Origin of the sequence: Imperialibacter sp. (assembly GCF_040222385.1) — a bacterium.
Lineage (GTDB): Bacteria > Bacteroidota > Bacteroidia > Cytophagales > Cyclobacteriaceae > Imperialibacter.
Map to the genome: position 1 here is coordinate 400,937 of NZ_JAVKDF010000017.1, position 57,671 is coordinate 458,607.

At 46.3% G+C, this 57,671-nt stretch carries 55 protein-coding genes (2 of these 55 running past the window's edge); 30 read left to right on the plus strand and 25 right to left on the minus strand.

Annotated elements, in window-relative coordinates:
• The 7 genes from porM to RIG68_RS05450 form a co-directional block, all read right to left on the minus strand.
• A protein-coding gene (gene porM / locus RIG68_RS05420) for a type IX secretion system motor protein PorM/GldM (protein ID WP_350119569.1) crosses the window boundary here: on the minus strand, positions 1-268 show its beginning. 1,316 nt of this gene lie to the left of the window's left edge; the window shows 268 of its 1,584 coding nt (coding positions 1-268); the start codon lies at positions 266-268; the stop codon falls past the left edge of the window.
• A 32-nt stretch (positions 269-300) separates the two neighbouring features.
• A complete protein-coding gene (gene porL, locus RIG68_RS05425) occupies positions 301-1,107 on the minus strand; it encodes a type IX secretion system motor protein PorL/GldL (RefSeq protein WP_226940634.1) in 807 nt (268 codons plus the stop codon).
• A gap of 43 nt (positions 1,108-1,150) precedes the next feature.
• Positions 1,151-2,191 carry a T9SS ring complex lipoprotein PorK/GldK gene (gene porK / locus RIG68_RS05430; protein WP_152001661.1) on the minus strand — a complete coding sequence of 347 codons (1,041 nt, stop codon included), beginning with the start codon at positions 2,189-2,191 and terminating at the stop codon, positions 1,151-1,153.
• 191 nt (positions 2,192-2,382) lie between these two features.
• Complete coding sequence (locus tag RIG68_RS05435; protein WP_350119572.1) at positions 2,383-3,339, minus strand: PorP/SprF family type IX secretion system membrane protein; 957 nt, start codon at positions 3,337-3,339, stop codon at positions 2,383-2,385.
• Positions 3,340-3,432: 93 nt separating this feature from the next.
• Positions 3,433-4,209, minus strand: coding sequence for a uroporphyrinogen-III synthase (locus RIG68_RS05440; RefSeq protein WP_152001659.1), 777 nt, complete (start codon positions 4,207-4,209; stop codon positions 3,433-3,435).
• A gap of 42 nt (positions 4,210-4,251) precedes the next feature.
• Positions 4,252-5,370: a DUF4271 domain-containing protein gene (locus RIG68_RS05445; RefSeq protein WP_350119575.1), complete on the minus strand. Its 1,119-nt coding sequence runs from the start codon at positions 5,368-5,370 to the stop codon at positions 4,252-4,254.
• Positions 5,371-5,459: 89 nt separating this feature from the next.
• The gene (locus RIG68_RS05450) at positions 5,460-7,157 is read right to left on the minus strand and encodes a BamA/TamA family outer membrane protein (RefSeq protein WP_350119578.1); all 1,698 of its coding nucleotides are present in this window, start codon (positions 7,155-7,157) and stop codon (positions 5,460-5,462) included.
• Between the two features lie 36 nt (positions 7,158-7,193).
• Here RIG68_RS05450 and hemW point away from each other — a divergent pair, with 36 nt between their 5' ends.
• Both hemW and RIG68_RS05460 read left to right on the plus strand, forming a co-directional pair.
• The gene (hemW, locus tag RIG68_RS05455; protein ID WP_350119581.1) at positions 7,194-8,318 is read left to right on the plus strand and encodes a radical SAM family heme chaperone HemW; all 1,125 of its coding nucleotides are present in this window, start codon (positions 7,194-7,196) and stop codon (positions 8,316-8,318) included.
• A gap of 42 nt (positions 8,319-8,360) precedes the next feature.
• A complete protein-coding gene (locus RIG68_RS05460) occupies positions 8,361-8,726 on the plus strand; it encodes a hypothetical protein (RefSeq protein WP_152001655.1) in 366 nt (121 codons plus the stop codon).
• Between the two features lies 1 nt (position 8,727).
• Here RIG68_RS05460 and RIG68_RS05465 read toward each other — a convergent pair whose 3' ends face one another.
• From RIG68_RS05465 to RIG68_RS05475, 3 genes are all read right to left on the minus strand, one after another.
• Complete coding sequence (locus tag RIG68_RS05465; protein ID WP_152001654.1) at positions 8,728-9,456, minus strand: LytR/AlgR family response regulator transcription factor; 729 nt, start codon at positions 9,454-9,456, stop codon at positions 8,728-8,730.
• 21 nt (positions 9,457-9,477) lie between these two features.
• Positions 9,478-10,506, minus strand: coding sequence for a sensor histidine kinase (locus tag RIG68_RS05470; protein ID WP_350078613.1), 1,029 nt, complete (start codon positions 10,504-10,506; stop codon positions 9,478-9,480).
• A 93-nt stretch (positions 10,507-10,599) separates the two neighbouring features.
• Positions 10,600-11,937 (minus strand): NAD(P)/FAD-dependent oxidoreductase, encoded by a 1,338-nt coding sequence (locus tag RIG68_RS05475; RefSeq protein ID WP_350119584.1) that lies wholly within the window; start codon positions 11,935-11,937, stop codon positions 10,600-10,602.
• Positions 11,938-12,334: 397 nt separating this feature from the next.
• On the opposite strand from RIG68_RS05475, the gene RIG68_RS05480 reads away from it, so the two are divergent.
• Positions 12,335-12,661 (plus strand): hypothetical protein, encoded by a 327-nt coding sequence (locus RIG68_RS05480; RefSeq protein WP_350078617.1) that lies wholly within the window; start codon positions 12,335-12,337, stop codon positions 12,659-12,661.
• 113 nt (positions 12,662-12,774) lie between these two features.
• Here the strand turns inward: RIG68_RS05480 and uvrA are convergent, their stop codons facing one another.
• From uvrA to RIG68_RS05495, 3 genes are all read right to left on the minus strand, one after another.
• On the minus strand, positions 12,775-15,666 hold the full coding sequence (gene uvrA, locus RIG68_RS05485) for an excinuclease ABC subunit UvrA (protein ID WP_350119587.1): 2,892 nt from the start codon (positions 15,664-15,666) through the stop codon (positions 12,775-12,777).
• 33 nt (positions 15,667-15,699) lie between these two features.
• On the minus strand, positions 15,700-16,692 hold the full coding sequence (locus RIG68_RS05490; RefSeq protein WP_350086898.1) for a lytic transglycosylase domain-containing protein: 993 nt from the start codon (positions 16,690-16,692) through the stop codon (positions 15,700-15,702).
• 112 nt (positions 16,693-16,804) lie between these two features.
• Positions 16,805-17,728 carry a TIGR01777 family oxidoreductase gene (locus RIG68_RS05495; protein ID WP_350119590.1) on the minus strand — a complete coding sequence of 308 codons (924 nt, stop codon included), beginning with the start codon at positions 17,726-17,728 and terminating at the stop codon, positions 16,805-16,807.
• Positions 17,729-17,835: 107 nt separating this feature from the next.
• Between RIG68_RS05495 and RIG68_RS05500 the strand changes: the two genes are divergently transcribed.
• From RIG68_RS05500 to RIG68_RS05515, 4 genes are all read left to right on the plus strand, one after another.
• Positions 17,836-18,579: a hypothetical protein gene (locus RIG68_RS05500; protein ID WP_350119593.1), complete on the plus strand. Its 744-nt coding sequence runs from the start codon at positions 17,836-17,838 to the stop codon at positions 18,577-18,579.
• A gap of 129 nt (positions 18,580-18,708) precedes the next feature.
• Positions 18,709-20,310, plus strand: coding sequence for a peptide chain release factor 3 (locus tag RIG68_RS05505; RefSeq protein WP_350078625.1), 1,602 nt, complete (start codon positions 18,709-18,711; stop codon positions 20,308-20,310).
• Between the two features lie 102 nt (positions 20,311-20,412).
• Complete coding sequence (locus RIG68_RS05510; RefSeq protein WP_350119596.1) at positions 20,413-20,667, plus strand: DUF6922 domain-containing protein; 255 nt, start codon at positions 20,413-20,415, stop codon at positions 20,665-20,667.
• Entirely contained in the window at positions 20,657-20,968 is a 312-nt protein-coding gene (locus tag RIG68_RS05515; RefSeq protein WP_350119599.1) for a hypothetical protein, read from the plus strand. Before RIG68_RS05510 ends, RIG68_RS05515 begins: the two co-directional genes overlap by 11 nt.
• An 8-nt stretch (positions 20,969-20,976) precedes the next feature.
• Here the strand turns inward: RIG68_RS05515 and RIG68_RS05520 are convergent, their stop codons facing one another.
• The gene (locus RIG68_RS05520) at positions 20,977-21,432 is read right to left on the minus strand and encodes a DinB family protein (RefSeq protein ID WP_350119602.1); all 456 of its coding nucleotides are present in this window, start codon (positions 21,430-21,432) and stop codon (positions 20,977-20,979) included.
• Positions 21,433-21,533: 101 nt separating this feature from the next.
• Here RIG68_RS05520 and RIG68_RS05525 point away from each other — a divergent pair, with 101 nt between their 5' ends.
• The 5 genes from RIG68_RS05525 to RIG68_RS05545 all read left to right on the plus strand — a co-directional run bounded on the left by RIG68_RS05525 (position 21,534) and on the right by RIG68_RS05545 (position 25,027).
• Positions 21,534-21,854 carry an ArsR/SmtB family transcription factor gene (locus RIG68_RS05525; RefSeq protein WP_350078639.1) on the plus strand — a complete coding sequence of 107 codons (321 nt, stop codon included), beginning with the start codon at positions 21,534-21,536 and terminating at the stop codon, positions 21,852-21,854.
• 48 nt (positions 21,855-21,902) lie between these two features.
• Complete coding sequence (locus tag RIG68_RS05530; protein ID WP_350119605.1) at positions 21,903-22,787, plus strand: arsenite methyltransferase; 885 nt, start codon at positions 21,903-21,905, stop codon at positions 22,785-22,787.
• A 24-nt stretch (positions 22,788-22,811) separates the two neighbouring features.
• Positions 22,812-23,423 (plus strand): low molecular weight phosphatase family protein, encoded by a 612-nt coding sequence (locus RIG68_RS05535; protein WP_350119608.1) that lies wholly within the window; start codon positions 22,812-22,814, stop codon positions 23,421-23,423.
• A gap of 4 nt (positions 23,424-23,427) precedes the next feature.
• Positions 23,428-24,489 carry an ACR3 family arsenite efflux transporter gene (gene arsB / locus RIG68_RS05540; protein WP_350119611.1) on the plus strand — a complete coding sequence of 354 codons (1,062 nt, stop codon included), beginning with the start codon at positions 23,428-23,430 and terminating at the stop codon, positions 24,487-24,489.
• Positions 24,490-24,574: 85 nt separating this feature from the next.
• Positions 24,575-25,027 carry a hypothetical protein gene (locus RIG68_RS05545; RefSeq protein WP_152001639.1) on the plus strand — a complete coding sequence of 151 codons (453 nt, stop codon included), beginning with the start codon at positions 24,575-24,577 and terminating at the stop codon, positions 25,025-25,027.
• A 124-nt stretch (positions 25,028-25,151) separates the two neighbouring features.
• On the opposite strand, the gene RIG68_RS05550 is transcribed toward RIG68_RS05545, so the two are convergent.
• The 3 genes from RIG68_RS05550 to RIG68_RS05560 all read right to left on the minus strand — a co-directional run bounded on the left by RIG68_RS05550 (position 25,152) and on the right by RIG68_RS05560 (position 30,651).
• Entirely contained in the window at positions 25,152-27,962 is a 2,811-nt protein-coding gene (locus tag RIG68_RS05550; RefSeq protein WP_350119614.1) for a TonB-dependent receptor domain-containing protein, read from the minus strand.
• A 235-nt stretch (positions 27,963-28,197) separates the two neighbouring features.
• Positions 28,198-29,469 carry a beta-helix domain-containing protein gene (locus tag RIG68_RS05555; RefSeq protein WP_350119617.1) on the minus strand — a complete coding sequence of 424 codons (1,272 nt, stop codon included), beginning with the start codon at positions 29,467-29,469 and terminating at the stop codon, positions 28,198-28,200.
• Positions 29,470-29,664: 195 nt separating this feature from the next.
• Positions 29,665-30,651: an AAA family ATPase gene (locus RIG68_RS05560; RefSeq protein ID WP_350078651.1), complete on the minus strand. Its 987-nt coding sequence runs from the start codon at positions 30,649-30,651 to the stop codon at positions 29,665-29,667.
• 275 nt (positions 30,652-30,926) lie between these two features.
• On the opposite strand from RIG68_RS05560, the gene RIG68_RS05565 reads away from it, so the two are divergent.
• From RIG68_RS05565 to RIG68_RS05575, 3 genes are all read left to right on the plus strand, one after another.
• On the plus strand, positions 30,927-31,214 hold the full coding sequence (locus RIG68_RS05565) for a hypothetical protein (protein WP_152001635.1): 288 nt from the start codon (positions 30,927-30,929) through the stop codon (positions 31,212-31,214).
• A gap of 2 nt (positions 31,215-31,216) precedes the next feature.
• Positions 31,217-31,741, plus strand: coding sequence for a GNAT family N-acetyltransferase (locus tag RIG68_RS05570; protein WP_350119621.1), 525 nt, complete (start codon positions 31,217-31,219; stop codon positions 31,739-31,741).
• An 88-nt stretch (positions 31,742-31,829) separates the two neighbouring features.
• Positions 31,830-32,354 carry a DinB family protein gene (locus tag RIG68_RS05575; protein WP_350119624.1) on the plus strand — a complete coding sequence of 175 codons (525 nt, stop codon included), beginning with the start codon at positions 31,830-31,832 and terminating at the stop codon, positions 32,352-32,354.
• Between the two features lie 42 nt (positions 32,355-32,396).
• Here the strand turns inward: RIG68_RS05575 and RIG68_RS05580 are convergent, their stop codons facing one another.
• Positions 32,397-33,152: an NUDIX hydrolase gene (locus RIG68_RS05580; protein ID WP_350119627.1), complete on the minus strand. Its 756-nt coding sequence runs from the start codon at positions 33,150-33,152 to the stop codon at positions 32,397-32,399.
• A gap of 108 nt (positions 33,153-33,260) precedes the next feature.
• On the opposite strand from RIG68_RS05580, the gene RIG68_RS05585 reads away from it, so the two are divergent.
• From RIG68_RS05585 to RIG68_RS05610, 6 genes are all read left to right on the plus strand, one after another.
• Complete coding sequence (locus tag RIG68_RS05585; RefSeq protein ID WP_350119630.1) at positions 33,261-35,150, plus strand: glycoside hydrolase family 3 protein; 1,890 nt, start codon at positions 33,261-33,263, stop codon at positions 35,148-35,150.
• Between the two features lie 3 nt (positions 35,151-35,153).
• The gene (locus tag RIG68_RS05590) at positions 35,154-35,933 is read left to right on the plus strand and encodes a carboxylesterase family protein (protein ID WP_350119633.1); all 780 of its coding nucleotides are present in this window, start codon (positions 35,154-35,156) and stop codon (positions 35,931-35,933) included.
• A gap of 95 nt (positions 35,934-36,028) precedes the next feature.
• Positions 36,029-37,513, plus strand: coding sequence for an acyl-CoA synthetase (locus tag RIG68_RS05595; protein WP_350119636.1), 1,485 nt, complete (start codon positions 36,029-36,031; stop codon positions 37,511-37,513).
• A gap of 9 nt (positions 37,514-37,522) precedes the next feature.
• Positions 37,523-37,648, plus strand: coding sequence for a hypothetical protein (locus tag RIG68_RS05600; protein WP_339785459.1), 126 nt, complete (start codon positions 37,523-37,525; stop codon positions 37,646-37,648).
• Between the two features lie 5 nt (positions 37,649-37,653).
• Positions 37,654-39,171, plus strand: a complete 1,518-nt coding sequence (locus tag RIG68_RS05605; RefSeq protein WP_350119639.1) for a sodium:solute symporter family protein — start codon at positions 37,654-37,656, stop codon at positions 39,169-39,171.
• Positions 39,172-39,274: 103 nt separating this feature from the next.
• Entirely contained in the window at positions 39,275-40,498 is a 1,224-nt protein-coding gene (locus RIG68_RS05610; protein ID WP_350119642.1) for a hypothetical protein, read from the plus strand.
• A gap of 3 nt (positions 40,499-40,501) precedes the next feature.
• Here RIG68_RS05610 and RIG68_RS05615 read toward each other — a convergent pair whose 3' ends face one another.
• Positions 40,502-41,179 (minus strand): GIN domain-containing protein, encoded by a 678-nt coding sequence (locus RIG68_RS05615; protein ID WP_152001627.1) that lies wholly within the window; start codon positions 41,177-41,179, stop codon positions 40,502-40,504.
• A 160-nt stretch (positions 41,180-41,339) separates the two neighbouring features.
• Between RIG68_RS05615 and RIG68_RS05620 the strand changes: the two genes are divergently transcribed.
• Positions 41,340-43,334, plus strand: a complete 1,995-nt coding sequence (locus tag RIG68_RS05620) for a monovalent cation:proton antiporter family protein (protein ID WP_350119644.1) — start codon at positions 41,340-41,342, stop codon at positions 43,332-43,334.
• On the opposite strand, the gene RIG68_RS05625 is transcribed toward RIG68_RS05620, so the two are convergent.
• The 6 genes from RIG68_RS05625 to RIG68_RS05650 form a co-directional block, all read right to left on the minus strand.
• The gene (locus tag RIG68_RS05625; protein ID WP_350078671.1) at positions 43,335-44,300 is read right to left on the minus strand and encodes a calcium/sodium antiporter; all 966 of its coding nucleotides are present in this window, start codon (positions 44,298-44,300) and stop codon (positions 43,335-43,337) included.
• 300 nt (positions 44,301-44,600) lie between these two features.
• Positions 44,601-46,799, minus strand: a complete 2,199-nt coding sequence (locus tag RIG68_RS05630; protein ID WP_350119646.1) for a TonB-dependent receptor — start codon at positions 46,797-46,799, stop codon at positions 44,601-44,603.
• Positions 46,800-46,840: 41 nt separating this feature from the next.
• A complete protein-coding gene (locus RIG68_RS05635) occupies positions 46,841-47,890 on the minus strand; it encodes an ArsO family NAD(P)H-dependent flavin-containing monooxygenase (RefSeq protein WP_350119649.1) in 1,050 nt (349 codons plus the stop codon).
• Between the two features lie 38 nt (positions 47,891-47,928).
• Complete coding sequence (locus tag RIG68_RS05640) at positions 47,929-48,843, minus strand: sterol desaturase family protein (RefSeq protein ID WP_350119652.1); 915 nt, start codon at positions 48,841-48,843, stop codon at positions 47,929-47,931.
• Between the two features lie 26 nt (positions 48,844-48,869).
• The gene (locus RIG68_RS05645; protein ID WP_350119655.1) at positions 48,870-49,328 is read right to left on the minus strand and encodes a rhodanese-like domain-containing protein; all 459 of its coding nucleotides are present in this window, start codon (positions 49,326-49,328) and stop codon (positions 48,870-48,872) included.
• Positions 49,329-49,453: 125 nt separating this feature from the next.
• On the minus strand, positions 49,454-50,254 hold the full coding sequence (locus RIG68_RS05650; protein WP_350119658.1) for a sulfite exporter TauE/SafE family protein: 801 nt from the start codon (positions 50,252-50,254) through the stop codon (positions 49,454-49,456).
• Positions 50,255-50,469: 215 nt separating this feature from the next.
• Between RIG68_RS05650 and RIG68_RS05655 the strand changes: the two genes are divergently transcribed.
• The 8 genes from RIG68_RS05655 to RIG68_RS05690 form a co-directional block, all read left to right on the plus strand.
• On the plus strand, positions 50,470-51,363 hold the full coding sequence (locus tag RIG68_RS05655) for a DUF542 domain-containing protein (protein WP_350119661.1): 894 nt from the start codon (positions 50,470-50,472) through the stop codon (positions 51,361-51,363).
• A 66-nt stretch (positions 51,364-51,429) separates the two neighbouring features.
• On the plus strand, positions 51,430-52,023 hold the full coding sequence (locus RIG68_RS05660) for a Crp/Fnr family transcriptional regulator (RefSeq protein WP_226940632.1): 594 nt from the start codon (positions 51,430-51,432) through the stop codon (positions 52,021-52,023).
• Between the two features lie 233 nt (positions 52,024-52,256).
• The gene (locus RIG68_RS05665; RefSeq protein WP_152001618.1) at positions 52,257-52,733 is read left to right on the plus strand and encodes a c-type cytochrome; all 477 of its coding nucleotides are present in this window, start codon (positions 52,257-52,259) and stop codon (positions 52,731-52,733) included.
• Positions 52,734-52,740: 7 nt separating this feature from the next.
• Entirely contained in the window at positions 52,741-53,307 is a 567-nt protein-coding gene (locus RIG68_RS05670; protein ID WP_350119664.1) for a fasciclin domain-containing protein, read from the plus strand.
• An 18-nt stretch (positions 53,308-53,325) separates the two neighbouring features.
• Positions 53,326-55,281 carry a Sec-dependent nitrous-oxide reductase gene (nosZ, locus tag RIG68_RS05675; RefSeq protein ID WP_350119667.1) on the plus strand — a complete coding sequence of 652 codons (1,956 nt, stop codon included), beginning with the start codon at positions 53,326-53,328 and terminating at the stop codon, positions 55,279-55,281.
• Positions 55,282-55,351: 70 nt separating this feature from the next.
• A complete protein-coding gene (locus tag RIG68_RS05680; RefSeq protein WP_350119670.1) occupies positions 55,352-56,407 on the plus strand; it encodes a nitrous oxide reductase accessory protein NosL in 1,056 nt (351 codons plus the stop codon).
• On the plus strand, positions 56,404-57,669 hold the full coding sequence (locus tag RIG68_RS05685; RefSeq protein ID WP_350119673.1) for a nitrous oxide reductase family maturation protein NosD: 1,266 nt from the start codon (positions 56,404-56,406) through the stop codon (positions 57,667-57,669). Before RIG68_RS05680 ends, RIG68_RS05685 begins: the two co-directional genes overlap by 4 nt.
• Positions 57,644-57,671, plus strand: partial view of an ABC transporter ATP-binding protein gene (locus tag RIG68_RS05690; protein ID WP_350119676.1) — the 5' portion only. Its footprint extends 698 nt past the window's final position; only the first 28 of its 726 coding nucleotides appear in the window; its start codon is at positions 57,644-57,646; the stop codon falls past the right edge of the window. Before RIG68_RS05685 ends, RIG68_RS05690 begins: the two co-directional genes overlap by 26 nt.

The window sequence follows — 57,671 nt, forward strand, 5'->3', positions numbered from 1 at the left end:
TTTCGGTCTCTTCGCGAAGTGCCTTGGCTTTCTCGAGCACCGCCACGTCGTCGGCTCTTTCGCCTGATTCCGTTACAGCGGCTTCAATCCTGCCGATTGTGCTTACGTTCCCCGCAACCTTCTCTACGACAGTCGCCTCAAGGCTCATATTAATAAGAACAAATTTTTCCAGTACGCTATTACTTACCTGCAGTGCCAGAAGTGCAGTCAGTACCAGGTACATCATACCGATCATTTTATCTCTCGGCGATTGTTTCCCTCCAGCCATAGTTTTACTTTTTGGTGGTTAGTAGAAATGAATTAACCCTTCATGGCAGTAAGCATGTTGCCATAAACTTTGTTCAGTTGCGTAATATTCGTTGTAAGTTTAGACAATTCGCCTTTGAATTGCTCTGTGTCCTTACCGGCCTGCGCAATGCTTTCCATGGCAGTACCTATGTTTGAATAAAACTTCTGCATCGCCTTCAGGTGAGTATTAGCATCCTGAAGTTCCATCTCATACACTGCATTCAGTGCACTAAGGTTCTTAGTCACGCTTTGAACCTGAGAATGATATTCCTTAGCATCTTTTGAAGCGTTGGCCATCTCTGTCATAGCTGTAGCTGTAGTAGCATAGGCTTTGTTCATATCTGTCAACGACTTAGAAGCGGCTTTCACATTGTTTGCGTACTCGTTGGTCGCAACTGATGCTTCTCCTAATGCAGCCATCTTATTAGACGTGTCTGCAAGACCTCTCATGCCTTTACCCAAACTATCCAATAACTCGGGGCCAATCTTAGCTTCTGCCAAAATTTTATCCATTTTTTGGCTTGTTCCGTCACCCACAGCAACAGCAGCTGGTCTGGGTCTTGCCGGGCCACCGTCGAAGTCGTCAGCCAACTCTGGATAAACTTTTGACCAGTCTACCTCCTTGTGCTTCGGTTCGAATGCACTGAGAAAGAAAATAATTGCTTCTGTGGTAAGTCCAATACCCAACATCTCACTTGCACCGGGAAGGTGAAGGATTTTGAACATGGCACCGACAATTACGACAGCAGCGCCAATACCATAAACTTTGGGCATTATTGTTGAAAAGAGAAGCTCCTGAAATCCGCCTTTTTTGCTCATCTGTTTAAAAATTTAAGTTCTTAGAATGGGTTTAGGTTAGTGTTTAGAATTCACTGCCAGCTGACCTTCCGAGGTAAGTCATCGCACAACGGAAGCCTATACTTGCTCTGGAAGTGTCCTTATATTCAAATGTTCTTGTACCTGTCTCAAGATAGTAGGCGATGTCTTTCCACGATCCTCCTCTTATTACTTTTCTAGGTTCATTGTCATCGTTATAAGTTGGGTTCAGATCCCACACTAACGGAACTGAAGCCTCATCAAATGCATCTTCGCACCACTCGGCTACGTTGCCCGACATGTCATAAAGACCAAAGTCATTGGCAAAAAACGTTGCTACGGGCGCTGTGTAAGCAAATCCATCATCGAAATAGTTACCTCTGCCTGGCTTAAAGTTGGCTAACAAACATCCTTTCGTATTTCTTATGTATGGGTTACCCCATGGATACTTAGCCATATCTCTGCCACCTCTTGAGGCATATTCCCACTCAGCTTCAGATGGGAGCCTGAAGTTAGGCATCCTGAATAAGCCCTGGTCTGCCCGATAGGAATTTAGATGCTCTGTTCTCCAGTCGCAAAATGCTTGCGCAGATTCCCAATCGACTCCTACCACAGGATAGTTATCAAAGGCTGGGTGAGACCAATAGTACACCATCATAGGGTCGCCCATATGGTGTGTGTAATCTCTTACCCAAACAGCAGTATCAGGATAGATATCTTCCAGCGTAATGCCCTCTGGCATGTCTACTTCTGATCCCTCAGACATTGCTACAACAAACTGACGATACTCATTATTGGTAATCTCAGTATCGTCCATGTAAAAACCACCGATTGTGATTTGCTTGTTGAAGTTGATCTGCGTAGCAGCCACATCTTCATCCGCCTGGCCCATGTGAAAAGTACCCGGAGGTACTGACACCATTCCAAATGGTATCGTCATCTCCCAACCTTCCCGGTCAGGAACACCCACAAGCTCTCCTCTGTCGTCATACCCACCACCGCCAAGGCCAAGTAGCCCACACGATTGTGAAACGACAGCAAAAATAATCAGAAGAGCTAAGTTTTTTACAACACTCTTTTTATTCATAACACCTAGTTTATAAAAAATCCTGCAACTATAAAACAACACAAAGTTTACAAATATTATCATTAAGGTCTTTTATACCAATTTTTTTAGAGTCGGTTAACGCAATTTTAACAAAAAAAAGAATAATTCCGTTAATTACTCCTGTTTTGTTTCACAAATAATCCACTTCGGGCAGTAAAAAGCTTCCGCTATCAGAACCTAAACCTCGGTGTGCGGATGATTTTCTTTCCGCCGCCGCCTGTGAGCCCACCTAATTTGTATCTGACAAAAACTTCGTGAGAGGTCGACTGTTTTGCCTCTCTGCTTTCAATTACATAGTCAAAAGAATAACCGACTTTCAAGATGCCGTCTTTGAGGAAGTTATACCCCAGAAGTACAATCATAGCTTCAGACTCCCTGAAGCCCAAGCCTCCCCAAAGTTTATTTTGGTAGGTAGCAATGGCGCTTGCATCAAAAGTAAATGTTTTGAAGGTAGACCTGACAAGAACGCTTGGACTCACTTCCAGATTGTAAGTGGGGTTAAAGGAGTACCCGGCCATCAGGTTAACTGATCTTTCAAGCCTGTTTTCTATTTGTGCGATTCCAAAATCAAAAGAAGGCGACAAAATATGGTTGATGCCTACTCCAAGATAAAAATCGGTGTTGGAATACATGGCTCCGAAGCTAAGGTCTGGCCTAAGCTGAGACTCTCGACCTCCCTTGTTAAGTGGGTCATTCGGATCAACAAATCTCCACTGATCAAAGTCTATGGTTTGCATGACCAATGAAGGTCGAAGACCTATGCTGACCCTTCCCCGATTAAAGTTTTTGTAGTACGCTCCCAGAAACTGCAGGTGCACGTTGGTCAACGGCCCCAGCTGATCGTGAATGGCTGTTACGCCAACTGCGCCGGGCACGGTTGCCAGCGGCATACCGAAGTTGAACTGCTGTGTGGTAGGAGCACCGCCGGATCCGTCGAAAGAAGTTGCGTAACCGGCCCACTGCGTTCGGTGCAGGGCAGACACATAGCCACTTTTCTCCTGCGTCAGCCAGGCTGGGTTATAAAGAGCCTGGTTGAACATGTAGTGGCTAAAATGAGCATCTTGTTGTGCGGAAGCCGTGTAACCAGCAACCGCCAGAAGAATAATAAAAAACAATTTGTTTCTCATGCAGCTTATTCGTTGCCGTTAAGGTAGTTAAACTAGCGTAAAAGCTAAAGTACTTTCTACAACAACCTGAAAGCCTGCCAACCTTAGCTGAAGCTACGCTAATCCGTTTGCCATTTTAATATAGAGCTCAATGGCGCCGGTCATAGAAGGGGCATTGGGAAGAGGCGCTTCAATGTCGAGCACCAGGTTCGCATCTCTGGCAGCCTTTGCTGTCGTAGGACCAAACACTGCAATTCGTGTATCGTTTTGCTTAAAATCCTTAAAGTTGACAAACAGTGAGTTGATCCCCGATGGGCTAAAGAAGGCCAATATGTCGTAGTAAACATCCTCAAGATCGGAGAGGTCGCTTGCCACAGTTTTGTATATGATAGCCTCAGAAAACTTGTAACCATTTTCCTCAAGAAAAACAGGGATGTCTTCCTTCCTTATGTCGGAACATGGGAAAAGGTATTTTTCGTTTTTGTGCTTTTTAATAATCTCTATCAGGTCAGTTGCTGTTCGAAGACCTGTAAAGATTTTTCTCTTCCTGATGACGATGTACTTCTGAAGATAGTTTGCTGTTTGTTCTGAAATACAAAAATATTTCATGTCAGCTGGAATCTCAATCTTGCTTTCAGCAGCGAGTCTGAAAAAGTGATCCACCGCATTTCGGCTGGTAAATATCACGGCTGTGTGTGCCAAAATATCCACTTTCTGCTGCCTGAACTCTTTAATATTGGTTGGCTCAATTTTTATAAATGGCCTGAAGTCAACCTTAATATTATATTGCTCTGCAAGTTTGAAGTATGGGGAATTTGGGTCAGAAGGTTTTGGCTGAGAAACTAAGATACTTGATACCTTTTTAAGCCTACTCTTATCTTCCAAGATCATATCTGCGCTATTTCCTGTTTTGAGTGACTGCTACACTTTGGATCAAAAAAACATCCATTTGATCAAAAGAATGGCTGGTAATATTTCGGTGGCGCAAAGATATGAAAATAAATGAAGTTTTTGATAGCGGGTTTCAAAAGCTAATTTATAAAACATTAAAAGCATGACGGAAATTAGGAAGGCAATAGCAAAACCGGCCATATTACTAATAAGCCACTGCGATGCTGTTCCGAAAAGATAGAAAAAGAGCACATAGACGAAAAGTGCGATACTAAGCAGTATGAAAATGGTGCGGAGGTATTCAAAAACCTGTAGGTAGATGGCTCCCCTCATTTGGAAGACCTCTCCAAAAATTTGGATGAGGAACCTCTTCGACAATAGGAATGCCAATATAAGCAATGCATAAACAGCCCATTCGCTGATATAGTTTGATAGCGTTGGGGCACTGAGGACCTCCGGCGACAGGTAAGACTGGCCGATAGTCAAAAAGAATGCGGCCAGCATACTAACCAGAATGTGTATAGTGATGGAAGGAGTAGAAAGTAGCCGGAAGCCGCTCACCATTTCATCCCTTACCCTGAAGCTTAGCACCCTGTTGAGGTCGATAAAAGATCGGAAAATACGGGAGAATTGAAGGCGGAAGAACCCCGTGGTGACGAAGAAAGCTATCGTGAACAAAAGTATAAAGTGCTCTCTTTTGTCAACCGAGCGCTTGACCGGAACAATTACTTTGTCATTGGTAACACTGCTTGCTCCGTGAGCGATAGCTGTTATGTCAGACGAAGAGAGCAAACCCGTGTGTTTATGTAGCACAACAAAAACAGAATCCTTAGCAAACTTGCTTCGCCATTCGGCCAAATCAAGCTGAAAGCAGTCTTCCTGTGTTTCGCCAAGTGTAAGCTGACTATCCACCCAAACGGCAGTGCCAATCGGAGCACATATTTTCAAAAAATGGAGGTAATCTCCGTTTAGCTGGATATAAAATCCGACAAGTGCCGGATCGGGTGAGGTCACCTTGAAAGAAGGCTCAAAACTATTGGATTCAGTGCTGTAAAACCACCTTTCCTCCTGAATTCGTCGGGTAGCACCGCCGTCCTGTGCAGTGGCTTCGCACAAAACAAAAAAAGAGAAAAGAAGTAGCAGATAGCGGTAGTTACTCATGGGCGAACATATCGGCACAAAAATGATAGCTTAAATTGTATAAGCAAAACACTTGGGTTTTTTAACTGAAACTTGCCGCACCGCACTTGCTAAAACCGATTGACAAAGCCGAAATGAACTTTGGGCTGAGTTATGTCCATCGGCTGCCCTTTGGTGCCCCCCACAGCCAGCATCAGCCTGAAAATTCCGTTGTTGACTTTCAGAACCATGCCCCCGCCTACCCCAGCTGCATACACCCAGTTACCCGCTCCTCCATCGACAATCCCCTGGTCGGCAAATGTGACGAAATAGCTCTCCTCCTGAAACAAAAACCTGAGCTCCGCCACTCCCACGCCATAGTGCTGGCTATAAAATTGATTTTCGTTGAACCCACGAAGCCTTCTCAAACCACCAAACCTGAAGAGGTCATTCCTGAAAACCTGGTCGTTGAGAATGGCGCCCACATACACCTGCTGGGCGAACACAACAGCCTTCGTTGGCTTCAAATAATTTTCGAAGTAACCTTCAATGGTCGTTTGGATTGATTTGAGCTTGACGTCATTGTATAGCTCTGGATCAACTATACTGTTTCTAACAATCTCTTTTTGGCCAATACCGACAGTTAAGCCGGAGGACATGCCCTTTAAAGGCAGAAGTATGTCATCAAGACAGGTGTATGTCATACCCACCTGGTACTGGTTCAAGCGGCTATCGGCATTGACCAATTTCTCGGTACTACTGATTCGATTAGCCGATAACAGGCTGTTTTGTCTGAAGTCTAGCCCAAAACCAAACTTCAGGAAATAGCCAATGGGAAGCTTAAAGCCAGCCTGGGCCGATCTGGTGACAAAAGAGGAATCTTGTTTGAGCTGCTGAAAACCACCATGAAAATCGAGCGGCGAGCCAAGCAGCACGGGATGATCGTAGGCCACGTCCAGCTTTTGAGAAGCCACATTGAAGTTCTGCCAGTTTAAATACACATGTTTGCCAGTTCCAAACAGGTTATGCAAGTCGGTTTCAACCTGACCAGTTAACAGCAGCTTGCCCGTTTCGGAATTTTGATCGGGTAAAAACCCGATGACTCCATCAATTTGGTTGACCTTCAATTCGTCAACAGCGAGGCTGACTCTCGCCTTACCAGCGTAAAACTCCACCTGGGGGCTTGACGTGGTTCTTAAATATCCGCTGTTGTTAATTCTTGAAGCGATGCCCTGAAAGGCCCTCTCCGAGTAAGGGGTGCCCTCAGCTATGAAAAGGTACTTTTGAAGGAAGTTGGTCTTTGTTCTGCCCTTCTGAATCACGACAAGTGAATCAAAAACAATCTGCGGCCCCTTTTCAACATCAAGCGTGGCGCTAAGGGTGTCATACGAAAATGTAGCCTCTCTAAAGTAAAGCCTGGCAAATGGATAGCCATTGTTGAGGTAAGGCTCAAGGTCTTTGTTGAATGTTGCGTTGCTTTGAAGGTTGCTCCAGGAGGAATATTGTTTGCCGTCACTGGCATTTCGGAGAGACAGGTATTGCTTTTTACCTGCTGACAGGAATCCATTGACCGAATCATGTCCCCACTGCATATCATGAAAATCAGCGAAGATGTATCCGTCGAGCCTGAGCTTCGAGGTGATTTGGTTGAGAGTTGAAATTACATGAAGAGAATCGTTAAATTTTCTGTTGTCCAATGCACTTAGGGCACTACTTGCCACCGTGTCGCTAGGCTCAATGTTAATTATATATACCTGCGACATCACTTCGGTAGTGCCGAAAAGAGTTAACGTCCCCCATGCCAACAGGTAGCTTGCGAGTCTCCCCAATGTTTTGCTTAGTTTTGCTGCATAAAGTAAACGCTCTTGGCCGGAATTTACATTCATATTCCTTTTTGTTCGCAGGCATGTCACTATTGCGACTTTCATTTCAGCACCTCTCTGAAGTTAAAAAGTGACCTTGTTGCATCAATCTGCCATGAAATTACACTTCAAAAAGGGTATTTAAATAATGAGGCCGTAGAAACCGTCTATTTAGGCGGAGGGACACCGTCGCTGCTTGACGAGGGCGACTTGCAGCAGGTTTTTGGCGCATTGAAGGACAGCTTTGAGTGGGCACAAGCAGTGGAGGTCACACTGGAAGCCAATCCGGAGGATTTGACAACTGCTAAGCTTGACACCTTCAAGAAACTTGGAGTCAACAGGCTGAGCATTGGAATTCAATCGTTTTGGGATGAACACCTGAGATTTATGAACCGGTCGCATAGTAGCAGCCAAGCGCTGAAATGTGTGGAGCTTGCACAAAAAGTCGGCTTCGAAAACATCAGTATTGACCTGATTTATGGTGTGCCTTTTAAAGATCACTCGGTATGGCAAAACGATTTGCAAAAGGCTATTGAGCTGAATGTGCCTCATATTTCGGCGTACTGCCTGACCATTGAAGAAAAAACCGCTTTCGGTAAATGGCAAAAGACAGGCAAGCTGGCACCGATAGACGATCGTTTTGCTGCCGAGCAGTTTGAAACGCTGGTTTCAGTGTTGGAAGGGGCTGGGTATGAACAGTACGAGATCTCCAATTTTGCCAAACCCGGGAGGTACTCGAAACATAACACTGCCTATTGGCAACAAAAACCCTATCTGGGCATTGGTCCAAGTGCTCATTCCTACAATAGCTCAACCAGGCAGTATAATATCGCCAACAACGCCATTTATATCAAGGCAATTAGCGACAGCAAAATTCCATGTACAGTGGAGGTGCTTGAAGCCAGTCAGGCCTTCAACGAGTACCTGCTGACCACGCTTCGCACCATGTGGGGTACCAGCCTTGAAATGGCCGGCACAAAGTTCGGTGTTGACCTTTTGAAGGAAAAAGAGAAAGAGCTTTCTCTTCTTCGTAAGGAAGAGTTATTATTTACATCCGATAGTACACTATATTTAACAAAAAAAGGCAAACTTTTTGCAGATGAAATCACTTCTCAACTTATGCTGTAACTACCGAAGACAGCAGGCTGATTGTTGGACACGTTAAGAACAATGGAAAAAGAAGAGAAAAAGGCCTTTATGCTTCTTAAATCGCTTATCTTCCACTACCATGGATTAGATGAAGATGAGCAAAACATGCTGAACGACTCAGCGGAATCGCTCGATGCGTTTGACGAGTTGCAATGGGCCAATACTTTTATTGCTGAGGACTATCTTTCTGCCTTTGACCGCTCCAGGGAATACCTGAACAAGGTGATAAGCAAGCTTGAGAAAGAGAAAAGAATAAAATACCTCCTTTCCGTGTGGCAGGACAATGACAAAAAAGGCTACCTCACTGAAATGGAGGCAACCGCTATGTTAAACCTTGCCAAGGACTGGCACATCGAAAAGGAGATTATCAATATTGTGAAGCAGTAGCTTACAACGACATCATATCTTTGAATTTGGCCGCCTGCCTTCTGCTTACCTCCACCTTCTCACCACCTTTTAGCTGAACCATTAGGCCACCATTGAACCAGGGCTCTATGGATTCCACCCAGTCAAGGTTGACGATGTGCTTGCGGCTTGCCCTGAAGAAAGTTCTGTCATCCAATCGTTCATCAAGAGCGTTGAGCGACTTATGAATCATGGGTTTGAAGTTATCGAAATAGACCTTTATATAGTTGCCATCCGATTCAAACAACCTGATATTTGAAAGCCTGACAAACCAACATTTGTCGCCATCCTTTACAAATACCTGATCGCTAGCGCCAAGCTTTTTCTGAGGCATACCTGACAAATCTTCCTCGCCCTGTGCTACTCCTTCGTTGAATAGTTTCTTGACGGTTTCGTTTAATCTTTCCGGCTGTATGGGCTTTAGCAGGTAATCGAGCGCATTATACTGAAACGCCTTGATGGCAAATTCATCGTACGCCGTTGTGAATATAACTTTTGGCACTCTTTCAAGGCTCTCAAGAAGTTCAAACCCAGTTTTGCCCGGCATTTGTATATCCAGGAAAATCAGGTCCGGCTGCATGGTGTTGATTTTTTCAAACGCATCATCAGCATTGACGGCTTCTCCTATCAGTTCAATGTCTTTGTGTACGCTTAGCAAAGTTGTTAGCTCTTTCCGTGCCAACCTCTCGTCGTCGATTATCAGTGCTCTCATGTCTAGATCTATTATCAGTAATTAAATTGTTTCAGGAAATTTTAGTTCAGTCAACACCATGTTTGTGCCCTCGTTGGCAATTTTAAATGAGGCACCGCTACCATATATAAGCTTCAACCGGCGCTTGGTGTTTTGAAGTCCAAACCCTCCGTTGGGACTCACTACACCGTTCTTGTACGAACCACTGTTTCTGATCTGTACCATCAGTGTATTATTTTTGACTTCTGTGGTCACCTTTATATGCCCGCCATGCTTTAGGTTGGACACGCCATGCTTGATTCCGTTCTCAACCAGGGTTTGAATCATCATAGGCGGCACCATGTAAAGATAAGAATCGGGATGGATTTGAAATTCTGTCTTAAGTCTTTCCTCAAATCGGATGGTTTCCAGGGCAAGATAATCCTTTACCGTTTGGAGCTCGTCCTGAAAGGGGATAAGCTTCTTTTTGTCGAGAATCAGGGAATACCTCAGTATGTTCGAAAGCTGCGTAATGGCTATTTTGGATTTCGATGGGTTTTCATCGACCAGCGCCCTTATGCTATTGAGCGCATTGAAAATGAAGTGCGGATTTAGCTGCGACTTCAGGTTGTTAAGCTCAATTTCGTTGATGGTCGCCTCAAACTGAAGAGACTTGTTGTATCTCTCAAAATAATGAAAGGTAAAATAAATCAATGCCCATATAAAAGTGAGCGTCCAGGAGATGAGAACGTTCGCACTCATTGTCTCAAAGCTCAAATCGCTTTTCATCAAAGTGCCCAGACTATACTGAAGGGCCAACAGAAAGAAGTAGTCGATGATACCCACTAGAAAGGTGGAAAATATCACCTTAGGAATGAGAATTGGCCATGAATTACCAAGCCAATTTCTTTTAATAACCAATAATCTTAAGAAGTGTGTGATGAGAATATAGAAAGCCGTCGAAATGATTTGCCCCGTAATGTCTGACAGCGTCAACGTTTTCGCAGTCGACAGCAGGAACAAATTGCTGAAGCCGTAAATCGACCACCCACCAATCTGACAAATCCAATATATCCGCCTCTTATTGATCATCTTATGGGCGAAATATAAATAAAATCCACACTTGGTCTAATACATTCCGGTTAAGTGGAGTGTTTCTCAATTTCAAACCGTTAGTGAGCTCTTTCAACGGGAGGTAACTTCCTCCCTCTCGGGTTCTTTTTCTTGCCTGGCAGGTTTCTTCACGTAAGGCCTTATAATAAGCCTCGTGCTTCGGTCAAAAGTGAAATAATTCCATATCCAGTTGCTAAGCACGATCCATTTGTTGCGGAAGCCAATAATGGACAGCAGGTGAATGAACATCCAAACCCACCAGGCAATGAAACCCTTCATTCTTATATTACCAGGTAAATCGACAACGGCTTTATTCCTTCCAATGGTGGCCATGCTGCCTTTATCAAGGTACTCGAATTTCTTCATTTCCTTTCCCTTGTCCAGGTTGACGAGGTTCTTCGCCAATAGGGTTCCCTGCTGAATGGCAACAGGTGCAAGCATGGGCAGGCCATTAGGGTATGCTTCAGTCGGAAAATATGCCACATCCCCGATAGCGTAAACATTGTCGGTGCCAAGCACCTTGCAATATTCATCTACTTTGATCCGGCTCTTGAAAACAGAGGCGTCTGCTACGCCAGGCAAAACGTTTCCTTTTACGCCAGCCGCCCAAATCAGCGTACTAGCCGGAATGCTCATGCCATCATCCAGAACGACAGTTTTCCCATCATACGATTTGAGCTTCTTGTCAACCAACACCTGCACATCGAATCGCTTAAGGTAATTGAAAGCGTTTTCGCCCGCCTCATGGCTCATGCCATTGAGCAGTCTTGGCAAGCCTTCCACCAGATAGATCATCATCTTTTTGAAGTTGATCTCGGGGTAGTCTTTCGGCAGCACATGTAATTTCAATTCTCCAAGTGCCCCTGCCAACTCAACTCCCGTTGGGCCGCCCCCTACGATCACAAAGTTCATCAGGCTTTGCTTTTCCTCAGTGTCAGATTGAAGCACTGCCTTTTCAAATGACTGCAAAAGCTGGCTTCTCAGGTTGAGAGCATGTGGTATCTGCTTAAGGGGGAAAACATTTCTCTCCAGCTCACTATTGCCAAAATAGTTGGTGAGTGACCCATTGGCGATGACGAGGTAGTCATAGGTCAGTTCTCCGATCTCCGTAATTATACAATTCCTAGATGTGTCGACTGACTCAACCGTGGCCATTCGAAAGTAGAAGTCTTTGAAATTCTTTAGTCGCTTTCTCAAAGGTCCGGCAATAGAGTCAGGCTCAAGGCCCGCCGTAGCCACCTGATAAAGGAGAGGTTGAAAAGTGTGGTAGTTGTGTCGATCAAAAAGAACTACCTGAAAGTTTTTTTTCCTCAAACCTTTCGCTATTTTTAAGCCTCCGAATCCTCCACCAATGATTACTACTCTTTTCCTGGAGGTCTGAGGGATCATGATATCGCCCGATTTTTTCATTTGGTCTGACATAATAGGAGATAAAGGTACATTGATTGAATTCTTATAATTGTTCTATTTTTTTGGTAAATTATACCAGAATTATATTCTGCATTTTTTCAGTATAAGCAATTATTATTTTGATATTGTTGCTGCCTTAGCTCATAAAAGTTTCCCCTCTTTCGTCCCTCTTCATAGCTAATTTGGCAAGGTTCATCAGCTCATAAATTGTACTTTTTGAATAAAACTAGTGTGAACCTGTCTCATTTTCTGAAGTTCGCTCACTTTTCTTACCTCAGAACGCACCTCTTCATTAATATGTTCTGTAAAAATAAGAAACAAAGAATATAATTTTGCGTTCATTTTGGTCAGAACCAAGAAACAGAACATTGTTAAAGAATTGGAAAAGACCAAAATTATGAAAAGTATTTTTTTGAGCATTGCAGGTATAGTCTTGATAGGAAGCACCTTCACGAGCGACCTTGTAGCTAAAAATCCCTACAAGCTTTCGCAGGCGGAAATTGCTGAAATCATCAACAGCCTCAATAACGAATTAAGTGTCAAAGACATTCCTGTGTTGCAGGATAAAATTGTAGTGTTTGACGAAAGCTGGAATGTGTTGCTGGAGCAGCCACTTCAGGAGGTGTTGGAAAAAGATCCTTCCTCACAAGAAAGATCGTTGATAAAGAAAAGTGAGTTCTTGATGGAGTATGCCGGAAACAGCTACTACATGCTGGAAGACTAAAAACATAAAGGTTAGTAGTTAGTTTAAGTAGGTGGTTTACCCCGATGTTTCGGGGTAACACATGGTAGGTTTAGGTGTGGAAATCCCGCTGTTTTTTCAGTGGGATTTTTTATTTATGCCCGTTCGAGTTCTTCCTTCAGAAACTTCGAAGTATACCCTACCTGCTTTCTTGCCACTTCTTCAGGTGTGCCTTCCGCAAGTATCTGACCCCCTTTGTCGCCACCTTCAAGTCCCAGGTCAATGACGTGATCAGCTACTTTAATTACGTCGAGGTTGTGCTCAATGATCAGGACTGTGTTGCCTTTGTTCACAAGCTTGTTCAGCACGTCAATCAGGTGCTGGATGTCTTTGAAGTGCAGACCGGTGGTGGGCTCATCAAGAATGTACAGCGTCTTGCCTGTGTCTTTCTTAGAAAGCTCAGTTGCCAGCTTCACCCGCTGTGCCTCTCCACCCGAAAGCGTTGTGGCATGCTGGCCCAACGTGATGTAGTCCAGACCGACTTCGTGCAAGGTCTGAATCCGTCGGAGTATTTTGGGCTGGAATTCGAAAAACTCTACGGCTTGCTCCACCGTCATGTCAAGTACGTCTGAAATTGACTTGCCTTTGAACCTCACCTCCAGCGTCTCCCTGTTGTAGCGCTTGCCTTTACATGTTTCACACGGCACATGCACGTCGGGCAGGAAATCCATTTCGATGACTTTCATCCCCGCCCCTTCGCAAGTTTCGCAACGGCCACCCTTTACGTTGAAAGAGAAGCGACCAGGCTTGTAGCCCCTGATCTTCGCCTCAGGAAGGTTCGAAAACAACAGACGAATATCGGAGAAGGCACCGGTATAAGTGGCTGGGTTTGATCGTGGTGTTCTGCCAATAGGCGCCTGATCCACTTCTATCACTTTGTCGATATGTTCAACTCCCTTGATCTCAGTATAAGGGAGCGGTTCGGATCTGCTGCCGTAAAAATGCTTCCTGAGAATAGGGAAAAGTGTTTCGTGGATCAGCGAAGACTTGCCACTGCCCGACACCCCAGTGATGCAGAGCATCTTGCCAATTGGCAAAGTGAGGGTGACATTTTTCAAGTTGTGGCCTGTTGCTCCTTTCAGCACAATGCTTTCGCCCTTTCCCTTTCTTCTTTCCTTCGGCACAGCGATCTTATTAATTCCATTAAGATAGCCGGCAGTCAGCGAATTGCTTTCTAAAACCTCCTGGGGGGTGCCAGCAGCTACTACCTGGCCACCGTGCCTGCCTGCACCCGGCCCAATATCAATGAGGAAGTCGCTTTCCATCATCATATCACGGTCATGCTCCACCACAATGACTGTGTTGCCAAGATCCCTCAGGTCTTTCAGCGCCTTGATCAGCTTCACGTTGTCACGCTGGTGCAGGCCAATGCTTGGTTCATCAAGTATATAGAGCACACCAACTAGCTGGGTGCCTATTTGTGTGGCTAAACGAATACGTTGAGCTTCTCCCCCGGAAAGCGTTCTAAGGGGCCGATCCAGATTCAGGTAATCCAGGCCAACGTCCAACAAAAACCCGATTCGCTTCCTGATTTCCTTCAATACCTCGGCTGCTATGATGTTCTGTCGCTCGTCCAGCCGGGTCTCCAGTCCTTCGAACCACTCCGAAAGCTGGGTGATGTTCATGAAAGACAGCTCGGAAATGTTCTTTTTGTCGATTTTGTAGTGCAGTGCTTCTTTTTTAAGCCGGGCACCATGGCAGGATGGGCAGATGGTACTAACTGTAAATTCATCCACCCATTGCTGCATTTTGTCAGAGCCGCCGTCCTTTTGCTTTTCAAGGAAATTGATGATGCCTTCAAACTTGGTGTTCCACTCTGTGCCAGGGTATTTAACAGAGGCAACTGCTACAGGTTCATCGTCGCCAAACAGTATTATCTTCAACGCCTCTTCAGGGATGTTTTTAATAGGCGTGGCCAAACTTAGCCTGTGTCTCTTTAGAATGACCTCCAGCTTCTTGAAAATCCATATGTCCCGGTATTCACCCAAGGGTGCTATTCCTCCCCGGCTAATGCTGATATTGGGATCGGGCATGACCGACTCTCTGGATATTTCCTGAATGACTCCCAGGCCATTGCAGTCCGGGCAGGCACCATAGGGTGAATTGAAGGAGAAGGTATTTGGAGCCGGGTCGTCGTATGCAAGCCCCGTCTCAGGATCCATCAACGTTTTCGAAAAGTGGGCCACGCTTCCATCTTCCAGCAAAATCATCATGACACCCTTGCCTTGGGTCATCGCCGTTTTGGTGGACTGGGTAATGCGATTGCTGTCTTTCTCGCTTACCACCACCCGGTCGATCACAATTTCGATGTCGTGGGTTTTGTAGCGATCCAGCTGCATCTTGGGGGTGATTTCTTCCAAAACGCCATCTACCCTGGCCCTTGAAAAGCCCAATTTTCTTATCTGCTGAAAAAGTTCTCTATAGTGCCCCTTTCGGCCTTTGACAACCGGAGCAAGGATAGCCAATTTTTGGCCATCGTATTGCTTAAGAATCTGCCTGATGATCTGATCCTCACTCTGCTTGGTCATCTTCTTCCCCGTGAGGTAAGAATAGGCGTCACCAGCTCTGGCGTAAAGCAGACGCAGAAAGTCATAAATTTCAGTGACCGTACCTACAGTAGAACGAGGGTTTTTAGAAGTGGTCTTCTGTTCAATAGAAATAACCGGGCTAAGTCCATTAATTTTATCCACATCGGGTCGCTCAAGCTCGCCAATGAACGAGCGGGCGTAAGCGCTGAAGCTCTCCATGTAACGACGCTGCCCCTCAGCATAGATGGTGTCAAATGCTAAAGATGACTTACCGCTACCACTGATCCCTGTAATGACCACCAATTGATTGCGCCTGAATCTGAGATCAATATTTTTCAGGTTATGCTCCCTGGCCCCGAAAATCTCGAGAAACTCAATACCATCTGCAGCACCATTTACCAATTCATTCCCATTACTCTCCGTTGTTGGTTGCGGTGCTTTTAAAGTATCTTTTGGCATGCTGTTGATGGATACAAAACGTTCTAAATTAAATCAATTTCCTGAGTTAAGGGCATCTGCTTTGTTGTTGGTGGGCAGTACTTCAAGATGCCCTTCGGGAAGCCTGAGTAAGTAGCTTTTTCCTTTCCTAACATTCAAAGCACCCCTCCTTAACCATGGGTTGTGCAGTCTGAGTTCCTTGTATGACAAGCCTCTTGCCTGGGCAAAGTCGACCAAACTGGGTATGTCTTCGGTAACTCGCAGCGTGTCTAGCGGAATAACAGGGTACAATAGCTCTTGCGGAATATCATATCCATATTTTTTCGGGTGTTCGAGAATCTCTTTGATGGCCAGCAGGCGGAACATGTACCTGGAAGTTTCTTCGTTCAAGAGCAGGTCGTAGTAGGAGTTTGTTTTCTGCTCCTCGAGCTCGTCTGCCAGCCCTTTCATTCCCATGTTGTAGGATGCTGCCACGTTGGTCCAGTTCCCAAACTTTTCCTTTGCCTTGAGCATGTATCTGGCCGCCGCCGCTGTAGAAGCAATCGGGTCGTAGCGCTGATCAACCTCCCGATTGATCTCCAGGCCAAAATCATTTCCGGTACCTTCTCTTATTTGCCAAAAGCCCACTGCCTGCCTTGGAGAAACAACATTCTCAAGGCCACTTTCAATCACTGACAAATACTTAAAATCTGTAGGGATGCCATTTTCTTTGAGCAGCTCTTCAAGCAAAGGCAACCAGCGGTTGGATCGTTTGATAAGGAAGATCGTGCTGCTGTGCCAGTAGGAGTTGACATGTATTTCCCTGTCAAGTCGTTCCCTCACATCTGTCATATGTAAGGGCACCGGCTCTCCTGCAAAACTCAGGGTATCTGGCAACTCGAACACTTTGACGTAATTATCTGGCAGGGTGACCTCCAGAGGCACTGTTTCCATGGAAGCCGGTGGGGGCGTCAGGTATTCATCTTTGCCCGTGGTGCGCTTGTAAACAAAATAACCGCCGATGATAAGGATGCCGAGCCAAAGCTGCAACATGATGAATTTACGCATACTCTTATTTTCTTGGGGGCAGTACAGATTTGCCAAAACGCAAAAATACGTTTAAATCGAGACAATTAAAACGAAGGTGAAAACATGATTTGCTCATTGGCAGTGGCAAAAGCTATTTCAGCAAAATGTTCTTCAAAGCACTGTTGAGGTGGGTATAATCAAACTTGAATCCCATCTCTTCCGCTTTTCTTGAAGAAATTTTACTGCCACCCAGGACAATCTGCGCCATTTCACCAAGCACCACTTTCAGAACGAAGCCAGGAACGGGTGGCAGCCAAAGCGGCTTCTTCAATACTTTTGCAGCTTCTTTTGTGATTTCTTTGTTAGTGACTGGCGATGGACTTACGCCGTTGTAAACTCCCTCATAGGCAGTATTCTGAATGGCTTCCACAAACAAGCGGCAAAGGTCATCGATATGAATCCAGCTCATCCATTGCTTGCCCGTTCCCAAAGGGGCACCGAACCCAAATTTAAGCGGGACCAGCAGCTGCGGCAATGCACCGCCACTGGCACTCAACACCACTCCTACCCGGATAAGCACCCTTCGCATTTTCATGTCTTCAACGGCAGCAGATGATGCTTCCCACGACTTTACCAACTGAGCAAGAAAATCATCTCCGACTGGTGACTTTTCGTCAATCATAGCATCGCCAGTATCGGCACCATAATAACCAATCGCAGAGGCTCCAATAAACACTTTTGGCTTTAACCCGAGAGCCGAGAGCCTTTCCATAAGCAATGCCGTCGACTTGGTTCTGCTTTCCAGTATCAGCTTTTTCCTGGCTTCCGACCAGCGCTTATCGGCGACTCCTGCACCTGCCAAATGCACAACCGCTTCAAGGCCTTCCAGGGCACCGTCTTGTATCACGCCTGCTTCAATATCCCATGTATACGTTTTGTACTTGTCGGCCTTTCCGGAGGATCTGCTCAGCCAGGCCACTTCATACCCAGCCTGGGTCAGCAACTCACTTAGTCGGCTGCCAATTAAGCCGCTTCCCCCCGTTACCAGTATTTTGCCTTTCGTTGTCTCTCTCATACCAGATGCTTTTGCTGCTTGTTACCTCTGTATAATTCACTTTTCAACTTCCGTATTAATTACGCATTTTTAGCCAACATTTGCGTTAAATAAGAAATGGTGTTTGAATGAAAAACTGCATATTCCTGCTTTCTGTTTTAATTATCTTGACTTCAGCAGCAGGCGTGTCGGCTCAAAGCAAAAATGCCGGGGCCAGTTCAACAGCTGTGCCAGATTTCGGCCCGGCAGTGGCATCGGCTTCCCTTACGATTGGCAGCGACAAGCACTCTGGTTATACGGCTCAGTTCGACTTCCCTCCAAAAAACCTGAAAAAAGGGTGGTGGCGATACCTAAAAACCGTAGCCAGAGTAAAAAACCGTAAGACATACTGGAAACTATCAGTGCCCCCTAAAAAAGGTTCGTCGAATGTGCCAATAGAAATGTTTTCTGAAATAACGATCGATGGTAACTCTTCCATATTAACGCTTGTACTGAATAGTGTTAATATGGATGCGCCGACACGGAAAGAGTACATGCAGCAGACAAAGAATTTCCTTCAGGAATTCAAGTCAAAATTCTATGGTGACTACATTCAACAGCTGATAATTGCTGCCGAAAAGCAAGCCAAAAAAACCAGTGCCGATCACCAAAAAGCTGTAGCAAAAAGACAGACGTTGATAGCAAAACTGGAAAAGTCCAAGGCCCGGAGCACAGATAAAGACGTTGCTTTTGAAGATGGGGAGCTGGTGACTGCCATTAATGACCTGGGTCAGCTAATAGCGGAGAAAGCGGCGGCAGTAGACGCTTCCCAAAAGGAAATTGACTCATTGAAAAAGACCCTCCTGAACTATATTCAAAAAAGCGGTCACTAGAGTAAGTTCCTATTTCTCACACTGCATGTCGATCCCTTGTCTTTAAAGACTTATATTTGCAAAATCTTTGTGAATGGGGCCTTTTTATCTACCAAATCCAGAGTAAATCACGAATAGTTAAGGAGTTGTATGAAGAACACTGCAGAATTAGATCGCCGCAGAACATTTGCCATTATCAGTCACCCCGATGCGGGAAAAACAACGTTGACGGAAAAACTACTTCTTTTCGGCGGTGCCATTCAATCAGCCGGAGCCGTTAAGAACAACAAAATCAAGAAGACTGCTACCTCCGACTTTATGGAGATAGAAAAGCAGCGTGGCATTTCCGTGGCTACATCCGTGATGGGTTTCGAATACAAAGGCATCAAGATCAATCTGCTGGACACTCCTGGTCACAAAGACTTTGCAGAAGATACCTACCGGACGCTTACCGCTGTTGACAGCGTTATACTTGTGGTAGACTCTGTGAAGGGTGTGGAAGAGCAAACCGAAAAACTCATGAGTGTGTGCCGCATGCGGGACACGCCTGTGATTGTGTTCGTCAATAAAATGGACCGGCCGGGCAAAGACCCATTCGAGCTTATGGACGAGCTGGAGGACAAGCTGAGCATTAAAGTGCGTCCGCTGAGCTGGCCTATCAACAATGGTTCGGATTTTAAAGGAGTCTACAACCTGTATAAAAAGCACCTCAATCTCTTCAATGCCAACAAGACCGCCGTTGAGAGAGATATTGTTTCATTTTCGGATCTCCAAAGTCCCAAGCTGGAAGAAATCATAGGCAAAGATGCCGATACGTTGAGAGAAGACGCCGAGCTGGTGGAAATGGCTTATGAGCCATTTGATAAGGAGAACTACCTGGACGGGCTTTTGGCTCCGGTATTTTTCGGCAGTGCCTTAAACAACTTTGGTGTACAGGAACTGCTTGACACGTTCATAGAAATTGCCCCAACGCCCCTGCCACGGAACACCAACCTTCGTGAGGTGCTTCCTACCGAAAAGAACTTCTCGGGCTTTGTTTTCAAGATACACGCCAACCTTGATCCTCGCCACCGTGACAGAATTGCCTTCCTCAGGGTGTGCAGCGGAGTGTTTGAGCGGAACAAGTTTTATCACCATGTGAGGCTCAACAAGAATGTTCGGTTTGCCAACCCTACGAGCTTCATGGCCCAGGACAAAGAAACGATTGACTCGGCATTTCCTGGTGATGTAGTAGGTTTATATGACACCGGGAACTTCAAAATTGGTGACACATTGAGTGAAGGTGAGATGATCACTTACAAAGGGATTCCGAGTTTTTCCCCGGAGATTTTCAGAGAGTTGGAAAATGCTGACCCCATGAAATCGAAGCAGATGGAAAAGGGTATTCACCAGTTGACTGACGAAGGAGTTGCACAGCTTTTCATCAAGCAACCAGGCAACAGAAAAATAGTGGGCACCGTGGGTGAACTACAGTTCGACGTGATTCAATACAGACTGCTGCATGAATATGGAGCCAGTTGCCGGTTCAGACCAATGCCCATGTACAAAGCCTGCTGGGTTAGTTCTGATAACCCTGCCAAGCTTAAGGACTTCCTCGACTTCAAAGCCAACTCTATTGCACTGGACAAAGATGGTTTACCCGTTTATCTGGCAGAGTCGAAAGGCATGCTGGACGTGATGATTTCGAAATACCCCGAGATCGACTTTGCCTTCCAGTCGGAGCACAACAGGATGGCGGATAGTGAGGCTTGAGCCTGACGTCCTGGGAAATTTTTTGCGTATTTGTCGTGTTGCTTTTTGTAAATTAGGCTTGCAAAAGCATTTCTGACGATACCCTTCACGAATTTTGAAGCAATGAGCCCCAAACCCAATATCCCCGGCCACTTTCTTTGGGAATATGACCTTGAGACTTTTAATTACGACAAGTCATATAAGATTGTCATCGAACGGGTACTCGAAAGAGGAAATCTCGAAGAATGGAGGGAGATAGTCAGATACTACGGCGAACCTAAGGTTCTTGAAACAATAGACTGGAGCGCACAGCTGGGCAGAAGGGAAAAGGAGTGGTCGAAATTTTTCCTTAAATCTGATTTTTTGGATGTTGCATAACGAGTCATTGGAAGACTTTGCCGCCATGAAGCTCAACGCTATTTCCAACTCCGGCAAACGGCTCAAGGACTTCATCGATGTCTATTTCCTGCTGGAGCACTTCTCCATGGATGAAATGGTCGGATTTTATGCGACGAAATACCCGAACTTCAACCCTCTCATTGCCCTTCGGTCGGTTAATTATTTCGAAGACATTGACCCTGCCATTGATCCGCCCCGGCTCAGGGCAAACCTACCGTTGACTGAAATAAAAAAGAGAATTAACGACGCTGTGCTGCACTCGAAGAAGCGGTTTGGTTAGTGCCAGTTTTATCCGGCAGCAGCATATTTTTTAATAATCGCCATTTGACCCGCATGCCATGCGGTGTGCGTGGTAATGCGTGACAGTGCTTCGGCCTTAGTGATCGTGCCAAACTCCCGGGTGGAGACCTCCGCAGCCCAGCTTTCATCTTCCTGATCCAAAATGGCAGCCTCCAGCTCCCTGCCCGATTCGTCAAGCAGCTCGTTGAGTTCCTCCAGGTTGGTAAAGTGCCCATGATCCTTAATGCCCGGCCCAACAGTGGACAACTTCACTTGTAGCGGCCTTCCAAATACGTTTTTGGCAAAAAGGAGCTCCACCTCCGCTATGTGGCGGAGTAGCCAACCTATCGAATTGCTGTCGGGGTGGATTCTGCGGGAAAGGCTTTCGGGTGTAATGGTTGCCAGCTGGTTGGTGAGCCTGGTTCGGCCCATTTTCCAAATCGGAAGCATGATCTCGGTAGTCATATGTTTCTGTTTAGAGTGTTGACAAATGTACAGGGTATAATTTACAGGAGTGTTTGACAAATCAATTTATTAATCGTAATATTGCAATGTAATCAAAAGTTATGGGTGTAACTAAAACCGATCTCTTTACCGCTGAACAAAATGACCTGGCCCTTATTGCCAAGGCATTCGCTCATCCTGCCCGTGTAGCCATCATAGACTATTTGCTAAAAACCAACGCTTGTATCAATGGGGATCTGGTGGAAGAACTGGGTTTGGCACAAGCCACCATCAGTCAGCATTTGAGAGAGCTCAAAGACATGGGTATTATCAAAGGCACTATCGAAGGAGTCTCGGTGAGCTACTGCATTGACCCCGTTCGGTGGGCGGAGATCAAGGGAGTTTTCAACAAAATGTTTGACAGACACCCCTTTTGCTGCTAAAAAAATTTGCCAACAGGCATCGTAATATTGCAATTAAACAAGGAGAACATGAAAACCTCTGAAGAGCTTAAGTCAATAGTTCGTGACAAATACAGCAGGATTGCCGAACAGGACATCGCTGTGAACCAATCGTCGTGCTGCGGTGCAGGTGGAACCTCGAACGAGGTATACAATATCATGACCGACGACTACACCGGACTGGATGGCTACCACGAAGGTGCCGACCTTGGCCTCGGGTGCGGGCTTCCGACACAGTTCGCTAAAATCCAAAAAGGAGATACCGTAATTGATTTAGGGTCAGGTGCTGGAAACGACTGTTTCCTGGCCCGGCATGAAACCGGCGAAACTGGCAAAGTAATCGGTGTTGATTTTACGGACGCTATGATCAAAAAGGCCCGAGCCAACGCAGAAAAGCTTGGGTATAACAACGTAGAATTCCGCCAGGGCGACATAGAAGAAATGCCCGTATCGGACAATGGGGCCGATGTGATTGTAAGCAATTGTGTGCTCAATCTGGTGCCCAACAAACAGAACGTTATCAAAGAAATATACCGGGTGCTCAAGCCCGGAGGTCACTTCAGCATTTCAGATATTGTGCTTGTGGGCGACCTCCCAAAAGCGCTGCAGGAAGACGCCGAAATGTACGCCGGCTGTGTGGCTGGTGCCATTCAAAAAGACGAATACTTGAAATATATTAGCGAAACTGGATTTGAGAACATCACCATTCAGAAGGAAAAGGCAATTCTCATTCCGAACGATATTTTGAGCAAGTATCTCTCGGCAGTCGAAACAGCTGCATTTAACCATGGCGAAACCGGCATTTTCAGCATCACCGTTTTTGCACAAAAGCCCGGCAACAAAACTGAAAAAATCAAACTCAGTCTGAACGAACTCAACAGCAATGCCTGTGCCCCAGGATCGGGCTGCTGCTAGCAACCAAACAACTATCTCAACACTATGCAACTATTACCTAAGCTGGAAGCCTACCGACAAGCGCTTCCGCTCACTCAAATCCCAGAGCAAAGAAAAGCGGTGTTGCAAACCCTGATCGATTACGTGCAGACCAAAAAGGAAGGGCAGCAGGAAGCAAAGCTTAACTTTATCTGCACGCACAATTCACGTCGCAGTCAGTTTTCGCAGATATGGGCGCAAACAGCCGCCGACTATTACGGCGTTGACGTGCAAACCTACTCGGGCGGAGTAGAGGTAACAGCCTTCAACGAACGGGCTGTGGCAGCCATAGAGCGGGCAGGCTTTCAGGTCACCAGAAAGGAAAAAGGCGGTAACCCGGTCTTTTTTATTTTTTACTCCGAAGATGGGGAACCCATCACCGCCTTTTCAAAGCTGTACGACGATCCGGCCAATGCCACGTCCGATTTTTCGGCTGTCATGACCTGCTCTCATGCCGAGGAAAACTGTCCATATATCCCTGGCACCGAAGCCCGCATACCTGTGATGTATGACGATCCGAAGGCGTTCGACGGCACAGCTCTGGAAACAGCGAAATACGATGAGCGCTGTCAGCAAATTGCTGCCGAAATGTTCTATGTCTTTTCTCAGATAAAATAAGGCAGTGAACGCACAAAAAAAGAAGCTCAGCTTTCTCGACAACTACCTTACTTTCTGGATTTTCCTGGCCATGGCAGTGGGAGTGGCCCTTGGGTTCTTCCTTCCTGAAAGCCCGGGCTTCATCAGCTCGTTCAGCAGCGGATCCACCAATATCCCCATTGCCATCGGGCTGATCCTGATGATGTATCCACCCCTGGCCAAAGTTGACTACAAGCTGCTGCCGCAAGTGTTTCGCAATGTCAGGATTCTTTCCATATCACTTATACTAAACTGGGTGATTGGGCCGGTACTGATGTTTGTGCTGGCCATTTTGTTTTTGCGGGGCTACCCGGAATACATGGTGGGGCTGATCCTGATCGGCCTGGCCCGCTGCATTGCCATGGTGCTGGTGTGGAACGACCTGGCTGAGGGCAGTGCTGAGTACGGAGCTGGCCTGGTAGCCCTCAACAGCATCTTTCAGGTGTTTGCCTACAGCTTTTATGCGTGGATCTTCATCACCGTGCTCCCTCCTTACTTCGGCTTCCAGGGTGCTATTGTCGACATATCCATTGCCACCATCGCCGAAAGCGTAGCCATTTATCTGGGCATACCCTTTCTCGCAGGGCTGCTCAGCCGCATCGTTTTGGTAAAGGCAAAAGGAGAGGCCTGGTACAAACACACATTTATCCCTACCCTGGCCCCCATGACGCTGATTGCGTTGCTTTTCACCATTGTGGTGATGTTCAGCCTCAAAGGCGAGATGATTGTGGAGATACCATTGGATGTGCTGCGCATTGCCGTGCCGCTGCTGGTGTACTTTGCCCTGATGTTTATCATCGGCTTTTTCTTCAGCAAGGCCATGGGTGCGGAATACGACAAGAACGCATCGATTGCCTTCACCGCTGCCGGCAACAACTTTGAGTTGGCCATTGCAGTTGCCATTGCGGTGTTTGGGCTCAATAGCGGCCAGGCCTTTGCCGGAGTGGTAGGTCCGCTGGTGGAAGTGCCTGCACTGATTCTTTTGGTGAAGGTGGCGTTTTGGCTGAAAAAGAAATATTACCCGGCTGCCCCCTCTAAAGGTTCGTGAAAAACAACCATCGGTTATTCATAAAACGGCCAAATATTGGGCGGGCCAGGTCGATTAGTTATTTTCGCAGCAAAGCAAACATAACATGAACAAGACTATTCTTTTTTCCGGGTTGCTATTTTTTACCCTGATTGGTTGCAAACATAGGGTAGTTGTAGACGCCCCGGCTATTTTAAGACACTCTCCTGAGGAAGTAGAGGCTATTTTAGGCAAGCCAGACAGCACCTATGCTAGTGAAACACTAGCTGGCCCAGCTCTTGCGCAGCATTTTAAGATGTATAATGTGGAGGTGGAGTATGTTGACAACAAAGCCAGCTACATTTCTGTAAAAGGCCCTCATGGACTCCCTTTTTCAGAAGAAGCACTAGAGGCTTTCAATGCAAAAGCTTTGGGTGAACCCACCAAATCGCCGGACGAGAAGGTAATGAGGTGGATAAAAATGCAGGCCCCTATTGAAGCCATTAGCTTCGCAGCCACTCACTACGACAGTCTGCAAAATGTAGACAACTTTACTGTTACTATCATCGGAAGGAAATAAGCAGGCCTGCTGTTAGAAAGAGCCTTAAACGAAAAAAGGTAGCACATGCTCCCTTCTTTCGTTTTCTTTTGCCCCTATTTTACCATTGCCGGTTTAGCAGAAAATCGCTGTGCTCGATATGGAATTAGAATGTATAAGTATATTTCAAAGAGAAAAGCCTTTGAGGCATATACAGAGAGAACAACTCCTCCTCGTCACCAAACTTATACACTTGCTGATCTTTTGCGTTGAGAAGGTTCTTCGCAGTAAAGCTAAGTGCCGACTGGCGGTTTCCTCCAAACTGCTGTGTCACATTCAGGTTTAAGCTATTGAATGGCTTTTGGTAAACGTCTGGGATATTAGATATGCCGATGAATGTGATCGTTTCGCCCTGCACATTGTAAGACAAGTTTGTAGAAAAACCAATTTCATCATTCTGATACAAGAGGTAAGCGTTTACGACATAAGGCGATTGGCCGGTCATTTCTCTGTAAAGTTTTACAGAAGATGCATCACCACCTTTGTAGCTCACTTCGCTGTCGTATTCGGTTTGCCCTTGCTCACTTACAGTTACTGTTTTTCTGTTAACTCGTGAGGCGACAATCGACACGTTGGAGCCTATTGAGAAGTTCTGCAATGCCGGAGTGATAAAGCTCAGGTCTTTTCTTACTTCAAACTCAGCACCATACACCCGGGCTTCGCCCACATTCCTTGGCTTTAGCTGACCGGGATTGTTAGGGAAGAAAACCAGTGCGATGTGATCAGTAAAGTCTTTATAAAAAACTGAGGCCGACACCATTTCGCCTGGAGTGAAGAAATACTCCCACCTCAAGTCATAGTTGAGTATTTGTGCTTGCTTCAGATCCAAATTACCAGAGAATTGTATCCTGGTGATAGGGTCTTCGATAAAGGCTGAAGACTTCTCCTTGAAAGATGGCCGTGCCAGTGTTTTATTGAATGACGCTCTCAGGTTCATATTCTCTTGAAGCGCATAAACAAGGTTCAGAGAGGGCAGCAAGTTGGTTTTGTCTAAAGTTTTGGTATTGTCCTCAAGCTGGCTGGAGTTGTCCTCGTTTAGCCTGACCCCCGTATAAAACATCTTAACGTTTTCAACCCTCACGCCATATATCGACTTCAGTTTGCTCGTGATGTTCATTTCGTTCATCAAATAGGCTGCATAAATCGACTGGAAGCCGTCGTAGTTATTGTATGCATTGCTATTGTTCTGAATGTAGAGTCCACCCGGGTTTTCTGCGGAATAGAGGTTCGGTTCTGTTAGCAACCAATTTGGATCATTCTGTTCTACCCGAAAAGTAGAAATTGGAGCATAGTTAAAAGAATTAACTGTAAACTCTCTCCATTTGAAGGCAACCATTCCCCCAGCTTTCAGCTTATTGTTGTCATTTAACTCGTAAGTCACATCAGCCTTAAAACTTTCATTCGTTTCCTTCAACTCCCTCCAAAACCTGTTTATGGTTCCGCCATTCTTGAATGCGAATTCTCCGTCGTCTTCGTTGATTCTGGTATCACGATAGTCCGGATCGGTAATTCCTGAAAATAAAAGTGAGTTAGTCCAATCTACTCTTAGTCGGCCAAACTGATGCTTGCCATACAGGATGTTGTTGGTCATTTGGCGTTGTGTGTACGCCAGGATATCATTGTGGACAAGGGTTGGATTGTTCAACGTAGTAAAGTCTATTTCTCTATCCAGCGCTGTATTTACCCCATTCTGGGTGCGGAATATGTTGGTTCCAATAGTATGATTGTCCACTTTGGCAGCCAGCGTTCCCAAGGCACTCCAAAGAACACTATTGGTGCTCAAATCACCTCCAGCAGTGAAGTCCCTTTCAAGGCTTACATCAGCTGAAGTACGATCCTTTTCAAAACGTTTTCTTGTAAAACCTTCGTAGAAGGTATTAGTATTGGTGTAGTTGAATATCGCATTATAGCCCCAGGTCACTTTGTTTCTCTGCACCTGATTGCCATGCGACAGAGAAAAGTTGGTGTTCATGAAGTTGGTAGACCGGGATGTTCCCAGAAGAGGTGAGAACTTCTTTGTTGTTTCTTCTACAAAGGAATTAGGCAATGTTGGAATAGAAGCGCTGGCTGATATTGGAAGCGCTCTTGCTCCATTGTCCCAACCCAGCACATCTGTAGATGAGCCTTTGTAAGACACAGCGTTACTATTGAAGTGCATGGCTGGGTTGTAACCAAAGCTCAAAGATGCTGAACTGGTTTTCTCCTCAGGGAATGCCTTTGTCTGAATATTTACCAAACCACCTGCAAAGTCTCCAACAAGATTAGGGGTAAATGTTTTGTAAACAATCACGTTCTCCAGGACACCAGTTGGGAATAAATCAACCTGAACGTCATTCCTATCTGGGTCGAGGCCAGGAATGATCATCCCGTTCAGCGATGTCTTTGTGTACCTGTCGCCCAGGCCACGTACGTACACATACTTATCGCCTTGAATAGTCACGCCGGTTACTCTGTTCATGGCCGAAGACAGGTTGCTATCGCCTACTCTTCTGAAAGATGCGGATGAGATGCCATCCATGGTGTTGATAGACTTCTTTTGAACAGCCAGCAAACCAACGTCATTGTTTCTGATTACTTCGGCAGTAACAACTACCGACTCAAGTTCCGTTACATCCTCGCTGATAGGAATGTCGAGCGTAGTAGTTTGTCCGGCAACGATTTCAACGCCCTCAATAGTTTTGGACTGATAAGAAACGAATTGCACTTCGATGGTATGGGTACCAGGCTCAAGGCTCAGTGAAAAGTTGCCATCAAAATCGGCGACTGCACCAGTAGTGGTGCCTTTCTTAATAACAGCCGCCCCAAACAATGCTTCACCGGAGATTTCATCGTAAACTTTCCCTCTTAAAAACCCGGTCTGAGCAAATGCCGACGAGGAGATACAAACCGCCAGCGCAACAATAAAAAACTTCTTCATAAATAGACTCAATGTTAATTCAGCCGCAAATTTAGACACAAGAGGAGGCACAACTGGTTAGGGGAACTTTATCAGTTTTTTAATAAAAAGATCAAAACTTGGGAATTTGATAACACTATGGTAACACTGGGTCGTTGGGGAATTCTCGTGGAAACAAAAAAGGTAGCCGTGGCAAACCACAACTACCATTTTCAGTACGAGTCTTATTTATGAATTATCTTTGCTTCGGTACCTGTTATTTGAAGCTATCAGTGTAAATCTCAAATGCAGAAGTCTTTACCTTCGAGAAAACCAACGATCCGTCCGCTGTATTCTTCGACGCATCTTCAGTTTGCTCGTAAGTTGCTACGTCAAACGCAGCTGCCAATTTCACTTTTCCATTTTCAAACACAACGTTAGTAATAGTCCCTTTGGCTTTAGCTTTGAAGTCACCAGTAGTAGTTTTGTCACCAAGCCCCTTGATAGTGCCATTTTTAATTGTGAATGACTTATCCAGGCTACCTTCTCTGCCGTCGATCTCAAGTCCTTCATCTGAACCACCGTCTACATATACAACGAAGTTATCGACAGTTCCTGCATAAGATTGGTCAACGTCCAAGGCATCATCACCAACTGAGTAGATAAGCACGTTCTTTACATTAACAGTTCCGCCAAAAAACTCGATGCCGTCGTCAGAGTTGTTATATACTTCGATGTTCTCGATGGTAGTACCTGTGCCAACGCCGCCCAGTGTCAGACCATTGATCTCACTTCCTTCAGCTATCTCTGCGCCACCGTGACGAATAGACACATATTTGATAACACCTGAATTATCATCAGCAGCAGTTCCCCCATATCTGCCATTTGTATCAGCTGCATCCACACCTTCTATTTGAGGATCTTCAGTTTTGGCACTTACAGGAGCCTTACCGAGAACAACCAATCCACCCCATTTTGTATCTTCGTCAGTCAAAGTAGTACCTGAAAGATCGCCAGGCTGAATGTCGTCGTCAGTTGACGTCATAATAATTGGCTCCTCAGCAGTTCCCTCTGCCATGATTTTACCACCTCTGGCGATCATAAGCACAGCAGCATTTGCACCACTCAATTCTGCGTTTCCCTTTATAATTGTACCCGCTTCAATTGTTAGTGTTACTCCGTCAAGTACAGTAACACGGGTATCAAGCTGGTATACGTTCCCTTTTGTCCACTCTGTATCTTCTTCAATATTGGCCGCAACCTTTACAACTGGCGCAGCTGCTGAAGGAGAACTTGGTGTTTTGTCGGTTCCACCGAGAAGTCCCTTCACTGAGGATAACGTCCAATCGTCAAATACAGAATCGTCGGTAGCACCCGTTGCAGATGCGTCTGAAGTAGCTTTGGCATCAACTGCCGCCTGAGCAGTGGCAATTGCTTCTGCCTGAAGCTCTTCTACAGTTTTTTCTGGCTCTGGCTCATCGTCGCCGCCACATGATGAAGCGAACACTAAAATGCCCGCCATAAAAAGTAATGATAAGATCTTGTTCATGATTCAACTTTGTTTTTTGATTTCAAAAGTCTTTGAGCCGCAAAGTTGAGCACTTAATGTTAAAAGGGAGGAAAAGCGATGTTACGATATGATTAAACTAATTTTAAAAAAATTACCCCTGCGTGACGTTTGTTAACAATGTGTTACGACGCAGGGGTAAATCAATGTGGGCGCAGCAATAAGCTATTGAGTCGCTTATTTACCAATAGATACTTTGTTGAGCAATTCTTTGACGATCTGCTGAGTAGTAATTCCATCAGCCTCCGCCTCATAGTTAAGAAGAATACGATGGTTGAGCACGTCGCTGGCTATTTCCTTAATGTCTTCCGGCAATACGTAATCTCTCTCATCGAAGAACGCAATCGCCTTGGCTGCCAGGTTCAGGTTGATGGAAGCTCTCGGAGAAGCGCCGAACTGAATGTAGCCAGCAAAATCTTTTAGACCATTGTCGGCGGCAGTTCTTGTGGCAAAAACAAGTTCGACAATATATTTCTCAAGGGATTCTGAAATGGAAACCTGATTGATTTCGTCACGAATAGCGAAAATGTCCTCTTTGGAAAGCACGGTATCCACCTTAGCATTAAAGCTCATGTTGGCCATGCGGCGCATGATTTCAAGTTCTTCGGCCTTCGTAGGGTATTCAATATTTACTTTCAGCATAAACCTGTCGACCTGGGCCTCTGGTAGCGGGTAGGTGCCCTCTTGCTCCACCGGGTTCTGTGTGGCCAGCACCAAAAAAGGCCTGTCAAGGTAAAAGGTAGTTTCGCCAATGGTTACCTGCTTTTCCTGCATGGCTTCCAGCAGCGCTGATTGCACTTTAGCCGGCGAGCGATTCACCTCATCTGCGAGGATTATGTTGGCAAAAATGGGGCCTTTTTTCACTTCGAAGTTGGCCTTTTGCTGATTGTATATCATTGTACCTACCAAATCGGCAGGCAGCAAATCCGGAGTAAATTGTATCCTCTTAAAATCGAGATGCAACACATTTGCCAGTGTATTTACGGTAAGCGTTTTTGCCAGTCCGGGCACACCCTCCAGTAGAATGTGGCCGTTGGTAAATAGCCCTATCAAAAGCCTGTTGATCATATATTCCTGACCCACAACTACTTTTCCGACCTCACTTATTACCTTTTTTATTTTCTCCTGGTGCTCTCTCTTAAGATCTGTTGTCGATGTTTCCATTATGCACGAACTTTTCCTGGATGTAAACTACGTATTGTTGAACTTTTGGCTCTTTAACGAAAGGCTAAGTTACCTCAACCCTTGCTACATAAACAAACATGGTTTACGTGGAAGTGTTAATTAATGTTAAAAGCGGTTATAATATTGAAAGCGATAGCTTTGGCGAGTCGCTGTAACAACCAAGTGACTGGGTTTTCAGTATACCAGATTTGATTCATTTTTTTGTTGACAGCCAGTCAATGAACGCATACTTTCGAGGCAAATAAAATGACATTATGACTTTCGACGAATATAAGGTATCGATACAGGGAGAAGCTCCCCCAGTAAACCTGAATGAAGAATTAAAAGGGCTCTGGTGGGACGGAAAGGGCAGCTGGGACAAGTCGCACGAAACGGTTCAGGACTTGGAAAGCGAAAACGCCGCCTGGGTGCACGCCTATCTTCATCGCAAAGAAGGTGATATTTGGAACGCCGACTATTGGTACCGAAGAGCTGGTAAAGTAAGGCCAGCAACTACCCTTGACCAGGAATGGGAGCATATCGTTAAAACTTTGCTGGACTGAACATGAGTAAAACTACCTCATTCAAAAGAGTCGGGACCGATCAGGCAGAGACCCTGCTTGACATAGCAGAGCTAACCTTTCGGGTGGGCTTCCAGCACCTCAACGACCCGGACGATTTTGAAGCCTATATGGCAGAGGCCTTTTCACTGCAACAAACGAAAAAGGAACTGGACACCGAGGGGTCGGAGTTTTACTTTGCCATGATGGGCGGGGAGGTTGTCGGTTACATCAAGCTTAATCACGGCGCAGCGCAAACAGACATCGCTACGGAGCCAGGCATCGAACTACAGCGTATCTATGTTATGCCAGCACATCAGGGAAAAGGAATAGGGCAACAGCTGCTGGACTATGCCATCAGCATCGGCAAAGCGGGGCGGTTCCCATACCTTTGGCTGGGCGTGTGGGAAAAAAACGATGGCGCCATCCGGTTTTACAAGCGACACGGTTTCCTCCAATTCGGCAGTCACACGTTTATGTTGGGAAACGACCCACAAACCGACCTGCTAATGAAACTGCCACTTAACTGACCTTAAAAGGCAACTTTTAAATATCGGGGAGCTTACCTTAATACCTGAAAAAGACGTAATTTCATCCTCTTACTAAAACCCTACAACCATGAAAAAGAATCTTTATCTAACGCTTGCGCTACTTGCATTGGTCAGTGGCAGCAAATGCTTAGCTGCAGACCCAGCCTACCTTGTTAAGGAATGGGAAAGGGCCAAGGCCTTCACTTTGGAATACCTGGAGGCCATGCCAGCCGACAAGTATGGCTACAAGCCTACACCTGAGATCAGGTCGTTCGAACAGCAGCTGCTGCACCTGGCGGATGCGAACTTTGGATTTACAGCCGGGATCACCGGAACGGCCAGCCCCATTGAGCGTGGTGGAGCGGAAAAGTCTGCAGGCAAGTCGAAAGAAGTGACGGTAAAAATGGTATCCGACAGCTACGACTTTGTGATTAATGCGCTAAAGGGAATGACTGCGGCTCAGATGGCCGAAACGGTTAATCTCTTTGGAATGGACATGACCAGAGAAGTTGCTTTCGGTAAGGCTTTTGAGCACCAAACACACCACAGGGGTCAAACTACCCCATATATCCGTCTGGCTGGCGCCACTCCGCCGAACGAGAAGTTATTTTAATACTTTTAAAACCTTACTAAGTCTTGTGGCTTAGTAAGGGTTTTACCAGCTCCCTTTCAACCCAATTTTCAAGGCAGCGTTGTATTTCTTTACATCAAAGCTATAGAGATAAGGCGCTTTGTGGGCACCCCCTTTTCTTCTCTCCCCCAGGTCTTTCAAAATGCCATAAGCAAGCATCTTTCGTTGAAAATTTCTTCGGTCCAGTTCTTTCCCCAAAATAGTCTCATACAACTTTTGAAGCTCAGGCATGGTAAACTTAACCGGAAGCAACTTGTGACCAATAGGCTGGTAGTTTATTTGAAACCGTAAAGTGTCCAATGCCTTATCCGCTATCTCCCGGTGATCAAGTATCATGTCGGGCAGCTCATCTATGCTTTTCCACTCGCAGGCGTCGGAAATATCATCAGGCCGGGGACTCGCTTTCGAAAATTCTATCAGGGCATAGTACCCCACGGTAATGAAGCGCTGCAAGAACCAATGATCCTTCACCGGATCACGGCCACTTTGTTTGAAAAGCTCAAGATCCATTTCGTGATCGTGCCTGCCCGGATCACCAAATGTATAGAACTGCTTTAGGAAAATATCCTTCAATCCGGTTCGGTTCTCCAGCACTCTAATCGCCCCCAGATCTATATGCTCCTTCTTCTCTACGAAACCTCCTGGCAAAGCCCATTTGGCGGTGTGCTTCATTTTCAGCAGCAGCACCTTCAGCTCATTTTCGTGAAACCCAAAAATCACACAGTCCACCGACAATCCGGGGTGGTATTTTTCAGCAGCGGTATCTAGAAATTCCGACATTTTCTAATGATTCAATCTGTCCGGCAAATACGAAAAAGAATATTACGTCATTCAAGTTTAAAAAGAAAATATTACATTGCGTCAATATCACACATTAATTTGACGGCTATGCATCACACAACCCCCTTCAAATTTGCTTCGTCACTTATTTTGACTTTGCTGCTCAGCATTTGCTCGTGCAACAGCCCAACAAAAAAGGCTATTGACTACCGTGACCTGAATAAAAACGGCAAAATGGATGTGTATGAAGATCCTTCAGCGCCGGTGGAGGAAAGAGTAAGTGATCTCCTTACTCAAATGACCATTGAAGAAAAAGCCGGGTTAATGTTCATCAATGGCACATTTGTAAATGCCGATGGCACATTGGAAAAACAACCCGGAGCAGAGGGCTTTGCCGCCAGGCTCCCGTCGTCACTGCAATCGATAAACGAAATGAAGATGAACCACTTTAACTTCTGGCAGATTCCCGATGTTCAGATGTTGGCAAGAGGCTACAATGCGATGCAAAAAGTGGCTGAGGGCTCAAGGTTAGGGATACCGGTAACTATTGCATCCGACCCACGCAATCACTTCAGTGCCAATATATTTGCCATGGCGGCCAACTCGTTCTCGCAATGGTGCGAAACGCTGGGTTTTGCAGCGATAGGCGATCCGCAGCTTGTACGCCAATTTGCTGAAATCGCCAAAGACGAATACCTTGCCGTAGGCATGAAGGTTTCGCTTCACCCCCAGATTGACTTGGCCACTGAGCCTCGTTGGCCCCGTATCAGCGGCACTTTCGGCGAAGACGCCGAATTGACTGCCAAGCTGGTTAAAGCATATATCGAAGGCTTTCAGGGAGATACTTTAGGGCCTAATAGTGTGGCTACCATGACCAAACATTTCCCCGGGGGTGGGCCACAAAAGGAAGGGCTGGATCCTCACTTCGAATTTCAAAAAGGCCAGGTATATCCCGGCAACAACTTCAACTACCACCTCATTCCTTTCGAGGCAGCGTTTGAAGCTGGCACTGCTTCCATCATGCCTTATTATGGCATCCCCACCGATCAAACGGATGAGAATGTAGCGATGTCTTTCAACAAAATGATCATTACGGACCTACTGAGAAATAAATATAAATTCGACGGCGTGGTTTGCACTGACTGGGGCCTGATCACCGATGCAAATCTGGGCAATACTGTCTGGCCTGCCCGTGCCTGGGGTGTTGAGAACCTTAGCGAAGAGGACAGGGTGAAGAAAGCCATTGACGCCGGAGTTGATCAGTTTGGAGGAGAAAGTGTTCCCCACCTGGTGGTAAGTCTGGTTAAATCAGGCAAACTGACTGAAGACAGAATTGATGTGTCGGCCAGAAGATTATTGAAGCAGAAATTCCAACTGGGATTGTTTGACAATCCTTTTGTGGACGAGACTAATGTGACACAAGTAATAGGTAAGCCGTCATCAATAGCTGCTGGCGAAGCCTCCCAACGCAGAGCAATGACGCTGCTAAAGAACGACAGCAAAGTGCTGCCTCTTCAAGGCAAACCAAAGATCTTTGTGAAAAACATAGCCGACTCTATTGCAGCCCGCTACGGAACAGTTGTGAAATCCCCCAAAGAAGCCGATTTTGCTATTATCCGGCTAAATACACCATGGGTACCTGTTGAATCCGAAAATTTCATGGCTCGAGGGTTTCATCATGGTGACCTGGACTTTAAGAACCCGGAGAAAAAGGAAATTTTGGACTTGCTAAATACCGTTCCGACTATAGTTAATATCTATCTGGACAGGCCTGCGGTAATCCCGGAAATTAATGCGAAAGCCAAGGCGCTGATTGCCGACTATGGGGCCAGCGACGAGGCCGTTTTGGACGTTATCTTTGGCAAAGCATCTCCTGGTGGCAAACTACCCTTCGAGTTGCCTTCTTCAATGGAGGCTGTGAGGAACCAGAAGGAAGATCTTCCTTATGATAGCAAAGATCCACTGTATACATTTGGTTTTGGCTTATCTTACGAATAGACTATGAACAAACTACTCACCCTGCTAATCCTGACGGCCACATTCACAAGTCGTGCTCAGGACTTCTCACTTTTTGAGAAAAAGGAATTTATCAGTGAAAAAGGAGATGTGCTACCCTACCGAATCCTTTATCCGGAAAACTACGACAAGACAAAAAAGTACCCCTTGGTGCTGTTTCTACACGGTGGAGGCGAACGAGGTACGGACAATGAAAAACAGCTGGTGAATGGCGTGAAAGCTTTTCTGGAACCTGAAAACAGGAGCAAGTTCCCCTGTATCGTCATCGCCCCGCAGTGTCCTGAGGACTCATACTGGGCATCGGTCAAATTTGAAAGAACAAAGTACCCACTGGAGCTTGATTTTAACTATAGCTACGACATCACCAAAGGCTTGCAACTGGCCATTGACCTTACGAACAGTATGGCGAAAAGTGAGTCCGTCGACAGCAAGCGGGTCTACATCACCGGCCTCTCCATGGGCGGCATGGGGTCGTTAGAGGCTGTGTATCGGTATCCGAAAATGTTCGCTGCCATTGCCGCCGTCTGTGGTGGTGCCGACCTCAATGCCTACTCAAAAAAGCAGGCAAAAATACCCTTTTGGCTCTTCCACGGCAGTGTGGATGGCGTGATTGCCGTCGACAATTCAAGGAAACTTAACGAAAAGCTGAAGGAGATAGGAGCCGATGTGCAGTACACGGAGTATCCTGGCATCAATCACAATAGCTGGGAAAATGCCTATGTAGAGCCTGACCTGCTTCCCTGGATGTTCTCAAAAAGCAGGTAGCGCTTACTTTGGTTAAACCAAGTCGCCGCCAACCAGAGGTGAACACTTGTTGGTCGGGTCAATTTTGCTTATGTTGTTAGTCCGGAACCTACTCAATGCTACAACTCTTTCAAAAGGCTAAAATTTACGCTCAGAAAGCTGCCATTGTATCAAATGGCAGTTCGTACACTTACCAACAGCTTCTTTTTGCCTCTCAGCAGTTTGCCACGCTCCTATTAGATGGCGCTTCTGATTTAAAGGAACGACGAATTGCTTTTCTGGTAGAGCCAGGGTTTGACTACGTCAAGGTGCAATGGGGTATTTGGCAGGCTGGAGGTGTTGCGGTGCCGTTATGCACGAGCCACCCTCTTCCATCGCTTCAGTATGTGATTGAGGACACCGAGGCCTCGGTGGTTGTAGTTTCACCGTCGTTCAGGGAAATACTACAGTCCTATGCTGAGACCAAGTCGATCACATTCATTGTGCTGGAACCTGAAAACGACAGCAAGCCAGCTGCACTGCCGCAGATTGAAAAGTCACGCCGGGCTATGATTCTATATACAAGCGGCACCACCAACCTACCGAAGGGAGTGGTGACGACGCATGCTAACCTGGAGGCGCAAATTTCTACACTCGTCACCGCCTGGGGCTGGACTTCTGCTGATCACACACTATGCATTCTGCCACTGCACCACGTGCACGGCATCATCAACGTCGTCAGCTGCGCTTTGTGGTCAGGGGCGGTATGTGAGTTCTTGCCCTCTTTTTCTGCGGAAAAAGTGTTCGGCCTATTTGCAGGCGGCAGACTCAATGTGTTTATGGCAGTGCCCACCATCTATTTCAAGCTCATTACCCATTTTGAAGCGCTTGAGGCAAAAGAACAACAAATGCTCACGGCCGCCATGAACAAGTTTCGGTTGATGGTGTCGGGTTCTGCTGCGCTGCCTGTGTCGGTGATGGAAAAATGGGAAAAGCTAAGCGGACACCGGCTTCTGGAGCGTTATGGCATGACGGAGATAGGCATGGCCATCAGCAATCCTTATGAGGGGGAACGAAAAGCTGGTTTCATTGGGCTACCGCTGCCAGGAGTCAGCATCAGGCTGGCGGATGAGGCAAATATTGAACTGGAAGACACTTCTGCACCCGGCGAAATTCAGGTAAAAGGAGAAAATGTCTTCAAAGAATATTGGCAGAAGCCCGAGGCAACGATGACTTCTTTTACCCCCGACGGCTGGTTCAAAACAGGCGATGTTGCCGAGGTTGAAAATGGCTACTACAAAATTCTTGGCAGGAGTTCAGTGGATATCATTAAATCGGGTGGATACAAAATATCGGCCCTGGAAATTGAAGAAGTGCTTAGAAGCCATCCGGCCGTCAGCGATTGCGCCGTAGTTGGCCTTCCCGATGAAGAATGGGGGGAAATAGTGGCTGCGGCCATTGTTGGTGACTCCTCGCTCGACACTGAAGAACTCACCCCCTGGCTCAAAGCCCGCATGCCGGGCTACCGGGTGCCGAGAAAATACCTGTCACTTCCTGAGCTTCCCCGAAATGCGATGGGCAAAGTGACAAAAAACGACGTGAAAAAGCTTTTCAACATCTAACCCAACACTATGAGCTTCTGGATCAGCTTTCCCTTTTGGATGATGCTTTTACTCCTTGTACTTAATAGCTTTCTGGTTTCCAGCTTCAGCGATCGTATCAAAGACGACGACACCAACAACCCCGTGGGGCACTGATCAACATGGACTACTTATCACAACACGGGCTCACGCTCCTTTTAATTGCCGTTTATGTAGGACTTATTATCTACATCGGCTGGCATTTTCAGAAGAGGGCTTCGCAAAATGTAAATGAATATTATCTGGCCAACCGAAAAATCCCGGGCTGGGTAGTATCCCTGGCTTTTTTCTCTACATTCATTAGCACCAGCACCTACATCGGTCAGGCTGGTGAGTCTTTCAAATATGGTCTTTCCTGGGCTTATGTGGCGCTCTTTTGGGTAGTATTCTGCATGATTTCCTGGCTGGTGATGGGCCCCAGAATGCGCAGTCAGTCCATCCGGCTAAAGTCGGTGACAGTGCCTGACTATTTTCACCTGCGCTACCAAAGCAATCTTTCCAAGAGCATCAGGGTGCTGTCCTCCTTCATTATTCTTTTTGCCACACTCTGGTACATGACCGGCATTGCCAAAGGCGGCGCCAACTTGCTTAATACCGTGCTGGAAGTCGACTATGGTCTTGGTGCGTTTATCCTGATCTTCTTCACCTGTGGCTACACCATGGCGGGCGGTATGTACGGCGTGATGTGGACCGATGCGGTGCAGGGCATCCTCATGTTTATCGTGGCTATCATTATGCTGATTATCCCTTTCTACTTTGCAGGAGGCTACTCACCACTAATGGAGAAGCTCGCCAACCTCGAGCACGTAACGGCTGATGGAAACCCTATTGGCGACGGCATGATGACGTTTGGGGGAGTGGCAAGCATGTACTATATCATTGCCATTGGGCTTACGATAGGCATGAAGCAGGTGTCCGACCCGAAGCTCATTATTCGTTTTTACTCGATCAAAGACAAGGCCAGTATGAAGTTTGCCATGACCTGGACGCCTATTTTTCTGGGCATTTCACTGATCTGCGTGATGTGCGTGGGGGCTTTGGTGCATGTGATGGTGAGTGATGAAGAGGCTGCTTATCTCATCAACAATACGGATGAAGTTGTTGGCGTAATGTTCAACAAGCTCAATAGCCCAACAGTTAGTGGCATTTGTATGATGGGGCTTTTTGCTGCAGGCATGTCCTCGCTAGCCTCTGTTACGTTTATCGCAGGCACTTCTATCGTTAAAGACATCTGGAATATCTGGAAGCCGATGGAGGAGAAGAAAATTGTCGGCCGCACAAAGTGGGCCATGCTTGGCTATTGTGTAGTGGTTTTCCTTTTCACACTGTATCCTCCGGCGGGCGTGGTAGAAATGTCTTCCTTTGCAGGGTCAGTTTTCGCCGCCAGCTTTTTCCCGACCATTTTCGGTGGGCTCTACCTGCGCTGGGGCACCGACATCGGAGCGCTGTCCAGCATGGTTGCCGGCATGGTGGTGAATGTGATCTGGCGCTTCGGAATCCGGTTCAATTTTGAAGGCATGGAACAGGTTCATGAGGTCTTTCCGGCGTTTGTAGTTTCTTTTCTGGTGTACGTGGTGGCTAGCAAATTGACTTCTAATAGGGTACCTGACAAAGAACATTTGAAATTAGTTTTCAGCTAGAGTTTGTCGTAAAGGTATTCATTTACCTCTTCAGATATTTAATAATAAGAACTTTCGTTGAATTAACCTTGTATTTTCTACTTTTGTCTAACATAGATACAGTATGAGAAATAAGGTTTTTTCAATACTAATTTTAGTAACTACGGCTTTTATCATGGCCCGGTGCGGAAATGATATTGAGTCGCCAGCCAAGTCTACATGGGACAAAACTTTCGGTGGAGTGGGCGATGACTTTGGAATTGATATTAAGACTACTTCAGTTGGAGAAATTATTATACTTGGACAAAGTCAAAACTTAGCTTCGGATTCGTCATTTGCAAGAGTCATCAAACTTTCCGCAGACGGCAACATCCTGTTTGATCGAACGATTAAGACCAGAAAATTCTCTGTTCCAAATGGATTGATGCTTAATGCCACTGATGAAATTATTGTCTTTGGCAAAACCTATGATATCGAAGGCGAGTCAAACTCCTATATTCTCAACCTGTCGTCTTCTGATGGATCAATTAACTGGGAAAAAGTTCACGACCTGGGAATCGGCGACGAAATAACGGGTATGATAGGAAGCGAGAATGGAAAGTACCTGGCTGTTGGAAATTTGAAAAATGAAGATGGCGGCTTTTCTGGGGTCGGCTTGCAAATGAGTGTCGTTATAGAATTCAGTTCTGCGGGAGACTTGTTGGGTTCCGGACATTATATTGGCTTGTACGGTCCAGGAATGATTTCGAAAGGTATATCAATTGATAAAAATGACAACTACCTCGTTCTGGCTGCAACATACCCTAGCGTCGTAGAGTATGAAAACGATGCGTACAGAGGTCTTTCATGCGTCTACATGCCGAAAGACCATTTTGGACAAATATATTTCGCATATACTCTCGATTTCGAAATTGAAAACATCACAAATAGTACCGGTTCCTATGTCCAGAAAATGGACGGCTCTGATGTAGCTTTTCTGATGGCTTCAGGTACCAGTGCTGGAGGAGCAAAATCTCAGACCATTCTGCATGAGCTAAACTTATCGTCTTCCGATGATCCAATGAATGCTAGTTTTATTGACATATTCGCCAAAGACCTACTTTTAACTGCCGAAGGAAATTTCATATTAGTTGGCGATCAGGCGTCTACACGAGACCTGGTGGTTAAAAAAGTAGGGCCGGGTTTGATTGAAGAATGGTCTAAGGTATTTGGGGGTAAAAACAGGGACACTGGTAGCGGAATTATCCAGATAGGCGACTACTACTATATCTTAGGCAGCACCGAGTCAGAGGGGGCTGGGCTAAATGATATCTGGATACTTAAGATTGACGCATCAGGAAATTTGTAATGCCTACACCCCAAAATTCACGTACTCGACTTCCCGCTGCTGCTGCAAAGCTTCCTCCGACATGATCACGCCACCACTGCTTGTACTCTTGGTAACTTTGGACGGAGAGCCGTTGTAAATAACTCTCCCATTGTTGGTTGCTTCTATCTCCAGCGACTCTGTTGCATGTATGACGACCGAGCCCTCATCCCAAATCCTCACTTCTGCGCTTTTTGACTCAAGCCCTGACCCATACAGTCTGCCCTTCTCGGCCATCACATGAAGGTTTTCCACTTTACCTTCAAGCTTTACAGTGCCCTTGAGTAGATCCAGGCTCAAACTCTCTCCGTTCACGTGATGCATATAGATGATCGACTCATGTGTCGACTCGATACGGGCCAGGTTAGGGGAACCGAGCTTCAAATTAATCGGGCCAGCCAGAGATTTGCCTTCTTTCGCAGAAATAATCAATGTTTCTCCCAGTAGCTCCCATTTAAGGTTCTCGAAATCAGCCTCAGACACCACTAAAGTGCCATGAGAAGGCTGACTGGCATCCACCTCAATATTGGCCTGAACATCGACAACCAGAGAGGTGTAGTGGCCAAAGTCCTTTTCGTGAGCTACATAATCGTTTGACTGCGCCATAGAGGGCATAACACTCAGAAAGAAAAGGTTGATAAAAAAGGCTGAGAGTAGTTTCATGGTGGTGGTGATTTAACTTCAATATGATCATAACAAACAAAGCGAGTGTCACCCTTGCGTTAATTTATGTCAATTTTTGTCACCAATTGAAACTGAACTATTTCGCACATGCCAACTTCCTTGCCCCAGCTTTTAGTAATTTGCACCCAACAAAACCACTATGCAAATACCGATTCTTACCGAAATAGTCATCATCCTTGGCATTTCCGTGTTGATGATTCTCATCTTCAACCGCTTTAAGCTACCTTCCATTTTGGGTCTTTTGGCTACGGGCATGGTTGCCGGACCACACGGCATGGGGCTCATTCAGGCCTCGCACGAAGTCGAGATGCTGTCGGAGATTGGTGTGATTTTCCTGCTTTTTGTCATTGGAGTGGAATTTTCTTTCAAACATTTAACATCCATAAGGAAAACAGTATTTGTTGGCGGAACTGTGCAGGTGGCTGGCACCATTTTGGTCACATTTGGCATTGTTTACATGTTTGGGCTGTCGTTCAAGGAGTCGATTTTTGCAGGCTTTCTCGTATCGTTAAGCTCCACCGCCATCGTGCTAAAGCTGCTGCAGGAAAAAGGCGAGATCAATACCCCTCATGGCCGCATTGCCCTTGGCATTCTGATTTTTCAGGACATCATTGTCGTTCCCATGATACTTTTTACCCCAATCATAGCCGGTAAGACCGGAAATATTGGCGAAACCATTCTCATTTTATTGCTAAAAGTAGTTGCGGTGGTGGGTCTGGTGCTAATAATGGCACGGTATATTGTTCCAAAACTGCTGTTCAGAGTGGCCCAGGCAAAAAGTCGTGAGCTCTTTATTCTGACGATAATTGTCATCTGTTTTGCAACGGCCTGGCTAACCTCTTCTATAGGTCTGTCGCTGGCACTGGGTGCATTCTTTGCCGGCCTCATCATTTCCGAATCAGACTACAGCCATCAGGCCACTGCCAATATTCTGCCATTCAGAGAAATATTTATCAGCTTCTTTTTTGTGTCGATCGGCATGCTGCTCGATCTCAAATTCCTTTTTGACCACCTTAGCGTTGTTTTACTTTTAACTTTTCTAACACTTTTTGGAAAGGCGCTGATTGCTGGCTTTGGGGCGGTCCTGCTCAGGTATCCCTTCCGAACAGTCATTCTTTCCGGCCTCATGCTCTGCCAGGTAGGAGAATTTGCCTTCTTGTTGTCGGCAACAGGAATCGAAAACCAAATCCTTAGCCCATTAACCTATCAGTATTTTCTCAGTGTGTCGTTGATCACCATGGGACTTACGCCATTCATTCTCAGTTATGCTTCCAAAATTACCGATGTGGTGCATAGCAAAACGCCGAACCCGCTGGTGAGAAAGATTCAGGCACTGTCGTCTGATGTTGAAACAGAAGAGCCTGACGAGCATGAACTGAAAGATCATCTGGTAATCATTGGGTACGGCATCAATGGTAAAAATGTAGCAAAAGCAGCAAGAAAGGCCGCTATTCCATACGCTATTGTTGAAATGAACCCGGCCACTGTAAAACAGGAAAAAGAGAGAGGTGAGCCGATAATGTATGGAGACGCCAGCGACGATGTGATTTTAAGGCATGTTCAGATTCAGTCAGCACGTGTGGTGGTCATCGCCATATCCGATCCTTCTTCTACCAAACGAATAGTCGCTAAGATCAGAGAGTTCTCCAACACGGTGCATATCATTGTTCGCACCCGCTATATCAACGAAATTGAAGAATCAAAAAAGCTTGGGGCTGACGAAGTTATTCCGGAGGAGTTTGAAACTTCAATCGAAATTTTTACCCGGGTACTTCGGCACTATCTGGTTCCCCTAAATGAGATAGAGACGTTTACGCAGGAGGTTCGCTCGGGCAGTTATGAAATGCTCCGCAGCCCGCTGATGAGAACCGAGCAGGCAGCAAAAAACCTCAGCATTCAGGACCTGGAGATGGCATGTGTTGTATTGGAACGGGAGGATAAATCAATCGTCGGAAAAAGCATTGCAGAATCGAGAATAAAAAGCCGCTACAAGCTCTTCATACTGGCCATCCAAAGAGGGCAAGAGCTGCTCACCGACATAGATGGAGACACAGAAATCAAGCTTGACGACAGGCTGTATGTGTTTGGTAAACCCGGTAACATCCTGAAGCTCAATCAGAAGGTAAAGGTTTGACTAACCCCTATAAACAAGGTAAACGATGTAGCCTACATAAAGGAGAACAAACACAATTCCGTTCACCCTGTCAATGGCGTTGCGCCTGCCAGTGGTGAGCGACAAAATCATGAGCGCACTGGCAACAATTAACACCAGAATGTCGGCATTGTTAACCAGAGAAAACTGTAGAGGTTTAATAAAAGCGCTGATCCCAAGTATCCAAAGAAGATTAAAAATATTTGAGCCTACTACGTTGCCAACTGCAATGTCCGTATTGCCCTTATAGGCTGCCATCGCCGAGGTAACCAGTTCTGGCAAAGAGGTGCCAATGGCAACGATAGTTAACCCAATAAAAGTTTGCGACATGCCAAAATACTCCGCCATAGCTACGGCTCCGTCTACCACCCACTTACCTCCCAAAAACAAGCCGAGAATGCCAATGCCAATGTAAAGCACCGACTTTGGCAACAGCATAATTTCCACATGCTCCGTATTTTGTATCTCCTGCTCCTTGTTTTCTCCGGCAATTTTGAAAATATATGCCATAAAAAGTGCGAAGAACACCAATAGTATCAGGCCATCCCAACGACTAATACTTAGTGTTCCAGGGTCGCCAAACAAGGCGGCGTTGGCCAGGTAAGCAACCAGTAATGTGGCGGTCAGTGAAAAAGGTATTTCGGAAAGTACAGTGTTTCTCTGAATGGGTAGCGGGCTAATAATTGAAGAGATTCCGAGAATCAGCAAAATATTGGAAATATTGCTGCCGATGATATTGCCGACAGCAATGTCTGCATTGCCGTCGAGGCTGGCAAAAATGTTGACAATCAGCTCCGGCATGGAAGTGCCGAAAGATACAATCGTGAGCCCAATAATAAAGTCCGAAATATTGAATCGCTTCGCAAGCGAAGAGGCACCTTCGACAAGCAAATCAGCCCCTTTAATTAGTGCTGGAAAACCCAGCACAAAAAGTAAGTACGTTAACATAAGTAATCCAGTTGATGGCTCCCCTGCAGCATATTCCCCACAAAAGAATAATTAAACTAATTCCTCTAATAGTACTAAATACTTGCGTGCGTAATAAAAGTAACCTCCTTGTCAGTTTACAAAAAATTGTTGTGAACCATATCAAAAAACCTCAAATGACCGATTTACGGTAGTTATAGTTGAATTTGAGGTAGTTAGTCCTAAAGATATCATATTGCCATCGAAATACTATGATTGAAAAAAAATTCCTTATTCAAAGAAGTAATATCACTTATCGATGTAATAAATGCCGCTGGGTTTTCAAAAGTGAAAGATAAAACCTCCATTTGAAACAAATCCGTCGGTAGGAGCCCAAACCTCAGCAAAAGCAGGGTTGTTGTAAGGGGGAGTTACCATGGACTGATACCTCGATTGGCGGGTGTCAGTAAAATTTTCAAAGTTGAGGAACACACTAAACTTCTCCCATTCCTTCATAGCCATTATGCCCATGATCCAGAAGTCCGGTGTAGATGACCTGTCGTATCGGTACTGGCTTCCCGTATAGTAAAGCTCGTAGCCGATACGAAACGACTCATGTTTTTCGTACATCACCACGAAGCCTGCCGCATGCTTTGGTGTTATTGCCTTCTGTCGGTAGCCAGACCCATCATCAACATTTACCTGAGTGAGAGAGTACTGCAAGAATAGTTTCCAATGATCATATCCAAGCTTCAGATTGCTTTCAAAGCCTTTGCTCACGACAGGCTCTTGCCTGTTGGAAAGGTAATAATTAGTAAAGCCAGCCATCTCGGCCTCATCCAGGAATACTGGCTTGTCGAGCTGAGTGACGAAGAAGAGCTGGTTGGCCGACAAGGTCCAGTCATCTCCCAGAGCAATTCGGAAATTGACATCAAAATTTGAGCCCCACGACCTTTCCATTTCGGGCTGCTGATTGAGGGCGTTGTAAGGCAGCACCCTGGTGAAGGCCCTTTGCTCCGCCTCCTCAAGGAATATGGTTGGAAGCTTGTAACCTCTTCCACCTCCCAGGCGCATGGTCAACTCCTTTGATGGTTTGACCATCCAGGAAAGACGGGGAAGTAAAACAGCGCCATACTCATTGTTAAAATCCGTACGAAGACCCAACTCCAGGGTATTTTGCTCAGAAACTTCCCAGGTGTCTTGTGCAAATACCCCAGCTGTCAAAAAGTTGTATGATCTGTCCACATCTCCCAAACCAGGTACAAAGCTCTCTCCGGGATCGAAAAAATTGTCCGACACCAGGTTTATACCCGCAACCAGTTCATGCTTCGCTACCTTAAAGTTATAAGCCAACTCAGAAAATGAAGCCAACTGCTCACCATAAAAACTATAAATTGGAGAGTCGATATTCCTGGCAAACAGGTTGACACTATTTTTGAAAGACCACTGTGAACCGTTCGAAGTCTGATGCACAAAGTTGATCAACGACCCGAGCCTTCCGGTGTAGTTTTCTTCACTAAAACTACGGCCGCCTACGCCTTCATTTTCAATCGCTGCTATGTCTCCTCCTTCTCTGGCCTCATATGAGCTGTTCAACCCGATGCTCAGCGTAGTGTGTTCCGATGGGTAGAAAAATATTTTTGGGTTCAGGGCAATGCTGCGTACTCTGGGAATATCTGAAAAATCGTCGTTGTTTGGGTCGTATGGCTGCTGGCGATTGGCAGAAGCATAGAGCGTAAAGCCCCTCTTTTCATTTCGGCCCGAGAGGAAAGTATTGAGTGTGGTGCCGCCCGCTGTAGTTTGGTTGAGCATGATACTCCGCTCCGGCTCGCTACCCGGTGTTTTTGAGACCAGGTTTACCAAACCAGCAATAGCACCTCCGCCATAAAGGGTAGAGGCGCTGCCTTTGATGACCTCCACCTGCCGAAGATCGAGAGGGGGAATTTGCATGATGCTCAAGCCGCTGGAAAAGCCACCATACAAAGGGAGTCCGTCCCTGAGAAGCTGCGTGTAACGGCCATCCAGTCCCTGTATTCGAAGGGTTTGGTTGGCTGAGTTGGTGGAAGTCTGCTGCATTTGAATGCCTGAACTTTCTCTCAACAGCATAGCAATGTTTGTGGAGTTCATGGCGGCCTTTTCATCCAGTTCTTCCCCGGAGATTACCTCCATCCTAATAGGGATGTCCTCAATGGTTCTGCTGCTACGGGTAGCTGTAACGATTACCTCCTCAAGCTCTTCTTCTGGTTCCAAATTGAAAACCAATTCGGTCATACCTGCTACTACCTTTTTTCTTTGGGAAGAATAGCCGACGAACGATGCCACTAAACTTATTGGCTCAGTACCGGAAATAGTAATTTGGCCCTCTCCATTTAAGTCGGTTATCGTTCCCTGGGTGGTTCCTGCTATTTGAATAGTAGCCCCGACCAGTGGTTCTTGTGTATCGGCATCGAGCACACTGACTTTAAGAATGGACTGTGCGGAAAGCTCAGCGGCGAAAAACAAGACCCCAAAGAAAAAAGCATAAAAGAAAGACCGTTTCATCCGGCAAAGGTAGGTAGGCAGTATTTGCAACAAAACAGTATTTACACGTATTCTTTGATTTCTTCTACGGTAGTTTTAGCCGACCTCCCCACGCCGATAAGCGTAGCCGAGGCGAAGCCCGTCCATTGTCCGTAACCCACCAACCAAAGGCCTGGCACGTCGGCCGACCGGGTGGCAACCGTTGCCACTTTCCCCATACTAACATTGAGAGCCAAGCCCTTGAGGTGATCCAACGCAGGCCGAAACCCGGTGCAGAAAATCACACTGTCGACGAGCAGCTCCTGGCCATTCACCAACATAATTCCCAGATCCGTGAAATGATCGATTGGCGGGTAAGCCTGCTCCAATACTCCTCTTTTCCAGGCTTCTTTTACTGGGGGAACCATCACCACATCCCCCAGCGACGGCGGAGTGAATTCCCTCCCTGCCTTTTTGGCCTCGTACATTTGAGTGGCTGCATCGAAAAGATAACGTCCGTCTACCTCATCAGGAAGGAACTTCGTCGGCTTTGACGTGACCCAAAAAGTTTGCGCCACCTTGCTCACTTCAGCAAGTATCTGGGCACCAGAATTGCCCTCGCCTACAATTGCTACCTGTTGGCTCTTGAATGGATCCGGCCTTTTGTAAGCAGAGGAATGGAAAACCTTCCCTTTGAATCTGTCTCTTCCGGGCAACTCCGGGACCCACGGATTGGCGAATGACCCGGTGGCAGACACAACCGCCTTCGACTGGTAAGTTCCTTTGCTGGTAACAATATCAAAAAGCCCGCCTGCCTTTTTCACGTCTATAACCGTCACCTCTCTTTGTATAGCGAACTTATATTTCTCCTCGTACTTTCTCAGGTAATCAATCGTTTCGCTGCGGGTGGGATAATAGTCGGGGCCGCCCGTCATGAGTACGCCGGGTAGTGAACTCCATTGGGCAGGAGAAAATAATCGGAGTGAATACCAGTAGTGTTGCCAGCTTCCACCTACGTCATCGCTGGCGTCAAGAACAACGTAATTTAAGCCGGCCCTATTCAGATAATAAGCTACAGCAAGGCCACTTTGCCCTCCGCCAATCACAATGACGTCGTACACAGTTGGAGTCATCCTGCAAAGAAAAGAATTTGTGAGGAAAAGGAGCGCAGTTACTTCGTGGGCTCTTTGTCAGCACTCACTTTCTCCTTCTTGTGCTCCGGCACTATTCCATGAAGGTTCTGCCCCACAAAATCGTGCGGAAATTGCTCCACGCCGGGGAAACCCAGCTTAATGTCCCGACCGTCGTAAGGAATATAATCCGTTTTGAACAGATAGTCCCAAATACTCAGCGTAATCCCAAAATTAACCCCATAGCCCCTCTCCCTGGGAAGGTCGTATGCATGATGCCAGATGTGCATCTGAGGATTGTTGAAAAAGTACTTGAAAGGCCCCAACGGCACTTTGATATTGGAGTGGTTGAAATGCCCAACAGCAAGAGTGAAAATGTGAATGATAAAGAAGTCTCTCAACCCAATGCCGATCAGTGCCAACGGAATGTACTCAATGGTTCGATACACTACGTTTTCCATCCAATGGTAGCGAAGGTGTGCTGCAAAGCCCATTTGCTCAACCGAATGATGAACCTTATGAAACCCCCAAAGCCATGGTGACCGGTGCAGCAACCGGTGCACCCACCATTGCACAAAGTCCCGCACCACAAACCCAATCAGCAGGTGCGACCACATGGGCCACTTCATTACCTCAAAAGCCAAAAGGTTGTTGATACCGATGGCTGCCAGGGCGTCGTTAAAAAGATTGACAACCGAGTTGGAAACAGCATTGTAAATGATGAGCGAAAAGAGGAAGAAGTTAAAGAACATGTAAAAGAAGTCCAGCCAGAAGTCCTTTCTGAAGCTGGGCTGATCCTTGCGCCAGGGCTTCACCCATTCGAGGACGAAGAAAAAGGCGGATACCAGCAGCAGCCAGTAAAAATAATTGTGCCAGCTGGGGTGTAAAATCTCATTGACCAGATAGTTCCAGTAACCTGTATACGAGCCAACAATGATGTTCCAATACTTTTCCACGTTCTCTTAGCTGATTTAACTAACTACTACTGCTTTTCGGTGGCAAGCCCGCTGGCGTTCCATGAAATTATTCCGCCCTCCAACTCATAAATTTGTTTGAAACCCAAGTCTTGAAATACTTTGGCGGCCCTTGCGCTTCTGCCTCCAACCTTGCAATAAACTGCCACAGGCTTATTGGGATCAAGTTTGGCAGCCATTTCTTCAAAATTGGTGGTGTTGTAATCGATGTTCATGGCATTAGGAATTTTACCACTAGCCACCTCTCCGGCTGTTCTCACATCTACAAGCTGAACTTCTGCTTCCTTCACTTTCTCGGCAAAGTCTGGCGCATTAAGCTGAACGATCTTTGCGGGTGTCTGAACTGCTGGCTTGGTAACCACTTCCGAGGCAGCCTCCTTCTCTGTGGAAGACGAGCTGCATGCTGTGCCTATGGCTGAAACAAAAAGAAAAGCTAGCGATGCAACGATGTTTGTACTGGTTTTCATATCTCTTGTTTAAAATTGATCTGTTTTATTGGTAACACATGTAAATGTAACAAAGTTGAGATTTTCGAAGAGGCTTCTACCGAAGTTAGCAGCAGTAGCTTCTCCAGTCTCGCCAGGGTGTATCATCAGAATATAAGTTCTTTGGTAAGGATAAAAACAGCCATAACAAACACGAAATAGCCAAAGCCCTTTTTTAGAGCTGCCCCTGATATGAACCGGGAAAGGTACTCTCCCAAAAAAAGCCCCCCGATAGACAAACTGGTAAATATGAGCATAAATGACCAATCGATTGGCTGTGTTCCCAGGTCACCAGTGAATCCGATCAGCGATTTGGCGGCAATGATCAGCAACGAAGTGCCGACTGCCAACTTCATTGGGATATGGGCCAGCAGCACAAGTGCCGGAATGATAAGAAAGCCGCCGCCTGCCCCTACCAGACCTGTTAGCGCTCCGACCACCAGGCCTTCCACAGCAATCATCGGGTAATTGAAGGATAGCTCCTCTTCTATCGTCTTGTTTTCCTTCTTGTCTCTGATCATCGACCAGGCAGCCACCAGCATAATGACGGCAAACAGCACCATTATTGCCAAGTCCTTTGTTACCGGAAATTCCCCCAAAGAGAAAACCGGATCCGGTATGGCGGGAATGACGAATTTTCTGGTGACAAAGACAGAAATGAAAGAGGGAACGGCGAATATGACAGCAGTTTTAAGACTTACCAACCTTTTTCTAAGAAAGTTGACCGACCCTACCAGGGCAGTGCTGCCGACCACAAACAAAGAATAGGCTGTCGCCAACACCGGGTCGATGTGAATCATGTACACCAGCACCGGCACGGTTAAAATGGAGCCCCCTCCTCCAATTAGCCCCAGGCTAACCCCTATAAGTATTGATGCTGCAAACCCTAAAATTTCAATAACCGGCATACTGTGTGACTCTTACTGTGACATTGTCTGAACACAAAAGTCCGAATACCAAAGGCCGCCATCAGTGACTTTGATCACTCAGTCAGAAATTATGATGCACCAGGCAAATCACATCAAAAAAAAGAGACAATCTTACTCCCGTATGACTCAAGTCATAAAATAGTAGCCTTTGATGTCGCCACATTTGACCATCAATAGTCAAAATCCAAAAACTTATGGAATCTCCCATACGCATCGATGTTTCCCTTTTGCCCCCTGCAACCCGCCACGATACCATTTTCAAAGCCTATGAAAGCCTTGATGAAGGGCAGTCGCTGGTGCTTGCCGTCGACCACGATCCTCAGCCACTTTTTTACGAATTCAGCCACAAGTATCCTAAAAGCTTTGGCTGGGATTATCTTGATAAAGGGCCTGAAAAATGGCGGGTACTCATAACCCGCCAGCAGTCGATCACCGACAGAATAGTGGCTGACCTGGTCATGGAAGACCTCAGCCTGGGCAAAGTCTTCGACGTCTATGGCATAGATTTTTGTTGTCACGGCGATATTTCTCTCGAAGAGGCCTGTCGTCGCCAAAAATTGGATATCAACGAAGTACTGGTGGCCATGAAAAAAAAGAGTGGCCCAGGTGCTTTTTGGCAGCCACATTTTGAGGAGTGGTCGGTGTCTTTACTCATTCAGTACATCCTTGAAAATCACCATAGCTGGGAAAGGCATGCACTTTCCGACATCGAAGACCTCACTATCAAAGTGGCGGATCACCATGGAGCGGACTTTCCGAATCTAAAAAAGGTGAAAGAGATGGTAGACCACCTTAAATATGCCATCATCGATCACTTCTTTGAGGAAGAGAATGAGCTCTTTCCAATGATTTTAAAGGGCTCAAAAAGTGTTGAGTTGCTCAAAGAAATCGAGAAGATGAAGGTGGAGCACGCCGAAGTGGGTGCCATACTCACAGACCTCACCCTGTTTACCAACAATTTCCAGCCTCCCCAGCAAGCATGTGGTTCATTTCGGCTGCTCTACTCAAAGCTGGGAGAGTTCAAACAGGATATTCTCCAGCATATTCATTTGGAAAACACGCTGCTCGTCGCCAAAGCTGTAGCATGACTATAATTCATAGCTGGTAAGGTTTGTGTTTAAAATACTAAGCACAAATCTTACTAAATTGGCACCATGTCAATGATTCCTGAAGAGTTGCTTACGACGTTTGGTGCGAGAAAAATTAAGCTCAACAAAGACGAGTTTCTGTTTGCAAAAGACACCGAGGCACATTTTTATTATCAGGTCTCGATGGGCACAGTCAAAATGGTTAACTACAACTACGATGGCCAGGAGTTTATTCTGGGCATGTTTAAGGCCGGGCAAAGCTTTGGTGAACCTCCCCTTTTCGGTCACTTTCCCTACCCGGCCAATGCTGTGGCTGTGGAAGATTGTGAAATATGCAAGCTGCCCAGGGACAACTTCTTCAGGCTTTTGGAGGCCAATTTTGACATCCACCGCAAATTCAACTACGAGCTTTCCAACAGGCTGCGCTACAAGGGAATGATTTTATCAGAGGTGTCTTCCTACCCGCCGGAGCATCGCATTCTTACGCTTGTCAACTATTTGAAGGCGATGATGCCCAACCAGGATCTTTTCACCGTGCCCTACACAAGGCAACAGCTGGCCGACATGACAGGGCTGCGGGTGGAAACGGTGATCCGGACCATCAAAAAAATGGAGCAGGAAGGCAAAATTAAGCTCAAGAGCCACAAAATAGTTGTCTAGTACCTTTTGCACTGAAAACCACTGCCACAGTAGGTTCAGCGGACTGCATTTGCCTTTCTCAAGGGCCAATATCTCTCGCTTTTTCAGCCTTACCCCACAATGAAACCCCATCTAACTATCAATTTTTCAGGTAGTTAAAGTTTTATCGAAAATCATGCTACTATATGATTTGGATCATAAAACCAGTGGGCAGGCTCAGTCTACCTTTACACTATCAAACAAAATAGTGTATCATGAAAAAGTATTTTTTGAAAACGTTCATATTCGCATTGCCCCTATCGATCATCCTCGCTAGCTGCGGAGAAACCAAAAAGAAAGACATCTCAGATTTCCAGGCAAAGCCAACAGAACAAGAAACCGCTAAAGCCTCAGACCCTCTGGAGAACAAAGGAATAGGGCCGGTAAAAAGCATCACGCTTGGAGAAATTGATCAAGCGCTTGCAGATGCAGGTAAGGCCATTTTCGACGCCAACTGTACTGCCTGCCACAAGGTCGACAAAAAATTCATTGGTCCATCCCCAAAAGACATCCTTAGCCGAAGATCTCCCGAATGGGTAATGAACATGATTCTCAACCCTGAGGTGATGATTCAGGAGGATCCGATTGCCAAACAGCTACTTGCCGAAGCCAACGGAGCACCTATGGCCAACCAAAACCTTACAGAGGAACAAGCCAGGCAGGTACTTGAGTACTTCCGAACCCTTAAATAATCACTTTATGAAAACACCCTTGAAATTTCTAGCCTTTGGCCTGATCACGCTCGCCGTGGCGAGCTGCTCGACGCCAACCAATAAGACCGAAGAGGCAGGTGCAGTGGTGGACGCAACGCCAAAAGGACAAGCTTCGGTGGTCGACGATGAATCTGCTAAGAACATCCTGCAAGTAGCCGCTTCATCGCCTGACCATACCACACTTGTGGCGGCTGTCACCGCTGCTCAAATAGAGCATGTGCTGGTTAACGCAGGCCCACTTACCGTTTTTGCCCCCAATAATGCTGCCTTTGAAAAATTGCCAGCCGGCACTGTCGAAAATCTGCTAAAACCAGAGAACAAAGCCCAGTTGGCTACCATTTTGACGAGGCACGCAGCACCAGGTTCCTACGATGTGGAAGCTCTGAAAAAAATGGTGGCTAAAGGCCGCACACTGTACATGGCCACCGGAGATTATCTGGAAGTGACCGTGGACGGAGGCGACGTGCTGATCAACGGGTGTAAAATCATTGGAACAATAAATACGTCAAACGGAATAATCAATGTGGTGGATCAGGTGATCCTGCCAAAATAACCTATGAATGTAAAAACTATGAAAAAGCAACATTTTATAAATAAGCTGTTTGCTCTGGTCGTTTTGGCCGGGGTTGTTACTTCGTGTGGCAGCAGCGAGAATTCCAAAGGAGCGCTGGGCAGCGACGTTGCCTCTCAGGCATATGTTACACCAGGCGAACACGATGACTTTTACGCCTTTATGTCAGGCGGGTTCAGTGGACAAATATCTGTTTACGGGTTGCCTTCGGGCCGTTTGTTCAGGGTGATCCCTGTGTTTTCGCAGGACCCTGAAAAAGGATATGGCTACAACGAGGAAACCAAGCCTATGCTCGAAACTTCGTTTGGCTTTGTGCCCTGGGACGATGCCCACCACCCCGAACTATCTCAAACAAACGGTGTTCCCGATGGTCGGTGGATCTTTATCAACGGCAACAACACACCACGCATCGCACGAATCGATCTTAAAACATTCGAAACCGCTGAGATCATAGAAATACCGAACAGCGGTGGCAACCACAGTTCTCCATTTACAACAGAGAACTCAGAATATATTGTGGCCGGCACCCGATTCAGTGTGCCTTTCCCACAGAAAGACGTAGCCATCGACACTTACAAAGAAAACTTCAAAGGCACCCTCAGCTTTATCAGCGTTGCCGAAGATGGTGACATGGACGTGGCTTTTCAAGTACTGCTGCCAGGCTATGACTACGACCTTGCTCATGCGGGCAAAGGCAAATCGCACGGCTGGATGTTCTTCACTTCTTACAACACGGAAGAGGAGCATACTCTTTTGGAAGTCAACGCTTCACAAAGAGACAAAGATTACATAGCCGCTATAAACTGGAAAAAAGCTGAAGAGTATATGGCTCAGGGCAAATTTAAAGAAATGCCTGCCAGCTATGTGGATAACCACTATGACGAAAGCAAGCAAATGGCCTTCTCAGAAACAAGGAACACTGTAAAAGTGCTGATCCCTTCAGAGTGCCCTGGCTTAGTGTATTTTCTTCCCACGCCAAAATCACCTCACGGTGTAGACGTTGACCCAACCGGAGAATTCATTGTAGGCAATGGCAAGCTTTCCAGCGACATGAGTATTCACTCCTTTGATAAAATGATCAAGGCGATTGAAGGTGAGAAATTCGAAACTACTATCGACGGCATTCCCGTGCTTCAATACGAAGAAGTGTTGAGTGGTATTGTTGCTCAACCAGGTCTGGGGCCATTGCACACCGAATTCGACGGAAAAGGCAACGCCTATACATCGTTTTTCATCTCATCGGAAATTGTAAAGTGGAACCTGGAAACAAAGGAAGTGCTTGACAGAGTGCCTGCCTACTACTCTATCGGTCACTTGATGATCCCAGGTGGCGACTCCAAAAAACCCTGGGGTAAATATGTGGTAGCTCTTAACAAGATCACAAAAGACCGGTTTCTGCCAACTGGCCCTGAGTTGACACAATCAGCTCAACTTTACGATATCTCGGGCGAAAAGATGAAACTGATTCTTGATTTCCCGACGATTGGCGAGCCGCACTATGCGCAGGGCATCGCCGCCGAACTCATTGCACCCAATTCGCTTAAGTACTATAAGCTGGAAGACAATAACCACCCCCACGCTATGAAGTCACCCAACGACTCACGTATAGTGAGAGACGGAAATGTGGTTCGGGTGTATATGGGTGCTATCAGAAGTCACTTTACTGTTGACAACCTGGAAGGGATCAAAGTAGGTGACAAGGTCTACTTCCACGTGACCAACCTTGAGCAAGACTGGGATGTTCCTCACGGATTTGCCGTGATGGGTGCCAATAATGCTGAGCTTTTAATTATGCCCGGCCAAACCGAGACACTGCTCTGGGAGCCACAACGAGAAGGGGTTTATCCTTTCTATTGCACGGACTTCTGTTCCGCACTTCACCAGGAGATGCAGGGCTATGCCCGGGTATCAGCTAAAGGCGCTACCACCGAGCTCAAGTGGAGCTTAGACGAATAAACTCATACCTTTTCAGTCGCTCTTCCTGATTCAGGGGAAGAGCGACTGCGAGGGTTAACCCCTTTCGATTATGAAAGCTAAATTCAATTACCTTTTCTTGCTGGCCATACTTTTGCCTCTTGCATTGTTTGCTTTTCCTCTCTGGAAAATCACCCTGGAAGCGGCTCAATACCCTGGAGGTATTTCCATGTACATCTGGATCAATCAGATAACTGGTGATTCGCCCAGCACGCTGCAAAATATCAATATTCTCAATCACTACGTGGGCATGCAATTTATCGTACCCGACTCTATCCCCGAGCTAAAATACTTCCCCTGGGTAGTAGGTGGCATGTCGCTTTTGGGCCTACTGTTCTTCCTGGTAAAAAAGAAATCGCTCTACCTCACGTGGGCCATGATAATGATTCTCCTTGGAGGCCTCGGTGTTTACGACTTCTACCTCTGGGAATATGACTACGGCCACAACCTCGACCCCAAAGCACCCATTAAAGTGCCAGGCATGGCTTACCAACCTCCTGTAATTGGCTCTAAAATGCTACTCAATTTCAAAGCCGATTCGTGGCCAGCAACTGGCGGGTACTTCCTGGCAGCGGGCATAGCACTTGCTCTGCTGGCATTTTGGCTGGAGAAGAAGAAAGCTAGCAAAACAGCAGTGCTTGAAAAGGCCTTGGCAATGATCGCTCTTACAACCGTTTTTGGTCTTTCGTCCTGCTCGATAACTCCACGCCCCCTTGCTCTGGGCAGCGACCATTGTCATCATTGCAAAATGAAGATCGTGCAGCCGCAATACGGAGCTGAGCTGGTTTCCAGCACCGGCAAAATCTACACCTTTGATGCCGTGGAGTGCCTGGTGCAGTACGAAGATGAAAATAACATCGACACTGACAAAATAGCTTTTGAAATGGTGGTGCCTTACGACCAGCCGGGCACACTTGTCGATGCCGCCAAATGTATATATATCAGAAGTGCCAAGCTGCCGAGCCCCATGGGCATGTACATTACAGCATTGAGCGCCGAATCCAAAATTGAGCCCATTGTTGACGGTTACGATGGAGAAATATATACTTGGGAGACACTTCAATCAGGCATAGACAATTTGCCTGGCCTTACCGCTCAGCTCCCATGAGGTTTCCTATTCGTTTCATCATCCCATTTTTAGTTATCGCCACCTTTCAGGCTTTGGGTGCAGCGCCCGACACCCTGGAGGTGGGGAAAAAATACGCTTCCATCAAGCAGGCGCTGGCCATAGCAGCATCGGGAGACGTAATAAAGGTGTTTCCTGGTGTGTACTTTGAAAACGAGGTGATCATAGACAAGCCATGCACGCTGTTGGGTGTGGGCTACCCTATTCTTGATGCCGGCCTTAAAAATGATGCGATCATTATCAGGGCGGATTCCGTCAGTATCATCGGCTTGCATATCCGAAACGTGGCCACCAACTACGTGAGAGACCTGGCGGCCATTCATGTGGAAGAAGCCCGGCACTTCAACATTCAGGACAACAAACTTGAAAACACCTTCTTTGGTATTTACCTGCAAAAGAGCCGGGACGGAAGAGTCGCCGGAAACTCCATCATCGGGCAGGCAGTGGTTGAAGCCAGCTCAGGCAATGCCATCCACCTTTGGTATTGCAAAAATGTAGAGGTAAGCAGCAACGAAGCCCGCCACCACAGGGATGGTATCTATCTGGAGTTTTCCGACAGCATCCGCATAGTGCGCAATGTGAGCCAGGACAATCTGCGATATGGCCTCCACTTTATGTTCTCCAACTACAACGACTACCTCGAAAACACCTTTCAGTCCAACGGTGCCGGAGTAGCGGTTATGTTTTCCTCTCAGATTGTGATGAAGCGAAACAGGTTTATCGACAACTGGGGTAGTGCTTCTTATGGCATACTGCTCAAGGAAATAAAAGACGGGATAATCAGCAACAACCTTTTTCAGGGCAACACCATCGGCATTTATGGAGAAAGCTCAGATAGAATGACCATCAGCCAAAACGATTTTACTGAGAACGGATATGCGCTACGAATACTCGGGAGCTGCAGAGACAACATTATTACCGAGAACAACTTTATAGACAATACCTTTGACGTAGGCACCAACGCCACGAGACAGTACAACCAATACACAAGAAACTACTGGTCGGAGTATACTGGTTACGACCTCGACAAAAACGGCCTGGGCGATGTGCCCTACCGGCCTGTGAAGCTTTTCTCTTTTGTAGTAGAAAAGGTGCCACAAGCCATTGTGCTTCTTCGAAGTCTTTTTGTTGATCTGATGAACTTCACTGAAAAAGTAACGCCGGTGTTCACGCCGCAAGACCTGTTCGACGATCAGCCACTTATGAAACCTCATCCCCATGATCAATATTCAACATCTTCATAAGT

Excerpts from the sequence above, each read along its gene's own strand:
- RIG68_RS05530 (WP_350119605.1), top strand. The coding sequence starts at position 21,903 with ATGAAAACCTCTGAAGAGCTTAAGTCAATAGTTCGTGACAAATACAGC.
- RIG68_RS05505 (WP_350078625.1), top strand. The coding sequence starts at position 18,709 with ATGAAGAACACTGCAGAATTAGATCGCCGCAGAACATTTGCCATTATC.
- RIG68_RS05445 (WP_350119575.1), bottom strand. The coding sequence starts at position 5,370 with ATGAGTAACTACCGCTATCTGCTACTTCTTTTCTCTTTTTTTGTTTTG.
- RIG68_RS05620 (WP_350119644.1), top strand. The coding sequence starts at position 41,340 with ATGCAAATACCGATTCTTACCGAAATAGTCATCATCCTTGGCATTTCC.
- RIG68_RS05565 (WP_152001635.1), top strand. The coding sequence starts at position 30,927 with ATGACTTTCGACGAATATAAGGTATCGATACAGGGAGAAGCTCCCCCA.
- RIG68_RS05550 (WP_350119614.1), bottom strand. The coding sequence starts at position 27,962 with ATGAAGAAGTTTTTTATTGTTGCGCTGGCGGTTTGTATCTCCTCGTCG.
- RIG68_RS05435 (WP_350119572.1), bottom strand. The coding sequence starts at position 3,339 with ATGAGAAACAAATTGTTTTTTATTATTCTTCTGGCGGTTGCTGGTTAC.
- porL (WP_226940634.1), bottom strand. The coding sequence starts at position 1,107 with ATGAGCAAAAAAGGCGGATTTCAGGAGCTTCTCTTTTCAACAATAATG.
- RIG68_RS05595 (WP_350119636.1), top strand. The coding sequence starts at position 36,029 with ATGCTACAACTCTTTCAAAAGGCTAAAATTTACGCTCAGAAAGCTGCC.
- nosZ (WP_350119667.1), top strand. The coding sequence starts at position 53,326 with ATGAAAAAGCAACATTTTATAAATAAGCTGTTTGCTCTGGTCGTTTTG.
- RIG68_RS05440 (WP_152001659.1), bottom strand. The coding sequence starts at position 4,209 with ATGATCTTGGAAGATAAGAGTAGGCTTAAAAAGGTATCAAGTATCTTA.
- RIG68_RS05470 (WP_350078613.1), bottom strand. The coding sequence starts at position 10,506 with ATGATCAATAAGAGGCGGATATATTGGATTTGTCAGATTGGTGGGTGG.
- RIG68_RS05645 (WP_350119655.1), bottom strand. The coding sequence starts at position 49,328 with ATGAAAACCAGTACAAACATCGTTGCATCGCTAGCTTTTCTTTTTGTT.
- RIG68_RS05520 (WP_350119602.1), bottom strand. The coding sequence starts at position 21,432 with ATGACTACCGAGATCATGCTTCCGATTTGGAAAATGGGCCGAACCAGG.
- RIG68_RS05660 (WP_226940632.1), top strand. The coding sequence starts at position 51,430 with ATGTCAATGATTCCTGAAGAGTTGCTTACGACGTTTGGTGCGAGAAAA.
- RIG68_RS05630 (WP_350119646.1), bottom strand. The coding sequence starts at position 46,799 with ATGAAACGGTCTTTCTTTTATGCTTTTTTCTTTGGGGTCTTGTTTTTC.
- RIG68_RS05665 (WP_152001618.1), top strand. The coding sequence starts at position 52,257 with ATGAAAAAGTATTTTTTGAAAACGTTCATATTCGCATTGCCCCTATCG.
- RIG68_RS05650 (WP_350119658.1), bottom strand. The coding sequence starts at position 50,254 with ATGCCGGTTATTGAAATTTTAGGGTTTGCAGCATCAATACTTATAGGG.
- RIG68_RS05590 (WP_350119633.1), top strand. The coding sequence starts at position 35,154 with ATGAACAAACTACTCACCCTGCTAATCCTGACGGCCACATTCACAAGT.
- RIG68_RS05680 (WP_350119670.1), top strand. The coding sequence starts at position 55,352 with ATGAAAGCTAAATTCAATTACCTTTTCTTGCTGGCCATACTTTTGCCT.
- RIG68_RS05615 (WP_152001627.1), bottom strand. The coding sequence starts at position 41,179 with ATGAAACTACTCTCAGCCTTTTTTATCAACCTTTTCTTTCTGAGTGTT.
- RIG68_RS05545 (WP_152001639.1), top strand. The coding sequence starts at position 24,575 with ATGAACAAGACTATTCTTTTTTCCGGGTTGCTATTTTTTACCCTGATT.
- RIG68_RS05625 (WP_350078671.1), bottom strand. The coding sequence starts at position 44,300 with ATGTTAACGTACTTACTTTTTGTGCTGGGTTTTCCAGCACTAATTAAA.
- RIG68_RS05515 (WP_350119599.1), top strand. The coding sequence starts at position 20,657 with ATGTTGCATAACGAGTCATTGGAAGACTTTGCCGCCATGAAGCTCAAC.
- RIG68_RS05560 (WP_350078651.1), bottom strand. The coding sequence starts at position 30,651 with ATGGAAACATCGACAACAGATCTTAAGAGAGAGCACCAGGAGAAAATA.
- RIG68_RS05610 (WP_350119642.1), top strand. The coding sequence starts at position 39,275 with ATGAGAAATAAGGTTTTTTCAATACTAATTTTAGTAACTACGGCTTTT.
- RIG68_RS05605 (WP_350119639.1), top strand. The coding sequence starts at position 37,654 with ATGGACTACTTATCACAACACGGGCTCACGCTCCTTTTAATTGCCGTT.
- RIG68_RS05535 (WP_350119608.1), top strand. The coding sequence starts at position 22,812 with ATGCAACTATTACCTAAGCTGGAAGCCTACCGACAAGCGCTTCCGCTC.
- RIG68_RS05525 (WP_350078639.1), top strand. The coding sequence starts at position 21,534 with ATGGGTGTAACTAAAACCGATCTCTTTACCGCTGAACAAAATGACCTG.
- RIG68_RS05500 (WP_350119593.1), top strand. The coding sequence starts at position 17,836 with ATGAAAAACTGCATATTCCTGCTTTCTGTTTTAATTATCTTGACTTCA.
- RIG68_RS05655 (WP_350119661.1), top strand. The coding sequence starts at position 50,470 with ATGGAATCTCCCATACGCATCGATGTTTCCCTTTTGCCCCCTGCAACC.
- RIG68_RS05465 (WP_152001654.1), bottom strand. The coding sequence starts at position 9,456 with ATGAGAGCACTGATAATCGACGACGAGAGGTTGGCACGGAAAGAGCTA.
- RIG68_RS05495 (WP_350119590.1), bottom strand. The coding sequence starts at position 17,728 with ATGAGAGAGACAACGAAAGGCAAAATACTGGTAACGGGGGGAAGCGGC.
- RIG68_RS05600 (WP_339785459.1), top strand. The coding sequence starts at position 37,523 with ATGAGCTTCTGGATCAGCTTTCCCTTTTGGATGATGCTTTTACTCCTT.
- RIG68_RS05480 (WP_350078617.1), top strand. The coding sequence starts at position 12,335 with ATGAAAAGTATTTTTTTGAGCATTGCAGGTATAGTCTTGATAGGAAGC.
- RIG68_RS05460 (WP_152001655.1), top strand. The coding sequence starts at position 8,361 with ATGGAAAAAGAAGAGAAAAAGGCCTTTATGCTTCTTAAATCGCTTATC.
- RIG68_RS05570 (WP_350119621.1), top strand. The coding sequence starts at position 31,217 with ATGAGTAAAACTACCTCATTCAAAAGAGTCGGGACCGATCAGGCAGAG.
- RIG68_RS05635 (WP_350119649.1), bottom strand. The coding sequence starts at position 47,890 with ATGACTCCAACTGTGTACGACGTCATTGTGATTGGCGGAGGGCAAAGT.
- RIG68_RS05580 (WP_350119627.1), bottom strand. The coding sequence starts at position 33,152 with ATGTCGGAATTTCTAGATACCGCTGCTGAAAAATACCACCCCGGATTG.
- RIG68_RS05575 (WP_350119624.1), top strand. The coding sequence starts at position 31,830 with ATGAAAAAGAATCTTTATCTAACGCTTGCGCTACTTGCATTGGTCAGT.
- RIG68_RS05585 (WP_350119630.1), top strand. The coding sequence starts at position 33,261 with ATGCATCACACAACCCCCTTCAAATTTGCTTCGTCACTTATTTTGACT.
- RIG68_RS05475 (WP_350119584.1), bottom strand. The coding sequence starts at position 11,937 with ATGAAAAAATCGGGCGATATCATGATCCCTCAGACCTCCAGGAAAAGA.
- uvrA (WP_350119587.1), bottom strand. The coding sequence starts at position 15,666 with ATGCCAAAAGATACTTTAAAAGCACCGCAACCAACAACGGAGAGTAAT.
- porK (WP_152001661.1), bottom strand. The coding sequence starts at position 2,191 with ATGAATAAAAAGAGTGTTGTAAAAAACTTAGCTCTTCTGATTATTTTT.
- RIG68_RS05490 (WP_350086898.1), bottom strand. The coding sequence starts at position 16,692 with ATGCGTAAATTCATCATGTTGCAGCTTTGGCTCGGCATCCTTATCATC.
- RIG68_RS05555 (WP_350119617.1), bottom strand. The coding sequence starts at position 29,469 with ATGAACAAGATCTTATCATTACTTTTTATGGCGGGCATTTTAGTGTTC.
- RIG68_RS05510 (WP_350119596.1), top strand. The coding sequence starts at position 20,413 with ATGAGCCCCAAACCCAATATCCCCGGCCACTTTCTTTGGGAATATGAC.
- RIG68_RS05670 (WP_350119664.1), top strand. The coding sequence starts at position 52,741 with ATGAAAACACCCTTGAAATTTCTAGCCTTTGGCCTGATCACGCTCGCC.
- RIG68_RS05685 (WP_350119673.1), top strand. The coding sequence starts at position 56,404 with ATGAGGTTTCCTATTCGTTTCATCATCCCATTTTTAGTTATCGCCACC.